The organism is Bacillus sp. AY2-1 (assembly GCF_008368965.1).
Taxonomy (GTDB): domain Bacteria; phylum Bacillota; class Bacilli; order Bacillales; family Bacillaceae_G; genus Bacillus_A; species Bacillus_A thuringiensis_S.
On record NZ_QPEL01000059.1, the window covers coordinates 1 to 57,671 of the forward strand.

Sequence of the window (57,671 nt, forward strand, 5' to 3'; positions counted from 1 at the left end):
GAAATAAATACTCTTAAAAGTAAAAAATTACTATTAACTCAAAGAAAAAATGATGAATTTAATGCCTTCAATGAACATATTTCACAGATTGAAGAATGTTTTCAAGAATTATCTGAGATAGCATATAATACTGCCGGTGTACTTAACATTCAATTTGACAGTAATATAAATGAGAGAAATAATTCCACAACTGGGCGTGTGAAAATTCAATGTGAACTACCAGATGATCGATCACATGGGATAAACTACATGAAAATAAATATGTTCGATTTGAGCTGGTTTCTTACTTCTCTCAGCAACAATCTACCGAAAATAACATTTTTATTTCATGATGGTTCTTATTCCAAGCCTAATCCTGCTGTAAAAGGAAAAATACTTAAGCATGTAGACTCCGTTTTAAATAACCTTGGTAAAGGACAATATTTTGTTACAATTAATAAAAATGAAATTCTAACTGAGGACTTCACTCACTTTGATAAAGAAAATAAATTTATCGCCAGACTAGATCGTGAAGATAACAATCAAAATCGCTTCTTTGGGTTTAAACTTTATACTAACTAAGGCCCCACGCTTATTTTACTATTTCTCATTTCTGGTAATATTTATTCCTAAATAAATATTACCAGAAGCTTTCGATATAAAAAGAATACCATAGGTATTTTTAACCTACGGCCAATCATTTAAAATGATCAACTCGGTTCCGATATGTATTAAAACTCTATACCAACTTCTCTTCCATCACCACACCAACCTATACTCCTTTCACCTTAACTTTGCATTTTCAAGAGCCTCATGCTGTTCCTAAATTTTTTACTATATATGTAGCAACACATCATAATAGTCAGGAAGTTTTTCTAATATAATAATTCACTTCTTAACATCTTGAAATTTTTCGTTTTTTCAATCTTAGTCCTCCCACCTTACTTCACAATATATACCTTTTTCTTGTTTCCGTATCACTAACACTATATTTCTGACAAAAGGCTATACCCTAAAATATACATTTTAAGTTTTTAAATCTAAAATTACAAAAAAGTCTTCCCATCCATATTCTTTATATTATAATATAAAGAAGAACGTATGTTCTTTAATAGTTTGAATGGAGTGAAAATATGTTTCAATCGCAACCCTACTACACAACACAACTTGAAGATTATATCCAGCACTTGTACCAATCCTTATCTATAATTGTTCCTGAACAAATTGATATGATGGAGATTGCGAAAAAGTTAAACATTTGGCTGTATTTTGCTCCATTTGGAAGCCATGCAATAGAAAGAAATCAAATAGCTAACTTAGTTATTGATAACCGTATCTCTCAGCAAGAACAATGGGAGGATTTTGGCCATGAGACCTGTCATATCCTATTTCATTCAGGTAATCAATTATTAATGCATCAAATGTTTCTAGATTATCAAGAAGCAAAGGCTAAAAACTTCGCACAACAATTTTGTGTACCTACTTTTATGTTAAGAAAGCTTCCTCCCCTACAGTTAAAAGCATATATAATCTCAGAAAAATTCAATGTAACAACACAGTTTGCTGAAAAAAGACTTTTACATTATGAAAATCAATTATTAGCAAGTAAATTTCAAAATCAAATATCACAATACCATAATTTTCAAAAATAACGATTCAGGAGGTGTTGAATATGAAAGGAAGTTTTCGTAAACGTGGAAATACGTGGTCTTTTACAATTGATATCGGTATAGATTCAACCACAGGAAAACGACAGCAAAAAAGTAAAAGTGGATTTAGAACAAAAAAAGAAGCTCAAAATGCTGCTGCAACAATGATTACAGAGATAGAGAAAGGAATATATTTTGATGACAAACAATTAACTGTTTTAGATGTATGGGAAAAGTTAAAGCCTCTTCGTAAAGCTGAATTAAAAATAACATCGTATGAAAAAGACATGAGCTTAATCAGACTTTATATCCTTCCTACATATGGCTATAAAAAAATTAAAAGCATTAAGCCTGTAATGATTCAAAGCTATTATGCTGAACTTAAAGAAAAGGGTCTGTCAAATGGTACAATCAGCAATATTCATCGCTGCTTCAGATGCATATTCAAACATGCTGTAGAGTGGGAAATCATACATAATAATATAATGAATAAAGTAAAAAAACCGCGTGAAGAGCGAGTTGAAATGAAAACTTGGTCTAGTGAAGAATGTAATCGATTCCTCCAGTATCTAAAAGAAAAAAATATTAAGTACCATATGTTCTTCTTACTTGCAATCTATACAGGTATGAGACGCGGAGAATTACTTGCACTAACATGGAAAGATATTGACTTTGATAATAAACGCATTGTGGTTAATAAATCACTGGTAAAAACAGAAAAAGGATTATTTAAAGCTGCTACAAAAACTAAGTCTTCAAACAGAAGTATTAGTATCTCTTCTTTTGTTATAGAAAAGTTACAATCCTACTACTCCTATAAAAAGAAAGAATTTTTCCGCTGGGGTATACATTTAAATGAAGAAGCTTTTATTTTCACCGGCAATACGATACATTCGCCCTTACATATAGATACTCCTCATCGCTTTTTGAATGATCACTATAAAAAAGCTGGTGTTCCTCGGATTCGTATACACGACTTACGACATACTCACGCTACACTAATGCTTCAGGCTGGGGAACACCCTAAAATCGTACAAGATCGCTTAGGACATTCATCTATTCAAATGACTTTAGACAAGTATAGTCACATCACGCAGAACATGCAGCAACAAGCAGCAGAAAACTTCGAGAGCATAATAAAATCTAATGAAAACACCTGATAACATATGAAAAGATTTAATGTGAGCAAAATGTGAGCATCGAGGAAAACCAACACTTATAAACCTTGATATAATAAGGTTTTCCATACTATATCGTTGAATCTTGGGAGAAGAATGAGCAGTTTTAGGGTTGTTTATTTGATAAAATATAAAAAACACAAAAGTGCCAAACCCCTTATACCACAAGGGTTTTGGCACTTTTTAATATCTAAAACAAATTTTATTGAAATAATTATTTTTATAGATTTTCATACTTTTTTATATAGTACGTGAACAAAATGTGAGCAAATATGTGAACATATACAGTACAAAATTACACCTTTGTATACACATTTTTAGAAACATCTTACGTTTATCAAACAATAACCAAAAGACGTACCTGCAACCTCATCATATAAATAATAGATATTAAAAAGAGGACACTATAAGCGCCCTCTTCCTTAGGTTTTAAATATGTTCTCCATGATCCATAAACACTTCAATTGCTTCGTTTTGTGGTATGTCTTTTACATTAGTAAGACCAAAAGTAAAAACAGCGGATAACATCATCATTAATAAGATTGCTTTTTTCATTTTAGCGCCCTTCTTTCTATGCTCTTTTTGTCTGCATCTAAAGCGATGTGCAAATACTTGCTTGCTTTTCTGTGATTTTCTGAACCATAGAATATTTCACCTAAAAGAGAAGCATATTCTTTTACCCAATCATATAATTCTTCTTTTTCAAAATACGAAATACCTTCTATAACCACATTTTCTAATTCTTCTTGCGGTACATAGTTATGTACTGCTTTTAAAATTCGGAAATGATGACGATAACATAAGTCGCTAATCTTATAGCCATTCTCAATATATTCATTAGTGATATGACTATAACCTAACTTAAAATGTTCTCTTGCTAAAAGAAACATAGTTTTAGCGTTATTTTCTAATGAATCCTCTAAGTGTTTAATTGCTAACTCTGGCATGTTTTGACTTGCGTATAAAAGTCCTAAATTATGCTTAACTCGTTTAATAAGAAGTTCATCATTAGATTTTTGGAAGGTACCTAGTGCTGAAAGTAAATATTCCTCTGCACTTTCGAATTCATTTAGTCGAATGTGTGCCATTCCTAAAGTATTTAAGCATGCTGCAGTTTTTAATTCATACCCTGGACTAATTGAAAATACTTCATTCGCCTTTGTAGCAAATTGAACTGCTAAGATCGGTTTTAATACGTGATAGTAATGGACTGCAAGCCAATAATTAAATTCAGCTTTTTCAATTTCATCATGCATGTACTCTAAAAACGTTTCAGCTTTTTCAAATTGCATTCTTGCTTCACTATGGTTTGCTTTATTAATAGCGTAAATTGCTTTAAATAAATGATGATAGTACTCTAAAAATGTTTCTGTAGACTCTGGTAAAGGCTCGATTTTGTCCAGAATATCTTTTGTACTATCCATATCCCGAATTAGCAGTTTATACCGTGCATTCAATAAAGCGTAGTAGACTAATATCGTTTGGTCTTCCTTAATATTATTGATTTTATTTGCAATATCTTCTTTTATTTTCTGAGACTGTAATACACGTTGTGAAATCATAGCTTGATACCAGTCGTTTAATAATTTTGTGATTTCTTCTTTAGAAATAATGTCAACACTCATCTACTTCTACCCCCTTTTGTTAAATGTTATCATGACATGCTTGTTTGCATAAATAAGTTTTTGAATATTCTAACTTAAAAAATTATTTTTGAATATTCATGTTAACAAAATGGTCCCTTTTCAAACCCCAAAAAAGAACGCACGTTTGTTTGTAGTGGAGTAAAAAAAAACAAAAGTGAGGTATTACATCATGGAATATAACGGCTTTCCTGTAGTACGTGGAAGAGGTATGGTGAAATGGAATCCGTTTGCTTCAATACCGGAGCAATACGAGGAAATACATAGAATGTTTGAGGAACAATATAAAGTACCTAAACCTTTTTTAACACAAGATACTATGGAACGAATAGAAAGAGCGTTAATGCAATCTTTTCACGAGGAAGAAGAAATACATACCTCATACTATCGTGATGGAATGGTGCAAGACATGTACATAAATGTATTACATATTGAACCGATGACGAAAACTATATATTGTACAGATGCTTTTGGTTTGAATACTAAGTTTAAGTTTGATGAATTGGTGAATATAAATTAAAAGAAGCCGCCCGGCAGTACTGAAGTGCACCCCAATTGTTAGACACAGCCTAACAATTGGGGTGCACTTCACATATATAGGTGGCTTTTGTACGACAAAAAAGAGCTCTGCTATACAGCAGAGCAAAAGAAAAATATATAACCCTATAAAAATAACACAAATTATTGATACTTTCAAAAGACGAAATTTAAATTTCCATCACAATAATACCTATGTTTAAGTATGAAACATTCTACCTTCACTATAGCTATGAATATTCTTATTTTAGAATTCCATAGTATCCAAATAGCTCTTTGAGAGATACCTCAATACCGAACTTCTTCAAAGAATCTTTTCTTTGTTCAAAGAGAAGTTCTAAAACTTTTTTCTTATCTTTGTCTCTTCCATAATGAATCAACCTATGACAGTTCGGACATATACTAACTATATTTCCAACAACATCTAAACTATTTTCAAAATCAATTCATTTATACGATTAATTGTGTAAGAATTATGATGTGTGATTTCTCCTAATTCCTTGTACTGCCTTACGCTTTTTTTCCATTTCACAATTACAACATTATTTTTTTGTAACTGTTTAAATTGCTCTTATTTTTCAAAGTTTTCAAAATTCATATCAATTCCCCTTTGTATGAAAATGAAATTTCTATAATAAAACTTTATAAGCTTTATATATCCATTCTTCATCTTTGTCTTCTTCCACATAAAAGATTTCTATTTTTATTTCCATACCATTTTCCATTAAAACGTGTGCTTCATATTTCCTATCTACATAACTAGCACAATCAATATTGTCTGCTACTATTTCTCTCCATTTATCAGGTAAACTATCATAAAAACGTTCAATGGCCGCTACTAAAACTAAATCTTCTAAATGAGCAGTTTTAGGGTTGTTTATTTTTAAAAACATCAAAAATGCCAAATCCCTTATATCACAAAGGATTTGGCATTTTTAAGTATCTAGAATACGCGCTAAATTTAAGGAGAAATTAACAGACATGAGTCCGGTATAATGCCGTGTCCACACCCAAGGATCGGTTACATAAAATAACGTATCTAACCTGGGAAGTCTATTAGTCTTTTCCCCTTATAGTAACACTCTCTTCTACTAAGACCTTTTCTTTCTAGGGCCTACAATTAATTTAATCGCTGTTCTCTCTTCATTATTGATAGAAATCTCTTGAAACGCTGGAACAAAAGCTAAGTCAATACCACTTGGAGCGACGAACCCTCTTGCAATCGCAATTGCTTTAATCGCTTGATTTATAGCTCCAGCCCCAATCGCTTGAATTTCCACATTACCACTTGTTCTTAGTACACCTGCTATTGCACCTGCGACTGAATTTGGGCTTGATTTTGAAGATACCTTTAATATATTTTCCATGTAAGTTGCTCCTTCTATTATTTAATCTCTCTTTCGTTACAATTTTAAATATTTTAGCGTATCTTTAATTACTATTCACACCAAAAACAAACGATGCTTCATATGTACATTTATTCTATTTTTTCTGACTTCTTCCTGCCCAGCTACACAAATAAAAACAAAAAATAAATAATCTAATATACATACGATTAAATATCATAGCTTCACCAAACGATAACATCCATACAGCAAAAGATAATATTGCTGTTTTGTCATACGAAATTAATATAGTAAAGTGAAACTTTACTCAGTGGGGGGTTTTGTTCATCCCCACCTAACTTCTTTGCTTTCGCTGAATTTTGAGGTGGGAGTCTTACTGCTCGGAAAATAGCGGGATAAACGTTTCCTCGTTACTTCAATCCATTTAGAAATCCCATTCATTTTTCTATCAAATTCTGAACCTTATCATCTTCAAAAAGTGTTAAAGGTAATACCCCAATACTACATTTCATCATTTGACCACTTTATATTCCAAATCTATCTCCTTTTATAGTACAAGCATACACGCCAATTGTGATTCATTTTCATAAACTATTATGTGTTTTACATTTATTAAGAATAGGAGGTAATATATTGGGTTCATACTATCATTCTTCAAACTCGTATAAAAAATGCTCATGCAAATCTTCTTCCAGTTCAAATAAAAAATGTTCATGTGACCATTCACATAAACGAAGCTGTCCTGCATACGGAACTTTTTGGCAAACTGAATTTATAACTGTTCCTTTTGGCAACCCTTTTCCATTTAATCACGTTGGACCTTTAGCAGGAGGCGTTTCCTTACTAAACCCTACTACTATACAATTTAGACAAGCTGGTGATTATAGAGTTTCGTTCATTTCCAGTATTAATACTACTTTAAATCCTGTATTTCCACATATCCCAGTCATAACTATATTTTTAAATAACAATCCACTTGCTAATAGTCAAGGTGACTTCGCTATTCAAATGAATACTTCATCAAATAACGAATGTCTTCAACTCGTTGGCGAAACGATTGTTACAGTGCAAGCTAATTCAACTCTTCACCTTAGAAATAATAGTGGCTTTAATCGTCAAAGTATTGTAACTTGTGACAATGGTATAAATTCAGTTGAATTAACAGTTACAAAACTAAGTTAATATTATTTCTTCACATTCAGATGCTATTTCAGCATCTTTTTTTATTGAATAACAGTTTTCTTCGACTTTTATTATCTCTCATCACGCAAAAAAAGTGCAGAATTCTTTCTAACACAAGATTTCTGCACTTTTATATTATGCTTATTTATTCTTCCTTATTTCTCTACATAAACCGACTTAACAATCGTACGATTATATGGTTTTCCTTCTTTATTCATCCCTTTTATATCCATCGTAACGTTATATACTCCCGGTTGTTTTATATCTTTCAAAGCACCTGTAAATGTATTCGTATTAACATTTTGTAATTCATTAAATTCAGAGACTAACTTACCTTCTTTATTAACGACTCTTACTGTTATGGAAAGATCCCCTTTCATTTCAGGTGCCATTGGTGATTTTTTCAGTTTATACTCAGGTTTATTTACTTTAACTTTTGTAGGTATTTGAAGAACAAATGGTGCGTCATTCTTGTAATCGCTTACAACTAAATATGCATCTTTCGACTGCTTCGCCATCATTTTGATTTTCCATTCGCCTACTTCCAATTTATCAAACTTAAATGTTCTAATTGTCGCCCCATTAAAGAAAGATTCGCCTTCACCAGTAGTTATAGCGCTATCTTTATTTGCATATATTTTTCCTTTTGGAGATACCATTTGTACTTCTACATCAGAAGAAGCAGTTAGTACAGAAACGATTCCTTCCGCTTTTTTATCAACTGTAACGGTTTGCTCTATCCACTGATTTTGTGGTAATTCGCCTCCTAAAATATTTTGATTTGAAGTTGTATTTAATTGTTCTAGATCTTCATTTGAACTAGTGCTGGATGCTACTAAAGCTGGTAATTCCACATTTGTCGTACGTAAATATGGTTCGATTCGTGTAAAAACAGCTGATCCTTTTCTTATATTGTCATGATCAAATCTGGAATCTGTAAATAAATGTGTACCGTACGATAGCTTCGCACTCCATTCATTTACTAGTCCATCATTTGAACCGTACGATGATAAATATAACCCGCCCATAGATAATGCAGAAAATGTTGGCCCCCAGCTAGTCCCAGTAGCCGTATAGTAACGGTTTAATTTAGCTGCTGGGTTATTATCTATTGTTGAACGAAACTTTGCCATTTCACCTATTTGTAACGAGTACGTACCATCATCTTTTTGACCTAATATAGAAGCTAGCCACCCTGCCCACCAACTATATGACAAATCTGCTAAATTTGAGCCGTGATGCGGTGTAGCAAGTGTAATAACATTTCCAACAAATCGATTCGCATCATATTCAACTAATGCGGCTTGTGTATCAATACCACCTTTACTATGCGCTACAATATTAACTTTTTTACCGAAATGATTATATATTTCTTCAAGTTTTTGTGCTAACAGTTTTCCGTTATCCCACTGACTAGCCGAACCTTTCCCCGCAGCATCATATAATTGTATAAACACTGTTTGATAGCCTGCTTTCAAAGCATAATCATACATATCATTTATATCATGATATACTGTCTTTCCATACCAACTATCCGCATTACCATTTCTTCCTTGTACAAAGAGAATTGGTGGTTTATTCTCATCATAATTAGCAGGTTTTTGGCCTAAAAACCATTCCCCAGGTGTAAATACTTCTGTGTCAGGAAACCCCTTTCCAAGCTCTTTTACAACTTCTGCCTGTACATTTGTGCTAATCGTTGGAGCCATGATAAAAAATACAATTAGTAAGGCCACACATCTTCTCATCAGTCTCATATTACTCCCCCTATTTTTTTGAAAGAAGGTGTTCTTTATAATATTTTATATTTTCCCTTCCTTAATAATAGCTAATCTTTGATTTTAAAAAGATGTTAGCCCTATTTTTAGAAGGTTACTAGTTGTGTACCCTCTTCCTTAACTCTCGTTATTCTCTTTGTTTCTACCTCTTCCTTTTGATAGAATACGACAAAAAAGTTTCTCAATAATTGTTAACTTCGCTACATCCAGATATTTTTTAAATCATTATTGTTTATATAAAGCATACAAATCTTGAAAAAATTTTAGTAAAAAAACATTTTATTACTAGTTAGTTATTTAAAAACATAATAAAGATATGTACTTTCTTTTCAATAAATACAAAATAATTTTAAAGGACCCTATATTGTAAGGCTTTCCTACAATTAAAAATCAAACTGAAATTTCCGAATAAACAATCATATTTCCAGAAACATATATTATGATAATTTCCGCGCACTTGAATTAACCTTGTAGAAGTACTAACCTATCGGTGAGCAGAAGAAAATTCTGTAAAAAGAAAGGAGAATACTTTATGATGACCAATTTACAAAAGGAGTTTTTTGAACGCTTAAAAATTCCTGCAAAAGAAATAACATTTGATGATTTAGATGAAATCTTATTAAAAATGGGAATGATTCTCCCCTATGAAAATCTTGATATTATGGCTGGTACTATTAAAAATATCTCAAAAGATAACTTAATAGAAAAGTTACTTATTCAAAAACGAGGTGGACTTTGTTATGAATTAAACTCCTTATTGTATTATTTTTTAATTGATTGTGGGTTTCAAGTATACAAAGTAGCCGGTACTGTTTATGATCTTTACGATAATAAATGGAAGCCCGATGATGGTCATGTCATTATCATATTAAGTCATGAGAATAAAGATTATGTTGTGGATGCAGGTTTTGCATCTCATCTCCCTTTACATCCAGTCCCTTTTAAAGGAGAAGCCATCTCCTCTCAAACAGGAGAATATCGAATTCGTAAACGAAATACTCGAAAAGGTACGCATATTTTAGAAATGAGAAAAGGAGCTAACGGAGAATCTACAAGTTTCTTACAATCTGAACCTTCAAATGAATGGAAAATAGGTTATGCTTTCACTTTAGATCCAATAGATGAGAAAAAAGTGAATAACATTCAAAAAGTGATTGTAGAGCATAAAGAATCTCCTTTTAATAAAGGGGCTATCACTTGTAAATTAACTACTTATGGTCACATATCGTTAACAAATAAAAATTACACAGAAACCTTTAAAGGCACCAAAAATAAACGACCAATAGAATCTAAAGATTATGCTCGCATTCTTCGTGAATCTTTTGGAATAACGCAAGAGAAATATGTAGGAAAAACACTAGAAAGAGGTTAGTTGACTAGAAGTATTTCATAATAAAGCAGATTCTATATTTAGAATCTGCTTTATTTTATATTTTGTTATAAATTAATTTAATTTTGTTGTTACCCTTTAATTTTCAATTATATACTCATCATCATATTTATCGTATTGTAACCCTTTCCCTATCTTTGATTCTGTAACTTGATCTCTTAAAAACGGTGCAGCACCCATTTTGCTAGTTGCAATTTCAATTCCATATTTTTTCGTTAAATGAGCTAACTCTATTAAAAACCACTCTCTTCGCAATGTAACTGGAATATCAAATGTTTTTCTTTTCATATATAATAGCACCTCTTTTATTTTCATAGCTTAAAAACATCACTGGATGCACTTATTAAAACTACCTTCCACCCCTAACATCCAATGAAACATTATAGTATATGCATGTCCATTTCAAACGTGCTATCACAAATATGATATTAAAGTTTACATAATTATATTATGTAATAATAGAAGAGAAAGGCATGTCCCTTCCTCTTCTATTATAGATATTTAAATTAAGAACATCTTGGTACACCTAAAGCTAAAAATAAACCTGCTACTCCCGCAGTAATCGGTACTTTTAACGTAATAACATCGTCTACCTTCGTTACTAAAAAGTAAGCATTACCTTCTTGTAATATACAAGTTACCAACAATTGAAATTCCATTCAAATCTCCTCCTTTCAATCGATATACTATAATTTATGAAATCTCTTTCAAAAAGTAATAGTAAATATATCTATTTTCCCTTATATGCAAATAAATGTTTATAAGTCTAGTAAAAATATTAATTTTCTAAATTTATATAAAACGTGTAATATCCAATAAGTTCCTATATAATCAATAAGAAAAATCTTACAAATGGAGGTATGAAAATGACGATTTTGAGTAATATTGGTGCAGCTTTATTTTTTATTGCTTTTATTCTTTTAATCTTATGTATCATTTCATTCTTTAAAAAAAATGGAAAAGCAAAACAATATGGACGTCCTACCGTTATTCTTTTTATGATTTCAATTATATTAATAGTGACTGGTACAACAAAATCTGAACACCCAGTCATCGAATTTTTTGCTATTTTAAGTTTCATTCTATTTATATTCTTCCTTGTACTTGCAATATTATCTGTTATTAAGAAAACAGGTGTAGCAAAAAAACAATTTATTATTACAGCCGTATTATTTGTCATTTTTGTTGCGCTATTAGGTATTTCAGCTCCTTCTTCTGAAAAAACGACAGCAACTAGTACAAAAGTTGCCTCTAACAATGAAGAACAAAAAGATAGCGAAAAGAAAAAAGAACTAGAAAAGAAAGAGGCTGACGAAAAAACTCAAAAGCAAGAAGATGAGAAGCGTCAAGCCGAGGAACAAGCTCGTAGCCGAAGAACAAGCTCGTAAGCAAGAGGATGAAGAACGTCTAGCTGATGAACAGGCTCGTAAACAACAAGAAGAACAAAAACGTCAGGCTGATGAACAAGCTCGTAAGCAACAAGAAGAACAAAAACGTCAGGCTGATGAACAAGCTCGGAAGCAACAAGAAGAGCAAAAAGCACAGCAAACTCAAACACAACCTACCTCAGGAAATACTAGTAGTGCATATTACAAAAATTGTGATGCAGTTAGAGCTGCGGGGAAAGCTCCTCTATATAAAGATCAACCAGGATATAGTCGTAAACTAGATAGAGACGGCGATGGAGTTGCATGCGAATAATAGTAATAAAAAAGAAGCTTAGTAAAAGCTTCTTTTTTTACTGTAATGCCTTACATTTAATATCCCTTTCTCTTATTTAGATGTGTTCTTAAATAAATTTCATACTATTATTCTCAAAAATGACACATAATAAGTGATTTCAATCACCACATTGATTTTCATTTATCGCTATTCTTAATTTAGTAATTACATTCAAACTTTATGGAGGCGTTCATATGAAACATACATTTACTGAAACTTCTATTGTCGGTGAGATCGTTACACAATTCCCGAAAGCTAGTGATCTTTTTAAATCATATAGAATAGATTTTTGTTGTGGTGGCAATAAACCGCTTATTGATGCAATTCATGAAAGAAATTTATCAGCTACTGAAGTGCTTACAGAGTTAAATACGCTTTATAATAATATGAAACGATTAAATGAATCTGAAATTGATTGGAAAAATGCTTCTTATCGCGAATTGATTGATTATGTTATAAATAAGCATCATCGCTATTTAAATGAAGAGTTGCCACAATTAAGTCCGTATGTGACAAAAGTATTACGTGTTCATGGGGCAAGTCAGCCTCATTTAGCTCAAATTCATAAGCTATTTCATGAACTAAAGATGGAACTAGAACAACATTTAATTAAAGAAGAAACAGAAGATTTTCCATTAATTTTAGAATTTGAACAAAATCCAACTGAAGAAAACTATGTGAAGTTACGTAAAGTAGTAGATGAGTTGGAAAATGAACATAACCACGCAGGCAACATTATTAAAGAGCTTCGTAAAGTTACAAATGACTTTACTCCTCCAGAAGGAGCTTGCGGCACTTATCGACTTGTTTACCAACGCCTTGAAGCACTAGAGTCTGATTTATTTGAGCATATTCATGTAGAAAATAACATTTTATTTCCACGTGCAATTACGAGAGTGTAAATTAAGTGCAGGACATGAGTGTAAATACTTATGTCCTGTTTTTTCATTTGGTAAAGAATATACACATCCCTCTCGAATAAGTCCGAATTTTAACAATTTGTGAATCATTGTAAAAATGTGATAAATATCACATCTCCCTCTTTTTAAATTTTCTATAATAGAAATATAATCCTTTGTTCAACACTTCACATAAAAAGGGGAAACGAAAATGAAAAAACGTTTAGTTATGATCGGAAATGGTATGGCTGGCATACGTTGTATGGAAGAAATATTAAAACATGATAGTGATTCATATGAGATTACTATTTTTGGAGATGAACCACATCCAAACTACAATCGCATTATGCTCTCTCATGTTTTACAAGGCAAAACAAATATGCAAGATATCATTATGAATGAATATAGTTGGTATGAGGAAAATGAAATAACTTTGTATACAGATGAAAGGGTTCAAAGTATTAACCGAGAAGAAAAAATAATTATCACAGAAAAAAATCGTACTCTTACATATGACAAACTAATTATCGCAACAGGTTCTAGTGCTTTTATTTTGCCCGTTGAAGGTTCTACTCTTCCTGGCGTAACAGGATTTCGAACTATTGAAGATACACAATTTATGATTGATACCGCTAATGAAAAGAAAAAGGCTGTTGTCATTGGTGGTGGATTACTTGGCTTAGAAGCTGCAAGAGGTCTTATTGATTTAGGAATGGACGTATATGTCGTTCATTTAATGCCAAGCTTAATGGAGCAACAACTAGATGCCAAAGCAGCTTCTCTATTACGCGAAGATTTAGAAGCGCAAGGCATGCAATTTCTAATGGAAAAGAAAACTGTAAAAATTCTTGGTACAGACCATGTTGAGGGCATTCAATTTGAAGATGGTGAAGTTGTAGATTGTGATTTAATCGTAATGGCTGTCGGAATACGCCCAAATACGCAAATAGCAAAAGATGCTGGTTTAATTGTAAATCGCGGTATTGTAGTCAATGACTATATGCTAACAAATGATGAATCCATTTATGCAGTTGGAGAATGTGCAGAACATGACGGTATCGCATATGGACTTGTTGCTCCTCTTTATGAACAAGGTGCGATATTAGCAAAACATATAACGAATTTACAAACTGATGGATATACGGGCAGTATCGTCGGTACGCAATTAAAAGTTGCAGGTTGTGATTTATTCTCTGCTGGCCAAATTTATGAAGATGACCAAACGAAAGCAATATCCATCTTTGATGAATGTAAACGTTCTTATAAAAAAGTATTAATTCGTGACAATAAAGTCGTCGGTATCGTTTTATATGGTGACACAGCTGACGGTACACGCCTCTTTAGCATGTTAAAGAAAGAAGAGGATATACAAGAATATACAGCCGCTTCCCTTCTCCACAAAGCTGGTGAAGAAAGTGCACTTGACGTTGCTACAATGAGTGCGGATGACACGATTTGCGGATGTAATGGTGTTACGAAAGGTACAATCGTTCACGCCATTTTAGAACAAGAGTTAACGACTTTTGAAGAAGTTAAGGGCTGTACGAAAGCCGCAGGTTCTTGTGGTAAATGCCGTCCGCTTGTGGAACAAGTTTTATCTCATACACTTGGAGATGCTTTTGATGCCTCAGCGCAATCTGCCGGTATGTGTGGATGTACAACTTTATCCCGTGATGAAGTCGTAGCGGCCATTCACGAGAAAGGCTTAAAATCTCCAAAAGAAGTACGAAATGTTCTTGGTTTTGTACATGAAGAAGGCTGTTCAAAATGTCGTCCTGCTTTAAACTACTATTTACGTATGGCGATTCCAGAAGAATATGAAGATGATAAATCGTCCCGTTTCGTTAATGAAAGAATGAATGGTAACATCCAGCACGATGGTACATTCTCTGTTATTCCACGCATGTACGGAGGCGTTACAACAGCTGATGATTTAATGAAAATTGCTGAAGTTGCGAAAAAGTACGATGTTCCTCTTGTGAAAATTACAGGTGCAAGCCGAATCGGCTTATATGGTGTTAAGAAGCAAGATTTACCTAACGTATGGGCTGACTTACATATGACTTCGGGATATGCATATTCAAAATCGCTTCGTAATGTAAAATCATGTGTTGGTTCTCGCTTCTGCCGTTTCGGTACGAAAGATTCATTAGGACTTGGTATGTTGCTTGAACAATCATTAGAAATGGTAGATACACCTCATAAAATGAAGATGGGTGTAACGGGCTGTCCGCGTAACTGTGCGGAAGTACTGACGAAAGATTTTGGCGTTGTTTGTGTCGAAAATGGATACCAACTTTATATTGGCGGAAATGGTGGTACGGAAGTACGCGAAGCTGATTTTGTAATGATTGTCCCTACTGAAGATGATGTCCTTCGCATCGCTACAGCTTATATGCAATATTATCGTGAAACTGGTATTTATGGAGAGCGTACTGCCTACTGGACAGAACGTTTAGGCTTCGATCACATAAAAGAAATACTGCAAGATGCAAATATGGTCGCTAAGTTAAATGAACGTTTCCAAAAAGCTCGTGGCACATATAAAGAAGCATGGGGACAAGCACTAGAAACGAAATCATTAAAAGCGATGTATGAAGTAGAAACTGTGAAATAAGGAGCTGTGATCTATATGATACAAACGAAAGAAAAAATAAAAGTTATGCGTGCGGAAGACCTTCCTATTCAAATCGGTAAAGAGGTGCAAATGAATGGTATGTCTATCGCCCTATTCCGCCTTTCAAATGGAGATATTCGAGCTGTAGAAAATCGTTGTCCTCATAAAAACGGACCGTTAGCAGAAGGAATTGTATCTGGAGAATTCGTCTTTTGTCCACTGCATGATTGGAAAATTTCATTACTAACAGGTGAAGTGCAAAAACCTGATGACGGCTGTATCCAAACATACGAAGTAGAAGTTATTGATGGTGACATTTATATAAACATGTAATTTACGAAAGGAAGCCTCCTCTGGCTTCCTTTTACATAAAAATAGAAGAGGTGCGATTATGAACGGATATGTATATTTAGTTGGTGCAGGACCAGGTGATGAAGGGCTTATTACAAAGAAAGCGATAGATTGTTTAAAGCGTGCAGATATCGTTTTATATGACCGTTTATTAAACCCTTTCTTTCTTAGTTATACAAAAGAAACATGTGAACTTATGTATTGCGGCAAAATGCCAAAGAATCATATTATGCGACAAGAAATGATTAACGCCCACCTCCTTCAATTCGCACAAGAAGGAAAAATCGTTGTCCGATTAAAGGGCGGAGATCCATCTATTTTTGGCCGCGTTGGTGAAGAAGCAGAAACTTTAGCAGCAGCGAACGTTCCATATGAAATCGTACCAGGTATTACATCTAGCATCGCCGCTAGTAGCTATGCAGGTATCCCCCTCACCCACCGTAACTACAGTAATAGCATCACTTTATTAACTGGGCATGCAAAAGGCCCTTTAACCGATCATGGAAAATATAATTCATCCTATAATAGCGACACGATCGCCTACTACATGGGTATAAAAAACTTACCTACAATTTGTGAAAACTTACTACAAGCAGGAAAGAAAAAAGATACACCAGTAGCCGTCATTGAATGGGGTACAACTGGTAAACAACGTGTAGTCACAGGGACACTGTCCACCATTGTTTCTATCGTCAAAGACGAAAATATTTCTAACCCTTCTATGACAATTGTTGGTGATGTTGTTTCCTTACGTAATCAAATCTCTTGGAAAGAACGCAAGCCATTGCACGGCAAGAAAGTTTTACTTGCATCTGCAACAAATAAAAAAAGCGCAATAAAGCAAATGTTACAAGAGTCCGGTGCAGAAATATATCAAATTCCAATTTTCCAAAAGAAAGAATACACATTAACCTTTGAACAAATTAATAAGATTTTTAACGTTGATCGTCTTGTATTTTGTTCCGCTGAGAGTGTAGACATCTTAGTGCAATCATGTAGTAAATATCATAAAGATATTCGCTCCTTACAGGCAGAGCTTCAGTATATGAACCTTTCTATTCAAGAAAAGCTTATGCAATATGGATTGTTAAGTAAACCTGCGCAATTTTCTTCGAATTCAACGATTTATTTAGGACGAAACATTAACCGAATTGCTGTTATTCAAGAAAAAATTGGTGCTGGTTCCTATATGATGACTCATGAGTACACAATTGATCATCGCTTCGATGAAATTCATTCCCGTATGCTTTCTGAATTCTCATGGGACAGCATTGTATTTGAAGGTCGTGCTTCTATTGATACGTTTCTAGCAGAAATAAAACGCCTAGGCTTTATCAATATTCTTACTCTCCCATTCTCGTATACCGACGTTCCAACTTTACACTATGCGAATAAAGTCGGTTTTCATAATGTAGATGAGCAATTACAAGACATGATTATGAAGAAAGATTTGGTGGTACGATGAAAGGAATTGTATATGTTGGACACGGGAGCCGCTTACAAAAAGGTAACGAACAATTCATTCACTTTATTCAATCTGTTATAAAAGAACGTAACGAACGGATTCAAAAAATAGCTTTCCTAGAACTAACGACACCTACCATTTCGAATGCAGTTACAGAAGCAATACTAGAGGGTGCAACTGCAATAATGATTGTACCTGTTTTATTATTTGCAGCAGCTCACTATAAACGTGATATTCCTTTTGAGATAGAGAAAATACAAAAGCAATATCCACATATAACATTTTCAGTTGTACAACCTTTTAGTACACATCCACATATGGTTGAACTTGTAGTAAAAAGAATACGTGAAACTATGCCAATGCAAGGTAGTAGTGTTTTACTCGTAGGGAGAGGCAGTAGTGATCCACAGCCGTTACATGAATTACAACAAATCGGAGCAGCCGTCGAACGAAAACTCAGTATGCCAGTATCGTGCTCCTTTTTAACGAAAGGAACTCCCTCTTTTACTGCTGAGCTCAAGGCTATAACATCGACTTCATCCCATGTATATGTCATGCCGTACCTTCTCTTTACCGGATTATTACTTCAAAAAATTAAATTGCATGCAAAAAAATACGATCACGTTACAACTTGTAACTGTCTTCAGTTTGATAGATACATGAAGTTAACATTATTAGAACGAATGGAGGAATGCATATATGTATAACATGTACCCTCTTATGTTTAATTTAAATAAAAAAGTGGTCGTTATAGTTGGTGGTGGTAAAATCGCATATCGAAAAGCGGCCGGATTAAAGGATACAGGCGCTTTTGTCACCGTTATCAGCCCAGAAATTTGCGAGGAAATGAAGGAACTTCCTTATATTACTTGGAAGCAAAAAGCTTTTAGTAATAATGATATTAAAGATGCTCATCTTATTTATGCAGCTACAAATCAACATGCTGTAAATATGATGGTCAAACAGGCCGCCCATGATTTCCAGTGGGTTAACGTCGTAAGTGATGGTACAAAATCATCGTTTCACACACCTGGTGTCATCCGACATGATGAATATGTTGTCACTATTTCAACTTCAGGTAAAGATCCATCGTTTACGAAGCATTTGAAGCAGGAACTAACATCTATATTTCCTAAACTTATAAACAAGCTTTCTCGTACTCATAAAATGTAATCTATCACTTAGCTAAAATAGTAATTAACTTTGAACAAACGTTTTTTAGAGGCGTTTGTTCCTTTTGCTTTAGTTTCGCTTTTTAGGATCAGACAAACAATTGGACAAGAATCTGTGAAGAAAAATAGCGGCAACAATTACGGACAAAAAAAGCAGTTGCTTGAGAGCAACTGCTTCAATACAGGTTTTATATTGGATATTCATTCAACCAAATTAGCGCTTGTTCATAATCATCAAAAAATCTCACAGATTCTTTCGTATTAGATTGTTGTAAATAATCCATTATCTCCCCCTCTTCAAGGAGAAATGCAATTGCCTTACTGTTATTCAAAATGATTTCATTGAAGAACTTCTCTTTCCATACTTTTTGAACAGAAAAATGATTTGGCGTGTATCCTTTTCTATCCACCAACAATTTGTATTTCCGCCCTTCAGAAATGAATTGCTGACAAACCTGCTCAAAACCATTAAACCATTCATACACATCATCTGTTTTTATATTTCCAACTAGATGGGTAACAATTATATCTCCTGAAACTTTTGTGCTGATATTCTGTTTACTCAACTTGGAATCCCTCCTTAGTTACAATTTTGCGGAAAAACCACATAAAATCAATAAAGAAAAAATTCTTACTTGACACTCCTACCCCATCGCTATCAAACTAAGCTCATGTAACGTCAATTATAAGCGAAATTGTGTCTTTTTTCGCAAGTCTATATGTAGATGCTTTAAAGATTTGCATCCGAAATAACCCCTAATGCGTTTCCTTTTTTTGAATTAAACTGCTTGATGATCAGACATGGTACAATTGTAAACGACACCCAATATATCTAAGACTGTTTTCTTCTCATATCGATGGGATTTCCGTCCATCATTTACCGCCTCAAATCTATTCGTTTTTGCACGTATATTCAAAACAAAATATATGACAAATAAATAACGACAGTTACTGTAACAATGCTGAAAAGTGTTGAAAATAAAACGATTTGTGCATGTAGTTCAGGCTCTATTTGATACTCCATAGCAATGGTTGATGTATTTCTTGAAGTAGGAAAAGAACTTGCAATAAATAATGATTGTGCAACAATACCATCAATGTTTAGTAGATAGATCATGGCAAGTGCTAATAATGGTCCTATCAGTAACCTTCCAATTAAAGCCCATGTTATGACTCGATGGAAAAAATTAAGCTTAATGTTAGATAATTGCGCTCCTAGCAATATGATTGCTATTGCAACAAAACTATTCGCAAGCTGATTAAGAGGTAGAAAGATAGAATTAGGTATTTGAATTTTAAAAGATTGAAAGAGAACCCCTAATACAAGCGCATGAAGTACAGGCAGTCTTAGAAATGATTGAATAATACTTCCGATTGTTTTTGTTGCTGATAGTAAGTTATATATCCCATATGAATAAGTTAAAAGATTCTGGAAAATCACAATAAAAATTTGAATGGAAACCCCCACTGGATTGTGACTGAAAATCAATTGACTTACTGGTAATCCATAATTACCGGAATTCATTAACGAAATACTATTTTTTAGAGCTGCACTTTCTCCTTTTTCTAACTTTAATGTTTTTGAAATGAAATGACTTACTATGATCAGACTCAAACTATAAAGCATTAAATAGTATATTATCTGGAGCAACAAACCTGTCTCTATACTAATATCATATATATTCATAAATACAGCCGCTGGCATCAAGCAATAAGTAATAAGTGTAGATAGCTGCTTTAAGTTAAATTGGAACTTCCTTTGTAAAATTGCACCAATTAGCAGCAATATTAATATTGGTAATATTACGTCTAATATAATAAAAATAATCATTTAAAACCTCATTCTACATATATTTTAGTTGGATTAAACGCTCTCTTTTCTTTAACATATCAAATATGACTCATAAAGAAAATTATAGATTATTTATACAAATTCATAACTTTATCTTATTGAACTAAACTGTATTCTTTAGTTTAAGTGTACTTTTTTCACAATATCCGTTAGCCTTACCAAAAAATCTTGCCCTAAAAAAATCTGATACTGCAGTTACTATGCGAAGAATACTTACATCAATTCCATACTTGTCGCTTGAGTCACCTAACACACCTGATACTTGTTTATCTTGAGTGGACTTATATTTTTTTCATCTAAACATCCCGATTCAATTAAATATTTGCATTCTAAAAATGAGTTCGATCTTTAGAATAGATTTAAGATTTCCTTAACTAATCTGCCCTTTAATTAAATAACTTTTGACATCTATATTTTAAAATAAAATTCCATCAACCTTCTGTTTTTCATTTTAAAAGCACATTCTTATAGAAAACAAGCGTTTGTTGAGATAGCAATAAAAACATGTTGAAGCCTATTACTAAAAGAACCATCCCAAAATACTTTGGGACGGTTCTTTTTCCTTATTAATGATTCTTTAACATCACTAACAATTTCTCTTGGCTATACATCCATACTGTAATGATTAAACAAGCAAGTGCGACTTCTGATAACGCCATAAATCCAATTGCATAATGACCTGTTAATTGGAATAGTAATGTTAAAATTAGTGGCGGGAAGAATCCTCCTAGTCCGCCTAAAGCTGAAACGAGCCCATTTACAATACCGGCTTGTTCTGAGAAGTACATTGGAACGAGTTTGAAGATTGTACCATTTCCAATCCCTGCACAAAATGCGACTAGTAGGCAACCAAATGTATACACGTTCATACTAGGCATAAATGATAAAATAATACCTGAAAGTGTTAAACCGATAAATACGAAGATTAATATTTTAAATGGATTAAACTTATCACCGAGCCAACCACCAATCGGGCGCATAATTGTTGCGAGTACAATGAATCCGGCTGTCCGCATACCTGCATCTACTTTTTCTAATCCGAAGTGAGATACTAAAAAGTTTGGTAAGTATACTGTAAATGCGACAAATGATCCGAATGTTAAAAAGTAAAAGATACATAAAAACCAAAGTTTTTCATTTTTATATACACCTTTTATTTGTTCCATTAATGGTGTATTCACCTTTTTCTCCTTACGATCACCTAATAAAAAGTTCATAAGTGCAAATGCTGCAAGTAAAACTAAATAACATTGTACTGTCGTTCTCCAACCAACTGAAGTTGCGATAACAGGTGCTAAAAACGAAGTGATTGCTGTTCCGGCGTTACCGACACCGTAAATACCATTTACAAAACCGTGGCTCTCTTTCGGAAAGTATTTTGGTAAAGAAGTTACCCCTACTGAGAATACAGCTCCACCAATTCCTACAAATAATCCACCAATAATTAAATCCATCATAGAATTGGCAACACTAATATAAAAGACAGGAAATAATAATAGAATAAAACTAATAAAGAATAATTTTCTTGCTCCGAAACGATTTGTCCAATAGCCAATTGGAATACGAAGAACAGAACCTAAAATAACCGGTACTGCTGTTACCATAGAAATTTGTCCCGCAGTTAATGGAATATCCGCTTTAATATAAGGCATTAATGATGATAAAATAACCCATACCATAAAACCGATAACTAGATTAGAAGTTTGTAAACTTAATTGAAAATTAGGACCTTTCATCCTGTTCCCTCCTATGTATGCATAGTTATATTCATTCCCTCCAGCCTAATCACGTCCTAACATGATTAGGCTGAAAAGAATCAACCACCACTTACTGGCGGAATCATTGCTATGACATCGCCAGTTTGAATGATATCATCCTCATTTGCATACTCTTCATTTATAGCGACCATTATCTCACTTGAAATTGCTACGTTGTATTTCGTAATAAGGACTTCCTTTAGTTCAGCAACCGTAATATTTTCACAACCTATGTGTAATGCTGACTTACTTACTTCTTCTTGTAAATGTGCAAATAATAGTACTTCAATCATATTCTCATCTCCTTTCCAGGCTCACCATTTGCATACGCTACCTTCTCTAACTGATCACCTATCCATGACTCACCATCTTTCCAAAACTCTTTCTTCCATATTGGAACAATTTGTTTTATACGCTCCATAATATATTCGTTCGCCTCATAGGCAGCTTTCCGGTGTGGTGTAGAAACAGCGACGACAACAGCAAGATCAGAAATTTGTAATGTACCAATGCGATGTGTAATGGCGACATTTGTCCCAGGCCACATCTCTCCTACTTCGGTGCCAATTCTCTTAAGCTGTTTCTCCGCCATTGACTTATATGCTACATACTCTAAATATAGCGTACGACGGCCTTTCGTAAATTCTCTAACAGTACCAATGAAAGTCGCAACTGCGCCACATTCACGACGAATTACTTTGTTTGTAACTTCTTCAATTGAAATAGGTGTATCAATTACTTCATAATACGTATGTGCCATCTTGCACCTCTTATCTTTGTATAAGTTAGCAATCTATTTTTCTATTATTTGTATGATCGAAGTGGTTCTTCCCACGGCCACTCACTTCCGGCGCTTGATTCTAATAACAGTACCGAGACAGTTATTCCTGCTTTAAATCCTCTCGTTCCTCCCGGCAGGACGATACATGCATTCGCCCCTGCAAGTGAAGAAATTGCACTAGATTTGTCTAAACCAACTGGTGTAGCTTGCAATGTTCCATCTACAATTTCCACTTTCCCTCGTACAAAACGAGTAAATGGGTTTGCTTTCAGAAAGTCTTTCTGTAATATTGCCTCTGTACGATATACGTGCGAATCTTTTCTATGCAAATATGTTCCAATGACTGGCCGAACATATAATTCACAACCGACATAACAAGCTGAAGGATTACCAGATAGACCAAATAATAGTTTTCCTTCTAGCTCAGCTACAGTTGTCACACTTCCTGGTCGCATCGCTATTTTGTTGAAAAGCACATTAGCTCGTAATTCCTCATAAATAGCAGGTAAATAGTCATAGTCTCCTACCGAAACGCCACCAGTTGTAATTAAAATATCGACTTCTTTTATCGCTTTTTTCACAGTGTTATAACACGTCTCAAAATCGTCAGCGAATTGTCCATAATACTGTACAACTCCGCCCGCTCGTTCAACTTGAGCAGCTATCATATAGGAGTTACTATTTCGAATCTTCCCTGGCTTTAATTGTTCATGTACTTCAAGCAGTTCGCTTCCTGTCGTTACAATTCCGATAACCGGCTGTTTTACAACGTAAACGGTACTATAACCAAACGTAGAAAGAAGCGCCACTACTCCAGGGTTAATAACAGTCCCTTTTTTCACAAGGATGGTATTTTGTTTTACATCTTCACCTTTAAAAGAAATGTTATCCCCAGCAATAAAGGAGCGTTTCAATTTCATATAAGTCTTTTCACTTTCTTCAAATCCTTCAGTTAGCTCTAACATAACAACTGCATTACATCCGGCTGGAATTGCGGCACCTGTCATAATACGGACAGTTTGAAATGGTTTCACTTCTTCTGGAAAAACAAAACCTGCTCCAATTTCGCCAATCACTTCAAACTGAATGGGGTTACTACTACTCGCTTCTTTTGTATCTTCTGCTCGAATCGCAAACCCGTCGTATGGAGAGCGATCAAAGTGAGGGACATCATGATCTGCAATAACATCTTCTCCAAGAATTCTTCCGTAACTTTCTATAAGAGAAACCTTTTCTATTTCACCTTGATGAGCGTATTTCATTACACGTGCCACTGCTTCTGCCACCGGAATTGGTATACGTTTTTCTAACATTCTTTTTCACCTCGTTTTAATAAGGGGCAACGCTCTTTCTGTTCATCCTATATATTTTGCGTATAATCGTTTTGCTATTTTCACATCATTTGTTCCATGAATAAATGCCCTACCGTCTGTAAATAAAACGAAACGATATTCATCAATTAGAAATGATAGTAAGTAAGGCGTTTTTTGGACATGTACACTTTTTTGTAATCGTTTTTGAATTTCGTTTAAATTAAGATCTCTCTTTATTCCTGAACGGATTTGAACTGTATTCCGTCCGCATAGCACTTCCGTTTTCATCTGCGCTTCAAATGCTAGACTTGGATACGTTCGTGATTTCCCACAAGATGGACATGTACTTTTTTTCTGTCTATTTACTTTTAATGAAAGATATTGATTGTTCCAAATATCAAATGATAACATCGTTCCTCTTAACGACTCATAATCATCCACCAATATTTTCATCGCCTCTGTTACTTGGTGAGCAACGACCATTTGTACAGCTGGCTGAATGATTCCGGCTGTATCGCATGTTGCACCGCCCATAGGATGATCCATTAGACAGCGAAAACATGGTGTTTTCCCAGGAAGAATTGTATACGTTACACCGTAACTTCCAATGCATCCACCATATATCCAAGGTATATTTTCTTTTTGTGAAATGTCATTTATAAGTAGGCGCGTATCGAAATTGTCAGTCGCATCTATGATGAGATCCACTTCTTTTGTTAACTCTTCTATTTCTTGCATTGTGACATCCGTTACAACTGGTACAATTTTTACTTCAGAATTAATCTTCCTTACATGTTCTGCCGCTGCAATTGCTTTCGGTTTGCATTGCTGCGCATCTTCTTCTATGTATAACTGTTGCCGCTGTAAATTACTCCATTCCACGTAGTCACGGTCAGCGATTGTCAATTTCCCAATTCCCATCCTAACGAGTGTTTCTGCATTCGCAGCTCCTAATGCACCTGCACCAATTAGGAGCACATGCTTTTCTCTTATTTTTCTTTGTCCTATTTCACCAATTCCAGAAAACAATATTTGCCTTGCATATCGCTCTTGCATAGGGAATCCTCCTCTCACTATCCGCCAATGTAGGACATTTCAACTTTTGGACGTTGATTTGTACTTTCCGCCGTTCTTTCATCTGAATATCGATCTGTTCTATATCGCCATGTATGTTGTAAAATTTTTAATAGTGATGCATCAGAAATATTTCCTCGAAGAAGCGTTCGCAAATCCGTTCCTTTCGTTCCAAATAGACACGTGAAAAACTTGCCGTCTGCCGAGATACGAGCTCTCGTACAAGAAGAACAAAATGACTCAGATACTGAAGTAATAAACCCAACTTCTGCATCGCTCCCTACATATCGATACAATTTCGCAACTTCTCCAAAGTAACGAGGCTGAGCGGGCTCAACTGGATATACGCGATTAATCTTCTCTATTAATTGTTCCTTCGTAATAACTTGTTCAAAGTTCCAGTCGTTTGTACTGCCCACATCCATAAACTCTATAAAACGGAGCTGAATGTCTTGTTCTTTAAAATAACGAGCCATACGAAGAATTTGACTATCATTCATTCCTTTTTTTACGACCATATTTACCTTTACTTCTAATCCAGCAGCCTTTGCTGCTTCAATTCCTTTCAGTACAGGTTTTGTATTTACATTTCGTCCATTAATTTTTTTGAAGACATAATCCTCTATCGCATCTAAACTAATATTTACACGTTTTAATCCCGCTTCTTTTAACGCCTTTGCTTGTTTTGCTAAATGAATACCGTTTGTTGTGAGTCCAATATCTTTTAAGCCTTCTAGCTTTGCAAGTCTTGCAATTAACATCGGTAAGTCTTTACGCAATAACGGTTCACCGCCAGTAAGCCTAATTTTATTGACTCCCAGACTTATAAATAATCTCGCTAATCTTTCTATTTCATCAAACGTTAATAAAAGCTCTTCCTGTAAAAAAGCGTAATCAGGTCCGAACACTTCAGCAGGCATACAGTATGTACACCTAAAATTACAACGATCAATAACTGAAATACGTAAATCTTGAAGTGGCCGTTCTAAAGAATCTTTCATGTTCTCGTGCATCTATATCCCTTCTTTTCTGCTGTAATCCTTAGTAAGCTTTCATTTTTTTATTTGCCTTCATTATAAAAAAGAAGCTACATATTCAATGTGACTTTTCTCACATTACTTTCCCCATTCAAAAATTCTTCACAAATCCGTTCGAATTTTGTTCACATCTTTAATCTCATCCACTTTGTCTATTGAATTTTTCAAACTAAAAATTGAAAATCACTTCCCCCTTACGGTCATTGAAATTTCAATGTATTTTTAAAATAGCTCTTGCATTTTCATCATACTTACACTCAAAATAGGAAATGTATTGCTTATAAGAAGAAAGGTGATCACTGTGGCAAACAGTATGACATTATCTCAAGATTTAAAAGAATTACTTGCATCTGTTGAATATAAAATGCAAATTAAAAAAGGTAGTTTTATTTTTCAAGAAGGTATGGAGGCAACAGAGCTCTATATCATCCACTCAGGAAAAGTACAAATTAGTAAATTAAGTGCTGACGGGCAAGAATTAACACTCCGTATTTGTTCGGCATACGACATTATTGGAGAATTAACATTATTCACGGACAATGCGAAGTATTTATTAAATTCAAAATGCCTTGAAGATGTTGAAGTAGGGGTTATAAAGCGTGAAACCTTAGAAAAAGCATTGCTCCAAAAACCCGCACTTGTATTTGAATTTATGAAATGGATTAGTGAACATTTAAGAAGAATGCAAACGAAGTTCCGAGATTTAGTATTACACGGCAAAAAAGGTGCCCTGTATTCTACTCTTATACGAATGACAAATAGTTACGGTGTATTAAAAGAAAATGGGATTCTCATCGATTTACCATTAACGAATCAAGAACTTGCTAATTTCTGTGCAACTTCACGTGAAAGTGTAAATCGAATGTTAAATGAATTAAAAAAGCAAGGTACAATTTCTATTCATAAAGGAAAGATTACAATCCACGATTTACAATTTTTAAAATGTGAAATTGCTTGTGAAGATTGCTCTGCCTCTGTTTGTAGCATTGATTAGCATCTTATTTAGATGCTAATCTTTTTTCAATTTAAGCTACTTATTAACGGTTATTCCCTATATAAACAAAAACGAGGCCTTCCATATTAGACCTCGTTTCGTTTTAACCATTAGCTCCTATCCGTTTACAGCAGTATTATTTTTTCAACTCATTAGGAATACGTCTTCTGTAAATTACATAACTACGGCTTACATATTTAATTGGGGCACTAAATACATGTACAAGTCTTGTAAATGGCCATACTGCGAATAAACCCATTCCTGCAAGAATATGAATTTTAAACCATACTGGTACTTCCATCATATATTCAACTTTCGGTTGGAGAATAAAGAGACTTCGGAACCAAGGGCCAATCGTTGTACGATAATCAAATCCTTTTGAATCTATATTTAAAAATGTTGAAGAAAGTCCTGCTAGCATTACGATAAGTAATAAAATAAGCGCAATATAATCTCCCTTTGTACTCGTTGCAATGATACGCTTTACTGTTACACGGCGGTACGTTAATATAATTAAACCGATAATAGAAGCAATACCTGCCGGAAGCCCAAAACTAATTGCTACTACATGATACATATGCTCAGAAATACCTATTGAACGATATACAGCTTCTGGAATTAAAATCCCCATAACATGGCCGCCAATTACGAACATGATCCCAAAGTGGAATAATAGACTTCCGACCCGGAGCATCTTCTTTTCTAATAGTTCACTAGATTTTGATGTCCATCCAAATTGATCATAGTTGTATCTAAAAATATGTCCACCGATAAAGATCGCAAAAATGATATAGGGAAACAATACCCAAAGAAATTGATCCATCATTTTGACAACGCTCCTTTCTAATTTGTCTGTACACCCCATGTTTCGATAGCGAGTAGCACAGACGCAAGAATTGGTTCATACATACTACCCGCTTCTTTTAATTGAACATGTAATGCTTGTATATTTTCCGTGTATTTACTCATAATTGGTTCACTGTCTTGCTCATTTGCATTTGCAAAAAACTCAAGTAAAAGTGGTAAATAGTCAGGTAGTTCTTTATCTGTTACGCTAAAACCTGATTTTTTATAATGTTGTTTTAACTCTAGTAATTCAATACCTCTTTCTCTTTGTTCACCAGTGTTCATATAAGTAAGATACATATTTGTTTTCTTCCCAAAATCGAATGTATATACGTAACTATCAATGAGTTGATCATTCGTTTTATCTAGCGCTTGCTTTATAAAGCCTGTAAGTGACGCTTTAACGTCTTCCTGTTCTATTGTTTCAACCTCTTCTTGCAATTCAGTTAAAGCTTCTCTCCACCCTAGTTCGGGATAGGAGAGAAGAAAAGAAGAACAAGAAAAAGCTGTTTGTAAACTTTGTTTCATAATTTTCTGCCCCCTTTATTTAAGAAATTGTCATACAAGAGCCTGGACCACCTGTGAATGATAAACCACAGCTTCCTTGTTCGCTATATAAATCTGCCACTTGTTCACGGTGAGATGTCGGAATAACGAAGCGATCTTTATATTTCGCGATGGCAAGAAGACGATACATATCTTCTACATCCTGTTTCGTTAAACCAAGTTCTTTTAATACAGCTTCATTTGGCTCTTTATTAATTTGAAGTGCTCTCATATGCGTTCGCATAACAGCCATTTTCTTCAATGTAAGACGAATGTGTGATTCATCCCCCGCAGTGAGTAAATTCGCTAAATATTGAATTGGAATACGCATATTATCAATAGCAGGGAAAATCTCTTCTGCTTGCCAGTTACTACCTTTTCCCTCCACCATATTCATAATCGGGCTAAGCGGCGGGATATACCAAACCATTGGCATTGTACGATACTCTGGGTGAAGAGGTAGAGCAATTTTCCAATCGATAATCATTTTATAAATTGGCGATTGTTGCGCCGCTTTAATCCATTCTTCAGGAATTCCTTGTTTTTTCGCTTCAGCTGCCACTTCTGGATCATTTGGATCTAGAAAAACAGTAAGCTGAGATTCATATAAATCTTTTTCGTCTTCAACAGAAGCTGCTTCTTTTACTTTGTCAGCGTCATATAGCATTACCCCAATATACCGAATACGTCCTACACATGTTTCCGAACAAATCGTTGGCATACCCGCTTCAATACGTGGGAAACACATTGTACATTTTTCAGCTTTATTCGTTTGCCAGTTAAAATACACTTTTTTATATGGACAAGATGATACGCAGAATCTCCATGCGCGACATGCATTTTGATCGACAAGAACAATCCCATCTTCTTCACGTTTATACATCGCACCAGATGGACAAGATGATACGCACGAGGGATTCATACAATGTTCGCATATGCGTGGTAAATACATCATAAAGACGTTTTCAAAATCTGTTTTAATTTCTTCTTCCATTTTCTTTACGTTCGGATCTTGCAATCCTGTTATATGTCCGCCTGCTAAATCATCTTCCCAGTTTGGACCCCATTCAATTTTGTCGATAAATTCGCCTGTAATTGCTGATTTCGGACGAGCAACTGGTTGATGCTTACGTTGCGGACTATTTGTTAACGTTTCATAATCATAATTCCAAGGTTCAAAATAATCATCAATTGTTGGTTGATCTGGATTGTGGAAAATGTTCATAAGACGTTTCATTTTCGAACCAGATTTCAGCTGAATTTCACCATTTTTCAATTCCCAACCGCCTTTATATTTCTCCTGATCTTCCCATTGTTTCGGATAACCAATTCCAGGCTTCGTTTCTACGTTATTGAAGTACATATATTCAGCACCTGGACGATTTGTCCAGGTGTTTTTGCACGTTACGCTACAAGTATGGCAGCCGATGCATTTATCTAGATTCATTATCATTCCGACTTGTGCTTTAATCTTCAAGCCAATCTACCTCCTTCAGTTTGCGAATTACAACGTTTAAGTCACGCTGGTTCCCAGTCGGACCGTAATAGTTAAATCCATAACTTAATTGACCATATCCACCAATCATATGTGTCGGTTTTACGTGAATTCGAGTTGGACTATTATGCGTTCCCCCGCGGTTACTTGTTAATTTCGTACCAGGTACGTTAATGTGACGATCTTGTGCATGGTGCATAAACGCCATTCCTCTCGGTATACGATGCGTTACAACAGCACGGGCTACAACAACACCGTTACGATTAAAGCACTCAATCCAATCATTATCTGCTACACCAGCTTCTTCAGCATCCTCTTTATTCATCCAAACAGTTGGACCACCTCTAAACAGCGTTAACATCGGTAATGAATCGAAATACATACTATGAATGGACCACTTATTATGCGGCGTTAAATAATTTAACGTAATCTCTTTTCCTTCTACTTCAGGTCGTGATTTACGGAACGGTTTATGTTGCAGAATCGGTTTAAACGTTGCCATCGTTTCACCAAATTCTTTCATCATGTCATGATCTAAGTAGAAAGATTGTCGTCCAGTGATTGTTCTCCAAGGGATGAGGCGTTCCACATTTGTTGTAAACGGTGAGTAACGACGTCCACCTTTTTCAGAACCTGTAAAGGCCGGAGAAGTAATTACTGTTTTTGGCTGCGCTGTAATTTGTTCAAATGTGAAGCATTCTTCTTCACGTTCTTCTGCTAAATCACGTAATTTTAAATCCGTTTGTTTTTCAAGTGCTTCCCATGCTTTTACAGCCATATGACCATTTGTTGTAGAAGAAAGTGTTAATACCGCTTCAGCAGCATTGATTGCTTCTTTTATGTCTGGGCAACCTTTTGCAATAGAATCCGTTCGAACAACTCCTAATCGGCTCTTTAATTGCTCATACTCTTTTTCTGCGGACCAAGAAATCCCTTTCGTACCAATCGGTTGTTTTCCCGCATTTGGTCCTAGCGAAGTCATTTTGTCATAAATTGTTTTATAATCTCTTTCAACAACATGAATTTGTGGCATTGTTTTACCTGGTATTGGCTCACACTCACCTTTGCTCCAATCTTTAATCTTGCCAAGTGGTTGCGCTAATTCTTGCGGTGTATCGTGAAGAAGTGGCGTTGCAACAACTTCTTTCATTGGTTCAAGATCAATTTTCTTCGCTAAATCTGACACAGCTTTAGAAAGTGAAGTGAAAATATCCCAGTCAGAGCGCGCTTCCCACGGTGAACCGATTGCTGGATTAAATGGATGCACAAATGGATGCATATCTGTACTACTTAAATCATGTTTTTCGTACCAAGTTGAAGCAGGTAAGACGATATCAGAATAAAGCGCTGTTCCAGCCATACGGAAATCTAAGTTAATGAGTAAATCTAACTTCCCTTCTGGTGCTTCTTCATGCCATTTAATTTCTTCTGGTCGTAATGAATCACTATCGTCATTCATTAACCCGTTTGTTGTACCTAATAAATGTTTTAAGAAATATTCGTGTCCTTTACCAGAACTTGAAATTAAGTTCGCACGCCATACGAATAAGTTGCGCGGGAAGTTGTTTTTGTTATCTGGATCTTCAATCGCAAATTTTAGTCCTTTTTCTTTTAATCTTTGTGCAACATATTTTCCGATTTCTTCTTGCGTTGTTGCACCAGCAGCAACAGCTTCTTTATATAATTCAATCCCATTTTTCTCGAATGTCGGATACGAAGGTAGCCAGCCAAGTCGTGCCGCTAATACGTTGTAATCACCGTGATGTTGATAACGAGAGTTGCCTTCTACTGGTGATGCTAGATGTCCAACCGGTGTATCTTCATAGCGCCATTGATCTGTTACGAAATAGAAGAAAGATGTACCATTTTGTAATTTCGGTGGCCCTTGCCAATCTTTTGCCATCGCGATTGTTTGCCATCCTTCTGCTGGTCGTAATTTTTCTTGCCCAACATAATGCGCCCATCCCCCGCCGTTTACTCCTTGTGCTCCAACTAGAAGAACAAGATTTAAAACTGCGCGATAAATCGTATCAGAATTAAACCAATGGTTAATACCAGCTCCAACAATAATCATCGAGCGACCATTTGTATCAACGGCATTTTGTGCGAACTCACGAGCGATTTGAATAATTAGTTCTCGTTTCACTCCTGTCATTTTCTCTTGCCATGCAGGTGTAAACGGTACATCATCATTGAAGTCTTTCGGCTCTTGTCCGCCAAGCCCTCGGTTCACGCCGTAATTTGCTAACGTTAAGTCGTATACAGTTGTAACGAACACTTCGCCTTCTTCTGTCATAACCTTTTTCACTGGAATTGTACGTTCTAATACTTTGTTTCCATCATCAGAGAAGTACGGAATTTGTACAGTTCCAATCGATTCTTCCATTCCAAGTAAAGAAAGACGTGGGTCAATCTTTTCACCTGTTTCTTCATCTTCTAAACGCAAGTTCCATTTCTTTTCGTTATCCCAACGTGAGCCCATTGTGCCTTGAGGTGTTGCAAAATCATTCGTATTCTCGTTCCAAAGAACAGGCTTCCATTCTCCTAACTTCGTTTCGCGTCCAATATCAGAAGCGTTTAAGAAACGATCAGCAACGAATTGATCTCCTTTTTGTTTCAATGTGACAAAGAAAGGAAAATCAGTATATTGCTTCGCATACTTTGTGAAATATTCCACTTGATTATCTACGTAAAACTCTTGTAAGATCACATGCCCCATTGCCATCGCAAGTGCACCATCTGTACCTTGTTTTACACTAATCCAATCATCGGCAAACTTTGTAGATTCAGCGAAGTCAGGACTGACAGAAACGACTTTCGTTCCTTTATATCGAACCTCTGCTAAAAAGTGAGCATCTGGTGTTCTCGTCATCGGTACATTTGAACCCCATGTCATAATGTAACCAGAGTTATACCAGTCACTACTTTCTGGTACATCTGTTTGATCGCCCCAAATTTGAGGAGAAGCTGGTGGTAAATCTGCGTACCAATCATAGAAACTAAGCATTGGCCCGCCCATAAGTTGCATAAAACGACTACCAGCAGCATGACTTAACATCGACATAGCTGGAATTGGTGAAAAACCAACATTTCGGTCTGGACCGTATTTCATTACTGTGTAGAGTAATGAAGCAGAAACAAGTTGTAACACTTCATCCCAATTCGCACGAATGAATCCCCCTTTACCACGTGCCTGCTTATACTTGCGTGCTTTTTCAGGGTTTTCCACAATGCTTTTCCAAGCATCTAGTGGTGACTTGTTATTTTGTAATTCCTCTTGCCACATACTCCAAAGAACACCACGTACATACGGATATTTCACACGAAGTGGACTATAAATATACCAAGAAAAACTCGCTCCACGCGGACATCCTCGTGGTTCAAAATCAGGCATATCTGGACCTGTAGTTGGATAGTTAAGCTCCTGTCCTTCCCAAGTTACGATTCCATCTTTCACATATATATTCCAGCTACATGAACCAGTACAGTTCACACCATGTGTAGAACGAATTACTTTATCATGCTGCCAACGCTTTCTGTACACATTCTCCCATTCACGATCTTCATATGTTTCTTGAGTATGATTATCGTTATAACGATCTATTGGTGAAAAATATTTTAAACGTCTCATTAGTGCTGAAGGTTTCTTCTTCATACTGTTCACTCCTTTAATACGTCTCTCTTACATACCCTTACTATAAGAGAGGTTGTAAAATACAGATGTGACATTTCGCACAGTTCAAGAGATTGTCAAAAATTCAGTAGAAAATAAGTTTGTGAGAAAATCTTTTATTCCGTTTTGAAGGGTTATGATTAATCGTGATTATTAGGAGAATGGTATTTTGAGGTATCGACTATTTTGCAAAAGAAAAACGCAGGAGAAATTCCTACGTTTTTCTTTATAAATATATAAAAAAGAGTTTTGATATTATTTCAAAACTGCCATAAGAAAGAGTTTAGAAATTGTATATAAGGAATTTTTTCTTTAACAATACTATTTTATATCCAGACATATTTTACATAAAACTACAAATCATTATTTACTGTATTGCCCTTAGTTACGGAAACAATTATACTAGATGTAATCGAAATAAATATTCTGAATATTCTTAGAATTAATGACAAAATTTTTACTACCTGCAAATATAATTATAAATTTGTCCACTAAATAGATTAGAAAACGATAATAAAATTAGGAGGATTACGATGCCCCAGCTTGATTCATTACATCCCACTGTAGAAAAAATAATCAATAATATTGAAAAAATAATGGTCGGAAAACGAAAAGAAACAATCTTAGCTTTGACAGCTCTCTTAGCTGAAGGTCATGTGCTATTAGAAGATGTTCCTGGTGTCGGCAAAACAATGCTAGTACGTGCTCTTTCTAAATCCATTCATGCGGATTACAAGCGAATTCAATTTACACCTGATTTACTGCCATCAGATGTAACAGGAGTTTCTATTTATAATCCGAAAGAGCTCCAATTTGAGTTCAAGCCTGGACCAATTATGGGGAATTTTGTACTTGCTGATGAAATTAATCGTACATCTCCTAAGACACAATCTGCTTTACTTGAATGTATGGAAGAAGGCAATATTACAATAGATGGCATTACAAGGCCTTTACCAAAGCCGTTCTTTGTCATGGCTACACAAAATCCGGTCGAATATGAAGGAACATATTCTCTACCAGAAGCTCAGCTCGATCGTTTCTTATTGAAACTAAAAATGGGATATCCTACACCAGAAGAAGAATTTGAAATTTTAAACCGGATGGAAAAAACAAATCCACTCTCTCAATTACAGGCCATTACTACAATAGAAGAATTACTTTATTTACAACAAAGCGTACGGGTAGTAAGTATGGACAAAGCAATTAAGCATTACATTGTAAAGCTTGTTAATCAGACTCGTACGTATAGCTCTATACAGCTAGGAGCAAGTCCACGTGGCTCAATTGCTTTAATGAAAGCTTCACAAGCTTATGCATTTATCCATGGCAGAAATTATGTTATTCCAGACGATGTTAAATTTTTAGCTCCTTACGTTTTAGCGCATAGGCTCATTCTAAAAATGGAAGCAAAATTTGAAGGGATAACAGGAGAACAAGTTATCGCAAAAATCGTTGCACGAACTACCGTGCCGACTCAAAGGACGATGAACCCTTGATGAAACAAATGCTGCGAGCGCTATATCACGTTATGAAGTTATTGCTACTCCCTTTATGCCTAGTCTTAACATTTGTGTACGCTATGTTTCAAGGAGGGTTTGTAAGTTGGTTTTTATTTTACAGCACAATTCCCATTGCTCTTTATTCACTACTACTCCCCTTCTACGCTTTACGGGACGCTGAAGTAAAACGAACAACAAACCAAAATGGATATGTAGTAGGAGAACAATTTGTAAGCACGATTACAATAAAAAGAAAATTTCCTTTTCCCTTACTTTATTTAGTTATAGAAGATGAACTGCCACCACAATTTATAAGTTGTAAACAAACAAAGATGAATAAGGTAGTACTCTTCCCAGGATTGAAACGAAATATTTCGTTTCAATATGTTATTGACACAATCCCTAGAGGCGAGCACACTTTTTCAAGCGTTCGTGTCAAAACTGGCGATTTATTCGGCATGATGGAGAAAGAAGTAACTTTTTCAGTTCCAGATACATTTTTAGTCTATCCCCAGTATGTAGATATAGCGTATCGACAATTGGAAAATCATTTCGAACAAGGAGCGCTTTCAGCAAATATAAATTCTGCAAAAGACTCTACAATCTCTGTCGGTGTCAGAGACTATAAACCTGGAGATCGCTTTTCATGGATTGATTGGAAAGCAACTGCACGAACAAACAATATTATGACAAAAGAGTTTGAACAACAGCGCAGCCATAATATCATGATATTCATAGACAGAACCGAGTCTCCTCTATTCGAATCAGTCGTCACATTTACTGCCTCTATCGTAAGGGCTGTCTTGAAACAAAATTCACCAGCATCATTCGTGTCTATCGGAAAAGAACAAACTATTTTCCCTTTAGATAATGGAGATACGCAGTTACAACAAATCCTTTGTCATTTAGCAAAAGTACAAGCAGACAGTGTATTCCCGCTCTCCCAGAGTGTAGAAATAGAACTAAGAAAAATTTATGAGCCCGTCACGGTTATACTCGTGACAAGTAATCTTTCTCCCGATATTCAAAAGGCGGCTGATTGTGCTGCTATAAGAAATAGAAAATGTATGATTTTTGTCGTGAAAGAAAAAGCGAATCAACTTTCACACCGAGAACTCAGTATATTAGAAACTCTAAAAAAACGACAAATATTTGTAAACACGGTTTATGAAAACCGGTATACAAACGTGTTTTTTGAGGTGAGCAAATGATAACATTACAAGCAAAATACAAGTGGGATACGAACAAATTCTTCATGCATGCATGTGTATTTCTTCTTTTACTAGAATGGATAAGACCTCTTATAGGTATTACAAATGTAGGTAGATTAGATATTTTCGTAACATTTATAGGAATTTGCTTCGCTCTCTCTTTTTTTCAAACGAGGTGGCAGATTCCAATAAAAATTGTCACAGTCCTATTTATCATTCATTCCCTATATTATAAAAATGCTTTTATAAATCCATCTTGGCTAACAACACTCTTTTCTGATATGTCTCGAAATTCCTCCCTATTTTTCCAAGGGAATTTACTAGATATTTCTCCAGTTTTTCCGACGGTTTTATTTTTTCTCTCATTTTGGTTTTTGAGTTCTTTCACTTCATTTTGGATTATTCATAAAAAACGTGGGTTTTTATTTCTTGTATTGACTATTATTTATATCGCAACTTTTCATAACTTACATTTATACAATGCAAACTACGCTATTATTCGTACTGTTGTCATCGGCTTTTTTATGCTTAGTCTTCTTCAAGTAGAACGAATAAAAGAGCGCGAACACTTACAAAATTATGCTAGGGAAATCTCAAAATTACTTAGACCACTTACAATATTTATTGTATTATTAGCAACCATCGCATACTTTGCTCCAAAATTTGGCCCTCAATGGCCAAACCCAATGGATTTTTTAAAATTCAACACATCTGAAGCAAGTAAAGAACAAAAAGTTTCTACAATTGGGTATGGTTTAGATGACTCGCGATTAGGTGGTCCTTTTAAGGCGGATCCTACAATTGTTTTCACAGCACGGACGCAAAACAAACAATATTGGCGAGTAGAAACAAAAGATTTTTATACAGGAAAAGGCTGGGAAATTTCTGAAAATCCGAAAAAGGTTTCTTTTAAAAATAAAAACGACGTCGTAAGCTGGTACGAACAAAATACAAAAACGGAAACGACTGAGGCAACAATTACCATGCTAAAAAGTTATCCTCACCTTACCTATCCAGCAGGATTAGTATCAGTTGAGGCTTCTTCTGATGTATCATACAGTGTTAACTCGTTTTCAGAAAAAATTTATACAATGAATGGAGACTCTTCTACTACTTTACATTCGTATAAAGTAACATATGAGATCCCTGAGTTTTCCATAGAAAACTTGAAAGCTGTAAAAACAAATGAAGGTCAAGAAACAAATCCTTATTTTATGACAAAGTACACACAACTTCCCGAGTCATTACCACAGCGCGTAAAAGACTTGGCTGCCAATCTTACAAATGATAAAGACAACCGATATGATAAAGTATTAGCTATTGAAAATTACTTCACAGACAACTCTTTTACATACGAATCAACGAATGTCTTATTTCCTGCCAAAAGCCAAGATTATGTAGATCAATTCCTTTTCGATACAAAAAGCGGCTACTGTAATAATTTTTCGACGTCTATGATTGTACTACTTCGTTCTGCCGGGATTCCTGCTCGCTGGGTAAAAGGCTATACAGAAGGAACTCTTGACAATACACTTGCCTCTGCAGAAGGTGCGGATGTTTATACAATCACGAACGATAACGCACACTCTTGGGTCGAAGTATATTTCCCAGGATACGGATGGATTCCATTCGAACCAACAAAAGGATTTACCAATCCCTATAATTTTATAAATAATACGCCTGCTCCTATTTCACAAAATAGCGAAGCAAATAATTCTAATAACGAGCAAATACACCAACGAAATAATGAAGCAAAACTTAAAAGTTTAATAGAACATACAGAAGAAGCTTCTACTAAAAAGGTCACAAATTCTAAAACTAGTTTTTCTTGGTGGTACGTATTCCTCTCTACGATACTAATTAGTATTATGGGATACATTCTCTTTATCACTAGAATGAAATGGATGACATTTCTTATTATTCATTTCTATAGATACCGAAAAGATGATGCTGTTTATCAAAAAGCTTACGGTGCACTTTTAAAACAATTTGCGAGAATTGGCATACCACGGGGTGAAAGTCAAACATTCCGAGAATACGCTCTCCATATCGATACACTTTACAAATCGGCCGATATGCAACAACTTACTGCCAGTTATGAGAACGCTATATATCAACAGGGGCAGGCTGCAGCAGAATGGAAGACATCCGTACACTTATGGGAAGTGCTTATGAAAAAAGCAGGTTCTCTACCTAAATCAGATGGCTTTGATACAGTTATTTAATCTTGAAAATGTGAGTTTAAAGAAAACGTCTCAAAGAACTACATTGTTCTTTGAGACGTTTTTTAATAAAGTGAAACTCCTAATTATTCTCCAAGTACCTTCTCAATCTCAACCTCTAAATCTACCGGCTTCGTCTGCGGCGCAAAACGCCCTACTACTTTCCCGTCTTTTCCGATTAAAAACTTCGTAAAATTCCATTTCACTGCTTTCATACCGAGTAAACCTGGTGCTTGTTCTGTCATGTATGTATATAAAGGATGAGCCTTATCACCTTTCACATCAACCTTTGCAAACATTGGGAAGTTTACACCGTAGTTTAATTCACAAAAACTAGTAATGTCCGCTTCTGTACCTGGTTCTTGTCCCCCGAATTGGTTACAAGGAAACCCGAGTATTTCGAGTCCTTGGTCTTTATATTTATCATACACCTCTTGTAATCCTTTATATTGCGGTGTGAAACCACATTTACTAGCTACATTTACAATAAGAAGTGCTTTTCCTTCGTAATCTTTTAACGATTTTTCTTCACCTGTAATTGTTTTAGCTGAAAAATCATAAACTGTCATTGTCTTTGCCCCTCTCTTCACTATCATTCTATGTTTATACTATACTACATTCGTGAATATACAGCTCTTATTACGTACTTATACGCTATAATGATAGCGCTTTATTTCCGTTCGAAAATTCGGCACAAACTACTAGACTTTTATGATGGAAAGTTTTACAATCGAAATGTGAACAAAATGTGACAGTTTATATTCCATTATAAAAGAAAAGGATGGTGTTCATTATGAAAACTGCACAACATGAAACGATTTCAAATCGCGAGTTTTATTTCGTACTATATATGATGTTATTGTATGTTACTGGCTGGGTAATCGATGTAAATGGTTTATTCTTAAGCTCCTACTTTAATTTAGCAGGAGAAATTATGCTTCCATTAGTTGGTGGGATTGTTGGACTGTTCATTATGTCTATTAATAAACAACAAACGAAATAATAGTATTACAAAAGGCAGAAGACGAGCTTTCGTTTTCTGCCTTTTTTCTATTTTAGCGTATAATAGAAACATGTAATATATAAGGAGTGGTAAATATGAAAAAAGTAGAGCAATTATCTTCTCACCTATATCTTATTGATGATTTCGATTTACAGCATAATGAACGAACAGGTACGTACGTTTTATTAGGTGACGATATTACTTTAATTGAAACTTGTGCAGCCCCTTCTCTTCCGTATATTTTAGACGGCTTACAACAATTACATATTGATTTAAACGAAGTTAAAAACATTATCGTTACACATGTTCATTTAGATCACGCCGGTGCTGCTGGTTTAATGATGGAAAAATGCCCAAATGCTACGTTATATGTGCATTCTCGTGGTGCTCGTCATATGATTGATCCAACAAAACTTATTTTAGGTGCAAAAGCTGTGTACAAAGAAGATTTCGATAAACTCTTTGATCCAATTCTTCCAATTGAAGAAGAACGTGTTCATATTGTACAACATGGTGATACGTTAAAAATTGCAGAAGACCGCATCCTTACATTTTATGATACACCAGGGCATGCGAAGCACCATATTAGCATTCACGATTCATTAACAAACGGGATTTTTACTGGCGATACAATTGGAATTTATTATAGAGAACTCGCAGACGTTGATGTAGAGTTATATCTACCATCAACGTCCCCTTCACAATTCCAACCAGATGCGATGATTGCTTCTAAAAATCACATTCAAAGCATGAATGTAGATACTATTTATTTCGGTCATTACGGCGCATCCTCTCATGTTACAGAAATATACAATCAACTGGAACATTGGCTACCTATTTTCGTTCATACTGGTAAGGAAGTCTTTGAACAGTATAATGATTTCGATGAAGCGACTAAAGCTTTACAAACTTTATTAATGGATAAAATCTCTTCTCATCTTACAAAGTTAAACGTTCCAGCAGATCATTCCGTTTATAACATTTTACATCTAGATATAGAAATTAGTGCGATGGGCATTATTGATTATTTCACGAAGCAAGAAAAAGCAAACTCCACTATTAACTAACAGTAAAAGAAGAGATATACAACAGTAGTTATTGTATATCTCTTCTTTTTTTGAATATATTTTGAGTAAAGGATGGTGGAATATAATGCAAAGAGTAATGCTATACCTCTGCTTCACATTATTTATCGTCTTATTATTATTTGTTGGAGTGAAGATTCAATTTTATTTAGATACAGACGCGCAAGTGAACTTTAACGTTTATCCAAGATTATTCTACTTTACACTCTTTCCTCTTTTGGTCGGCATTTTATTACGATTCCTTCAATCCATTAATCACGAAACAAGTAAACAAAACTGGCGTTTTCAACCGGATAAGTTTATCGCTATTACAGTGCCTACAATATTAATTTCCTTTTCTCCAGCACTACTTTTCTCACCACTTGGCGAATACCTACCTTATTTAGCTAATGTTATTCTTATAAATACAACTTTTGTTACGATAATTAGTTTAATAGCTGGTTATTCACTATTAGATTGTTTTATACAAAAGGACAATGCAACGATGAAAAAATATAATTGAATGCTCTATTTAATCGTGCAAGTCAAGGATTGTACCTCCTTGGCTTGTTTTTAGAATAATTATATTCCTGTATAATACAGTTATCGAATAAAATTCGGAGGAATGATACAATGTTTTTTCAATTTTTTCTACTAGCAATCATTATGTCTTTTATTAGTGGTCGACTAATTGGTACAAAACTAAATCTTTTCAAACAAGCAAGTGCAGCAACTTTAGGTGTTTCACTTACGTCAGCTCTGTATTGGTTTTTATATTTACGCTATCAAGATGAATCGGTTGTCGGTGTTGATAGATATTTTTGGCTAGGAAGCTCATTAATTGTATCCATGCTTTGTTACCTAGTTTTTGAATTATTTGATCCTATTAGACGAGGCGAAATGGATGACGTAGTAACGGAAAGCCGAAATCCTATTTCAAAATTCTTCGCAAAGGTTGGTAGACAAAAAAGATATATGCGTGTCTCTTCTATTGCAATAAAACACGGAATGGGTAAATATTTAGCTTTAAAGCGCTCGCCAGAAGCAGATCGTAAGCTCGCCACTTCACTTCGAAATACACTAGAAGAATGCGGCGGTGTATTTATTAAATTCGGACAAGTTTTATCAACTCGCTCTGATTTATTACCACCTGCTTTTATTCACGAGTTATCAAACCTTCAGGAAAATGTAACGCGTTTATCACAAAAACAAGTTGAAGAAATATTAAAAAAGGAACTACATATACCAAAAGATGAAATTTTCAGCTCCTTTGAAATGGAACCGTTAGCTGCCGCCTCTATTGGCCAAGTACATAAAGCGAAGTTGAAAGAAAACGACCAGGATGTCGTCGTTAAACTACTACGTCCTAATATTTCTGAGACAATTAAACGTGACTTAGATATTTTAATTCATTTTTCTTTATGGATTTCCAACAAATCAACTTGGGCTAAAAATATCGGATTTCTTGATTTAGCACATGGCTTCTCCATCGCAATGAAAGAAGAAATTGATTTCAAAATTGAGGCTCGTAACTTCGAACAAGTGTCTGATTCACTAAAAAATAGCGAAACGAAAGTAAAAATACCGAAAGTATATAAAGAATACAGTAATTCAAAAATACTTGTGCTTGAATTTTTAGATGGAGTAAGTGTTAAAAGTGGGTCAGCATTATTAAATGAATTACAAATTGATACGAAAAAAGTACAACGACAACTCTTTGATTGTATTTTAGAGCAAATTTTCTTTAAAGGTATTTTCCATGCAGACCCTCATCCAGGTAATGTGTATATTCTTCGTGATGGCACACCTGCATTACTTGATTTCGGTTCCGTCGGGCGATTAGGAACACTACAACAAGATGCATTCAAGCGACTACTTATCGGCTTTGAGCGCAAAAATTCTTATGTCTTGCTTGATGGACTGCTTCAATTAGTTGAAAAGAAGCCAAATGTTGATAAAGAGGCATTAGAACAATCTATCAGTCAATTATTAATCCAAAGTACGTATGGTTCTACAAATGGTTCTGAAGAATTCATTCAGGGGCTATTTCAAATAATCGCTGAGTTTGAATTAGCATTTTATCCAATGGTTGCAGGGGCTTTCCGTTCTCTAATTACGCTAGAAGGAACGATGCTGCAACTAAATCCCGAATTCAATTTAATGGACGAAGCGAAACGCTTTGCGAAAGATCATGCAGCTAGTTTCATGTCAGTTAACAATTATTCTAGTTTAAAAGAAGCTGCAACAAACGAATTACTCGCTATGTTACCTGCCATGCGACGCATTCCTAGAAAACTAGATGATTTAAGTTCAAAACTAGAAAACGGAGAACTATCCGTTAAGGTTGGCTTTTTCTCTGACGAAACAAATGCATCGTTTATTACTACATTTATCTCACAATTCCTCATTGCATTTATTGGAACTGCATTTGGTGGGATTTCGGTAGGCGTATTGCATTTAGCAAACAGTGCGACAGAGCCAAATGATCAATTTTTAAGTGTCGTTGGTTACGGTGGTTTATTTATAAGTGCGATATTACTTGTAAGAGTCGCTATTCATGCGGTAAGGAAATTTAAGTAATAATAAAATGAGTATACAATCACGTAGATTGTATACTCATTTTTTATTGTTTACATATTCAATATGTAATAGTTAAACGAAAGAAAGCTTTGAGCTTTTTTACTTATCTCACCTTTTCATCTACATACTCCATAAACTGCTCCGCTTTAATAAATCTTTCTTTGTACGCCTCAGGTACTTCTTCTACTGTTATCCCGCCACTCGATTTCGTTTTTACTAACACAGTTTGATATGACATTAATGCCTCCATATATTGTTCATACTCTTCAGGAGTTAGTACTTCTTTACTAGATTTATGGCCATTTAATTTATCAAAATACGGATGAAGCTCCATTACTACCTTTTTCAATTCCTCTTTTTTAGCTGGTGATAATTGATCGTAATCTATATTACCGTTCGAATCTCCGTACGCAAGCTTTGCACTAGTTAATTTTTTCATTTCTTTTGTAAACTCTTCATATTCCTTCGTACCCATTTCATCTTTCGCTTCTGATAATTTTGCATTAAAACGCATATACGTTTCTAATGTCATTGCTCCGGCATGTTTTTTTAAATTCTCAAAAGATCCGTATATACCATCCGCCATAATAGATTGATACGCAAAACCAGTCGTCGGGATTAAAAGAGCTGCTGCAAGCACTCCTGCAATAAGATGTTTCTTTCTCTTACGCCCTCCTTGATTCATTTTAATTTGAACGATTACTTTTTCTTTTAACTCCGGCGGGGCAACAATCCCCTTCGCTTCTTCTCGTATAGATTCTCTAACTCTACAATCTAAACTCATTTCACATTCCCTACCTCTCCTAAAAAGATTTCTTCTACTTGCTCTTTTTGACGTAGTTTCTTTAATGCCGAATGAATTCTAGATTTCACAGTACCAATTGGAATATGTAATATTTGTGCTACTTCTTCTTGTGAATAATCGTGTAAGTATCTTAAGATAATAACTTGTTTCAATTTATACGGTAATTTATGAATGAGTTCAATTAGTTTTTTGTTTGATATTTTACTTACAACATCGTTAGAAAAATCAATTTGTACTGGTTTTCTTTGCTCTTCTGCTTTTTTTATAATGCGTAGTCGCATCCACCTCTTTCTTCTATAAGAGTGAATTTGTTTAATCGCAAGTCCAATTAGCCAAGGACGAAATGGCTTCTCACTATCATACTTACGAAGCGATTCATATAGTTGTATGTATATTTCTTGAACGACATCATCTACATCTGTTTTATCTTCAATTAAAAAATGTGCTGTTTTATATACTTCTTGAATCGTTTTATCATACAATTCGCTATACGCTTCTTTATTTCCTGATAAAGTCAATTGGATTAAATTTGTATACACTGTTTCATCCTTCACATACCATCCCTCCTTTGTCCTACACTATATATTGGCAAGTAATTACTATTTCGTTCGATTTTTTAAATTTTTTTATATAGATTAATATAATGATTCAATATGTACATAAGCTTCACTTATAAAGTCGCATAACTATTATATAATTTCCCAATTTCTAATGAACATTTAAAATGTTTTATATAGTCAAATTTAGGAGGACATATAATGAAAGCTATCGTTGTAACGTCGTTCGGTGGTCCTGAAGTGATGAAATATACAGATGTGGATATACCCGCTATTTCAGAAGATCAAGTTTTAATTCGTGTTGTTGCTACTAGTGTGAATTTCGCCGATATTAAATCCCGTTATGGTAAAAAAGGAAATAAAGCACTACCTTTTATACCAGGGATAGATGCCGCTGGTATTGTAGAACGTGTCGGTTCTCAAGTGAAAAATATTCATCCTGGACAACGTGTCATTGCTTTTCCTCAAAATGGATCTTACGCAGAATACGTTGTCGCAAACGAAAACCTTACTTTCGTTTTACCTGATGAAGTCGATTTTCAAACTGCAGCTGCTTGTCCGATTGTATCTTTTACAAGCTATAATTTACTCGCAAATGTTGCAAGGCTTCAACAAGGCGAGTCTGTACTCATTCATGCTGCGGCTGGCGGAATTGGTACAACAGCTATTCAACTTGCAAAACGATTAGGGGCTGGAACCGTTATTGGTACTGTCGGAAGTGAAGTAAAAAGAAAAATAGCTTTAAATGCTGGAGCTGATTATGTTATTTGTCACCAAGATGAGGATTTTGTAAAGAAAGTCAACGAACTGACAAACGGTGAAGGGGTTGATGTAATTTTAGACTCTATTTCTGGAACGGTTTCAGAAAAAAGTTTAAATTGTCTCGCTTATTATGGTCGCCTCATTCATTTCGGTAATGCTAGCGGTGAAATTGGTAATTTCCAAACGAAAGATTTACACGCAAGTTGTCGCTCTATACTCGGTTTTAGCTTTGGCACTACACGAAAAAAACGTCCTGAACTACTCCAAGAAACTGCAAATGAAGTTTTCCGTTATTTACGTGATGGCAGTCTAAAAGTAAAAGCAACGAAATCTTTTCCGCTTCAAGATGCAGGGAAAGCACATGAATGGGTCGAAAGTAGAAAAAGTACAGGGAAAGTAATACTAACTGTTCAGTCCTCTTCCTGAAATGAATACTTGAAACCGAGGTGTCATTCATGGGATCACGAATTATGCATGCTATTATCGCTATCAAGATTGCCGAAAAACTATATATCCAAGATAAAACTTCTTTCATACTTGGAGGTGTAGCCCCTGATGCGGTTCATTCAGCAGAAGAAAAAGGAACTTCACACTTTTACGCTGGTACAACGAAAAACTATACGAGAAGGATAGATTTCAATTCTTTTTTTCAAAAATATAAAGCTCATATGGATTCCCCTTTTCTCTTAGGCTATTACACCCATCTCATTGCCGATGACAATTGGCTAAGCGGCTTTTTTCTACCTTGGCTAAAAAATAGAATCGAAAATGACGAAACGATCGCACCCCTGTACTATAACGATTTTAAATTATTAAATGCAAAGTTGCTTCATCATTACGATACAGAACAGCAACTCTTCTCTCTTCTCAACCAAGAGGCTCACATCATGGATATTGAAGAAGTTTCTAAAGAAAACGTTTTTTCTTTTCGAAAGTATCTTTTTGAAGATATGTTGTATCCGGAGCAAAATTTGCATGAAGACTTACAAGTGTTTACGTTTGACCAAATCGTTGGTTATATTGAGACAGCCATTGAAAAAGGCGTATTTTATATTAATCAATTCTCTAATGAAAAATCCACTTCAAACATGTAATCCCCCTCAATATATTTGAGGGGGATTTTCACATAGTAATATTACTATTTGTTCTTTTCCATAACCGCAAAATAATTCCCTTCGCTATCAGCAAAGTTAAATACTTTACCAGAAGGCATAGTTACCATTTCTCCAACAGTAACATTTTTATTTTTTAAATCTGCATATAATTGATCCAGATTTTCTGAGAAGAACATTAAGGACGGTGTACCAAGATTTAATTCTGGGCTCATTTTCGAAATAACTTCTTTATTATGTAGTATAATGCTCGTTTCAGCACCATTAGTCGGAGCGATTTCAATCCATCTCATTCCTTGCTTGTTATCTTCCTCTGCTACTACATGAAACCCTACCTTTTCCGTCCAAAAATTTACTGCCTCATCTTGATTATTTACATACAGCATAATTTGTCCAACTTTATGGATCATTTCATTTCCCCCTAATGGTTTTTTATATTCTATGTAGGTTTCCACAGGTGCTATCGTTATTCCTTTTGAGTTGGTATGTACTTCTTTGCAAAATTTATCGACTGACTCATCCCATCCAGTTCGTCAAAATAATCATTTCTTTCAATCATGTTATATCCGTCGAATCCAATTTCATCTAATACTTTGAAAAATATATCGAAATCCACTTCACCATTTCCTACTGCTACTTCTATATACTTACTTGAACGATCGCTTTTCACTTCTTTACAATCTTTAATATGAGTTTGTACTATATAATCTTTTAATAGTAATAAACTTTCTTCCGGATTTTCATTTACATCACTTATTAAATTTGCTGGGTCAAAGTTAACAGCTAGTCCTTTCGAGTTTACAGTTTCTAAAAATTGTTTTAATACTATTGTTTTTTCAGATCCCGTCTCAATAGCAAAGACTCCCCCAAGTTTGAATGCTAATTCCCCTATCTCATAACAAACCCGTATCATTTTATCATAGTACTCACTTTTTTCATCATCTGGAACTTTCCCAATATGAGCTGTTATTATCTTTGCTCCCAGCTCCAAACCTCTGTCAGTAATATATTTAATCTGATCTATTGCACTGTCAACTTCTGTTCCTGTAATTCCATTTTCTCCAAAACTAATTGCTAATGATGGAATCTTTATTCCATTAAAAGATAAGCTTTTCTTTAAAGCAGTCCATTCTACCACTGGAATATTAGCTAAGTTGAAGTTTTTATTCATAGCATATAATTGAATATATTCTAAATCCCATTCCCTTGCTTTTTGTATTCCTTCGTTTACTTCAATATGTTTCGTATTCAAAAACATTCCTAATTTCCTATCCATATATGTACCTTCTTTTTATTATTTCGCATCAATTTAATATTCGACTTTTTTTATATTACTTCCTTTTACATATGTTGATTTAAAAAATGATGATAGATACATTTTAATAACCATTAATAAACCTCCTTGTATTATTCAATTGCAAATAAAAAAAGACGTAACTACAAATAGTTACGCCTTCCCCATTATTTATCTAGGCTTTTTCTTCCCAGTAAATGCTGGTTTCTTTTTCTTTGGTGCTTTCGGTTTCGTTTCTACGAATGATCCGTTGAACATTTCTTGCTTCGTAAATACGATGCCTAGTTTTTTCGCAAATTGCAGTAATTTACGTTCTTCTTGTTCTGTTACAAGAGAAACTACTGTTCCTTCTTTACCCATACGTCCAGTACGTCCTGAGCGGTGAATGTATTGGTCTACTGTGTCTGGTAACTCTAAGTGAATTACATGTGTTAAATCATCAATATCGATACCGCGTGCTGCAATATCAGTAGCAAGGAGAATCTCTAGTTTCCCACCACGGAATGCACGCATCGTCGCTTCACGCTCTTGCTTACTTGCTTCTGCATGAAGAGCTGCTGCTTTCATTTTACGGAATTGCAATTTCTGAGTAATTTCATCTAAACGGAATGGGTCATTTAAGAAAGCAACTGCTTTTACATCGCCCATATGCATAATTCTTCTTACGTAATCATTTTTTTCGCGTCGCTCACAAATGATATACGTATGTTCAACTAAGCTTTTTGACTCTGCACGTGTTATACGCACTAATTGTGGTTCAACTGCTAAATCGCGTGCAGCATCTTCTGCCGCTTTTGTAATTGTCGCCGAGAAGAATACTAATTGACGATCTCGCATTGTAGATTTAATTACATCTTGTACTGCGCCCATCATCTTTTGTTTTACAATTTGATCAAACTCATCAAATACAATCGTTTTTACTTCATGCATCTTTAACTTTTTCATTCGAATTAATTCTAAAATACGTCCTGGTGAACCGACAATTACTCTCGGGTGTTTCTTTAATTTTTCAACTTGGCGCTTAATATCTGCACCACCAATTAAAGATGCCCCTGAAATTTCAGTTCCTGCTGTAAACTTTTGAACCTCTTCATGAATTTGCATGACAAGTTCACGTGTTGGTGCTAAAACAACAACTTGTGGCTGTTTTACTTCAGGATTAATTTTATGTAAAAGGGGTAATAAGTACGCTAATGTTTTTCCTGTTCCAGTTGGAGATTCAGCTATAACGTCTTGTCCTTCTAAAATAGTTGGAATCGCTTGTTTTTGAATTTCAGTTAATTCTTTAAAACCAGCCTTCTCCCAAGCTTCTTGTAAAAATGGTTGCATATCTTTTATCATTTGTTTTTCTCCTTTATCTCTATTTTTGAAGAAAATGCTGTATTGTTCGCACCGTTTCTATCATGTGTGAAATAACAGCTATTAAATCATCAACATGGTCTTCTGTAATCGCTTTTTGAAATAGAACCTCTACCTTATTATGATATGAAATCGCTTGCTTATTATATTCGTATGAAACTTTCTGCATAATCATTCTTTCTTTTCCCCATATAGAACGCATTAAAGTTTCAATTTCTTCGCATCCTACTTCTGGTTGTTCTAACGGGAATGAAAATGCTAGCTTCATTTCACAACCTGGTGTAAACTGAGGCACTTCTAGTATTTCACCAGACAAGTTCTTTGCATCCACAGATAATGAAAATGTTGCTTCTACTAATGGTTCAAACGGTTCTGTTAATTGAAATGAGATATGATATATACGACTTAATGAAGCAAGGTCCATCATATCTTTTCGATCTGTTACAAGAATATCTCCATGTAGATCAAAATCATACACAGCACCTTCTACGATTACTTTTAAATTGTCAAAAGCAGTTGGATCAAACATAATTCCCTCCAAAAAACAGGCGCCTTTCGATGGAAAGGCGCCACTTGATGTATATATAGTTTACAGATAAACGAGATGAATTACAACCTTTTAGAATAAACCTACTGCTTTTCCATCTTCATTTACATCCATTTGAAGTGCTGCTGGTTGTTTTGGAAGACCTGGCATTGTTAACATTGTACCTGTTAACGCAACGATAAAGCCTGCACCGATAGATGGTTTTAACTCACGAATTGTAACGATAAAGTCAGATGGACGACCTAATTTTGTTGCATCGTCAGAAAGAGAGTATTGAGTTTTCGCCATACAAACTGGTAGGTTACTCCAACCTTCTCCTTCATATTGAGCTAATTGCTTACGTGCTTTCGGAGCAAATTCAATATCTTTTGCGCCATATACTTTTTGAGCAATTGTACGAATTTTTTCTTCTAAGGGTAATTCTAATTCATAAAGTGGTGCGTAGTTGTTTTCACCTTTTTCGATTTCTTTTAGTACTTTTTCAGCAAGATCAACTCCGCCTTGGCCACCTTTCTCCCAAACTTCTGTTAAGGATACTGCATAGCCACGCTCATTACACCACTCTTGTAAGTATGTAACTTCTGCATCTGTATCTGTAATGAATTTATTAATTGCAATTACGAAAGGCACACCGAAGCTTTGAATTGTTTCAACATGCTTCTGTAAGTTTTCCATACCTTTTGCTAATGCATCTACATTTTCTTCTTTTAATTGATCTTTTGCAACGCCGCCATGCATTTTAAGCGCACGAATAGTCGCAACAATAACAACTGCTTCTGGTTTAATACCAGCTGCACGGGCTTTAATATCTAAAAACTTTTCAGCGCCTAAATCAGCACCGAATCCAGCTTCTGTAATAACATAATCACCTAATTTTGCTGCCATTGTCGTAGCGATAACACTGTTACAACCGTGAGCAATATTCGCAAATGGTCCACCATGAATAATAGCTGGTGTATTTTCTAACGTTTGTACTAAGTTTGGCTTTAATGCGTCTTTTAATAATAGCGTTAACGCACCTTCTACACCTAAATCTTTAACCGTCACAGGTTGATTTGCAAAGTTATAAGCAACTACGATGCGAGATAGACGTGCTTTTAAGTCTTGAATATCTGTTGCAAGGCAGAACACGGCCATAATTTCAGATGCTACTGTAATGTCAAAACCGTCTTCACGTGGTACACCTTGTACAGGTCCACCAAGACCAATTACTACATTACGAAGGGCACGATCATTTAAGTCAACACAGCGTTTCCAAACGATTTTACGCGTATCAATTCCAAGTGTGTTTCCTTGTTGGATATGATTATCAATAAACGCTGCTAATGCGTTATTGGCAGTTGTGATCGCATGGATATCTCCAGTAAAGTGAAGGTTAATGTCTTCCATTGGTACGACTTGTGAAAAACCGCCACCTGCTGCTCCACCTTTTAATCCCATCGTTGGTCCAAGAGATGGTTCACGAAGTGCAATTACTGTTTTCTTACCAATTTTATTAAAAGCTTGACCTAAACCAACTGTTACTGTTGATTTACCTTCTCCAGCTGGAGTTGGGTTAATCGCTGTTACTAAAACAACTTTACCGTCTTTCTCATCTTGTAAGCGCTTAAAAATATCAAGAGATAACTTACCTTTATAATGCCCGTATGGCTCTAATTCATCTTCTAAAATATTTAAATCAGCTGCAATTTCTTGAATCTTCTTCATACTCGCTTCTTGTGCGATTTCAATATCGGATTTCACTGTTGTAGTAGTTGTCATATACCCTAGTCCCCCTTTAATTGGTTCTGATGATATTGTATCAGTTTTTTGTATTTTCTGCACTTATTTACCTCCTAAAAATTCTTTCATTTCTTTATACGTTTTTTAACATAAATACCCATAAGAATGTTAACGATTGTTGTAACTCTGTAGGTAGTTGACCTAGCATCTTCTCATTTACTCCGCGCTTATATACGCCGATGCCATCTACAACTTCAAAACCTTGTTCTTTCGCTAACTGTTCAAATTCCCAAGGCATCATCGTATTACAAACAACGTCTTTTCCATACAAGCGAGGATAACTGTTCTCTCGTGGCTTTGCTGTCGGTCCTAAAATTGCAATACATGCATATCCATCTTTCTTTAACACACGCTTTATTTCATTTAACGCTCGTAATGGCTCTTCCGTCCATTCTAAAGAATTAATTGCCATAATTGATTCAAATTGCTCATTTTCAAATGGTAATGCAGAAAGATCTCCTTTTATAAAAGATAAATTTGGTCCTTCTCCGCGCTCCTTACCTTTTTGAATCATCACTTCCGATAAATCTACTCCCACTGCTTTATAGCCTGCGCGACTTAATTTATATGTACCGTACCCATCACCACAACCAACATCGAGCACTTGTGCTTCTTTCTTCACGTATTGTTCAAAAAACGGAATAATTGTGCTCCTACTCCCGCTATCCCACATTTCCTGACTATTTTGATTCCAAAACTCCGCACTACTATCCCATTTCTTCTCTGCTGATTCATGCCAATTAAATGTTGTCATACATTCCCCTACCTTCACGTATTATCATTCATTTCATTCTACATCATTTTCCAAAATTCCTGTTTTATCCCGCTTGCAGTAAGACACCTACCCCAAAATGCAATGGATGCGGACCAGTTAATGGGAGAGAATTGCTCATAAAAATCCAATTGTCGCTGGCTGATAATCAGTCCTAGTGGAAAAAATTCCACACTTTATCTTCAATAGGAGATGGATATGTTAACGATGGAATGCGTATTCTCCAATTTTTGCTTTACTTGGGTTTAACTCATACTCATGCTCTTCTCATTTTGAAAGATACTATAGATACACCCAATTGAAAGAGAGGGATGTACATGCGAAGAAAGAGAAATCATCATTTTAAAAGTGGTGAAAAAAACGAAGAGTATGCTGCTGAAATATCACCAGCTGGCATTCCAATTAGACATAAGCGTAAAGAAATTGCAAATGAGATAGAAGGTACAAATACCGGCACAATGGTAGGCTATGTCGCCTTATTTCTTTCGTTATTCTCCATTGCTTTTTATCCCGTTACGCTCGGCTCCCTAGCAATTTTAGTTGGCCTATTAGCTGTCAATTTCGGAGCAAGAACACTTGGATATACAGCAATTGGTTTTGGTAGTTTTTCTGTTTTATTTACTTTACTTTATCCGCTTGCTTTGTCAGCGTTTTAAAAAAACACACCAAGTTATACTTGGTGTGTTCATTCATGATACAACATAATATGACCGCATCCACAACAATGTTTCGCTGTAATTTCTTGGAAAACAGGATAATTCTCTTCATCTCGATGCTCAATAAATACTTTTTCAAATCGATACATGTTTGGTGCATATGCCCAATCTTGTTTCGTACGTGCATATAACGTTGAGGAAAAAAACTCCTCACCACCGCAAACGATACATGCGTTCTTCATCGCTATCCCTCCTATGCTTGTCTTACTTCATCTATATGAACATAAGCATAAAAAAAAGACCTTCTATTACTAGAAAGTCTTCTCTGAAACAAAAAGAAATGTACCAAACATTCCTACTCCGCTATATTCTTTTGAAACACCAGCTTCTGTTTTAAATGTTTGCTTTACAGTCATAAAGAATACACCATTTCGTGCATCTGTACTTTCAAATTGTAGTTTTTCTTTTTTACCATCTACATTTTGCGTGCATTCAAAACTACTCTCATTACAATTCAACGCATACTTATCCTCTACATACACTTTAAAATCTGATTCTTTCGGACAAGTTATAAGTAATATTGCCACGAGAATAATACTTATAATACCCACAATTGTATAATATTTCTTCATTTGTACTCCTTTCAAATGACAAGAAAACTTGACTTCATACGCCAAGTTTTCTTAGTCAACAACCCATTGCCACTCTTGTTCTTTCTTATCAAAAATGAGCCAACCTGTTTCTGTTGCTTCCTCTTTCAATTCATCGATATTATCTAACACCTCATCCGTACTTTCATACGAACCAACTACATATACCGGAATTTCAAGACCTCTTCTTGACTCAATTTTCCCTGCTAGATCTATGTAAAGACCATCTTCCATTAGTGGAATAAGTCCCATAATCAATTCTTTTGAAATCGCTGGGAAAATTTTTGATTTTTGGAAGAAAGAAAAACGTTTCTTACCGAAAGCACCGAGTTTATACGGAATGACTTTACTTAACATTCCTACAAAATCAGCAATTCTACGATAATACACTTTGTTGTACCATCCGTCATCATGTGAAAAATAAACAAATCGATTTTTCAACAGCGGAAAGAATGTTCTTGCAAGTGGTTCTTTTTTGTGAGCCAAATATAATAATTCTGCAATTTCTTTCGGCTCTAATTCATCTAAATCGCTTGCATCATCAAAATCTACCCAACAAAATTCATCAAATTCATCAATCTCTGCTTGAATTAACTTATGTATATTTTCTTCCTCAACATATTCAAATAAAGTATGATAATGAAAATCCGTCCATTCAAAGTTGTGCTTCAAAAGCAACACTTGATGAAGCGGTGAAGGGATGTTACTCGCAAACTCTTTAAACGTAATTCCTGATGTAATAAAACAATGACCTCGACGATTACCATTAATATATATCATATTCTTTACTTGGTCAGATCCTCCAGACAAAGCACCTAGCCACCTTCGTTTTATATGTTTCAATTCTATAGCATATTTTAACATGAAAAATTTTAGAAACATAGAAAAAACTTCAAAAACTATTTACAATTTCATGTGTTTTATTACATAGTGATTACAAGAAAAAACGCCTGCTCATAAGCAGGCGTTTTTAAAGGATTTCATCAGGGTTTTGAGGATGATGATTTCCCTCTTTCTTTTCTTCTTTTTGGAACATCGATTGAATTTTATCAATTGTTTGTGGAGCTAATTCAATCATTTTTTCTGCTAAATGTGTCGCATTTTGTAGATGAAGAATATTTACTCCATCTTTATTCACCACAAGAAATGCTACTGGTGTAATAGAAACACCACCCGCGCTACCGCCACCAAATGCAGCGTTACCGTTCGCTCTTTGTCCATCATTCGTTTGGAAATCAGAACCTCCTGCTCCAAAACCGAACGCTACTTTAGAAACCGTTAACACCACACCACCGTCAGCCGTTTGAACAGGCTCTCCAACAATCGTATTTACATCAACCATTTCTTTTAAATTTTCCATTGCTGCTTTCATTAACCCTTGAATTGGATGATCCACCGTTCATAACCTCCTTTGTCATATCTTTCCTAGTTTTTCCGAAAGTTTGTGAACTAAACATAAAATTTAATATTGATTTCAAAAAACTTAAGTTGTAATATTTAGAAAAATAAAAAAGAGGTCGATTCGTTATGATGCGAAAATTAACAAAGAAAGATCATGAACAAGTATTCGCTTACCTAAAAGAAGAAGCAGCCCTTAACTTGTTTATTATTGGAGATATTGAAGCTTTCGGTTATGACACAGATTTTCAAGAACTATGGGGAGTATTTAAAGAGAATGGAACATTAAAATCAATTTTACTCCGATTCCACGATTCATTTATACCATATAGTAAAGAAGACTTTGTTACCACTGATTTTGAGGCACTTCTTTCCGCATATAAGCCACTTAAACTCTCTGGTAAGTCAACTATTGTAGAAAAGTTTGAAACTGCTCCAAGTCTACAATTAGGCGTCAAAAATGAAATGTATTTTTGTGAATGTCTAAATGACAACAACTTACCTGACACGCCTATTCATGAAACGATTAAACTTGCGTCACTCGATGATATAGAACGAATTATGAAATTACGAAGTGACATTGCTGAATTTCCGACTACTAATGAATCAGAGAAAATATTAAGGCAGGCTATCGAAACGAATACAGGACGCACATACTATATTGAAAAAGACGGCGTGATCATCGCATCCACCTCTACTTCCGCTGAAAATTCATTATCCGCTATGGTAGTTGGTGTATGTACACACCCGAATTATCGTGGAAATGGCTACGCTTCACTCATATTACAAAAAATGATTCAAGACTTTACGAAAGAAGGCCGAACACTTTGTTTATTTTATAACAATCCAGCTGCTGGACGAATTTATAAACGACTAGGATTTAAAGACATTGGAATGTGGACGATGTATCGATAATAAGAAGTACTCTATAAGAGGAAATAGTTGTAACTTAGCAATAAAAGCCGATTACACAAAAACTTCACACCGTTATTATGAAGAAACTACTTGAGGAGCGAGGACTCTAACTAAAAAATGGTATGCATTCAAACTAAATTTAGACAGATAAAGTGAAACTTTAATCAGTGGGGGGTTTTCTCCATCCCCCACTGATTATTAGTTGAACCAATCGGACTTTTATGGGCAGTTGATCCCCCACCTAACTTCTTTGCTTTCGCTGCATTTTGAGGTGGGGGTCTTACTGCCCATTAAAGCGGGATAAACGCCCCAGTTGCATCTACTCCAGCAACTGGGGCTACATATTTATACTCAATTTCTTTCCACTACAAATAGAAATATTTATGAAACATTTATCACACTTATGTCGCTATTATCTTTCCGTACAAATGCCCTTCTAAGTATTACTGCGTCTCATTATACTTTGCTTTAAAATCAATATATTCCTGTTTCGCATCTTGGTTATTACCTTGGTGACTATCAAAAGATGTGTGTATTTGTGATATATATTCTACTAACTTACCTTCATCATTTCGCTTTTTATAATTTATTACAATACTTACCTCCAATATCTGCTCTGAACCATTTTTTGAATCAATATGCAATGCGATTGATCCACCATCATATTCATCATATTGTATTTTCAACTTATCATTAATGATACTCTGAAACTCTAATTCAGTTAGTTTGTATCCAACAGTACTAGGCTGATCAAACTTTTTTATATCATCTCCGGGCTTCATCTTTAGTTTCCCTATTCCTTTTAAACGATCAACAATTAAGTTTACGTATGAAACATCCAAATTTGAATCCGGACTTTTCACCTGTCCATTTTTATACATAATATTGGTACGATAAACACCTTCTTTTTTATTATCTTTGCTGTCTACTGCTGAAGTAACCGCTTGTGTTGTACTTCCATATAAACTTTTATCTTTCGTATTATATATCCCTTCCGAAGTTTGATAGATTGTTTTTCTATGCTCTCCATCTTCCTTTTGTTCATATGTACTATATATACCTCTTTGTTTCACATACGCATATCCATCATCACTCGCAGACATAACCTTTTTCATGTCACCTTCATCCAAAGCTTTGACAAACGGCTCATAATCTATCTTTTTTTCAAAAAAACTACATGCTTGTAATAGGCTGATTGCTATTATGA

Annotated in this window: 57 protein-coding genes and 2 pseudogenes (1 of these 59 running past the window's edge); 25 read left to right on the top strand and 34 right to left on the bottom strand. The window is 35.0% G+C overall.

What is annotated here, in order from left to right:
* The 3 genes from DN403_RS14390 to DN403_RS14400 form a co-directional block, all read left to right on the top strand.
* A partial coding sequence (locus tag DN403_RS14390; protein ID WP_149185548.1) for a DUF2326 domain-containing protein occupies positions 1 to 561 on the top strand: 561 nt, incomplete at its 5' end.
* A gap of 551 nt (positions 562 to 1,112) precedes the next feature.
* On the top strand, positions 1,113 to 1,631 hold the full coding sequence (locus DN403_RS14395) for an ImmA/IrrE family metallo-endopeptidase (protein ID WP_149185549.1): 519 nt from the start codon (positions 1,113 to 1,115) through the stop codon (positions 1,629 to 1,631).
* A 20-nt stretch (positions 1,632 to 1,651) separates the two neighbouring features.
* Complete coding sequence (locus tag DN403_RS14400) at positions 1,652 to 2,788, top strand: site-specific integrase (RefSeq protein ID WP_149185550.1); 1,137 nt, start codon at positions 1,652 to 1,654, stop codon at positions 2,786 to 2,788.
* Positions 2,789 to 3,235: 447 nt separating this feature from the next.
* Here the strand turns inward: DN403_RS14400 and DN403_RS14405 are convergent, their stop codons facing one another.
* Together DN403_RS14405 and DN403_RS14410 are read right to left on the bottom strand one after the other, a co-directional pair.
* A complete protein-coding gene (locus DN403_RS14405; protein ID WP_000709202.1) occupies positions 3,236 to 3,361 on the bottom strand; it encodes a hypothetical protein in 126 nt (41 codons plus the stop codon).
* The gene (locus tag DN403_RS14410) at positions 3,358 to 4,431 is read right to left on the bottom strand and encodes a response regulator aspartate phosphatase (protein WP_098213891.1); all 1,074 of its coding nucleotides are present in this window, start codon (positions 4,429 to 4,431) and stop codon (positions 3,358 to 3,360) included. Before DN403_RS14410 ends, DN403_RS14405 begins: the two co-directional genes overlap by 4 nt.
* 190 nt (positions 4,432 to 4,621) lie before the next feature.
* On the opposite strand from DN403_RS14410, the gene DN403_RS14415 reads away from it, so the two are divergent.
* The gene (locus DN403_RS14415; RefSeq protein WP_000456183.1) at positions 4,622 to 4,969 is read left to right on the top strand and encodes a YolD-like family protein; all 348 of its coding nucleotides are present in this window, start codon (positions 4,622 to 4,624) and stop codon (positions 4,967 to 4,969) included.
* Positions 4,970 to 5,228: 259 nt separating this feature from the next.
* Here DN403_RS14415 and DN403_RS32190 read toward each other — a convergent pair.
* The 3 genes and pseudogenes from DN403_RS32190 to DN403_RS14430 all read right to left on the bottom strand — a co-directional run.
* A pseudogene (locus DN403_RS32190) lies at positions 5,229 to 5,429 on the bottom strand (HNH endonuclease); the annotation flags it as partial.
* A gap of 186 nt (positions 5,430 to 5,615) precedes the next feature.
* The gene (locus DN403_RS14425) at positions 5,616 to 5,879 is read right to left on the bottom strand and encodes a hypothetical protein (protein WP_000478850.1); all 264 of its coding nucleotides are present in this window, start codon (positions 5,877 to 5,879) and stop codon (positions 5,616 to 5,618) included.
* A gap of 198 nt (positions 5,880 to 6,077) precedes the next feature.
* Positions 6,078 to 6,353 (bottom strand): stage V sporulation protein S, encoded by a 276-nt coding sequence (locus DN403_RS14430; RefSeq protein WP_000427801.1) that lies wholly within the window; start codon positions 6,351 to 6,353, stop codon positions 6,078 to 6,080.
* Between the two features lie 612 nt (positions 6,354 to 6,965).
* Between DN403_RS14430 and DN403_RS14435 the strand changes: the two genes are divergently transcribed.
* On the top strand, positions 6,966 to 7,514 hold the full coding sequence (locus DN403_RS14435; RefSeq protein WP_000536157.1) for a hypothetical protein: 549 nt from the start codon (positions 6,966 to 6,968) through the stop codon (positions 7,512 to 7,514).
* A 155-nt stretch (positions 7,515 to 7,669) separates the two neighbouring features.
* Here the strand turns inward: DN403_RS14435 and DN403_RS14440 are convergent, their stop codons facing one another.
* Positions 7,670 to 9,271: an esterase/lipase family protein gene (locus tag DN403_RS14440; RefSeq protein WP_001238696.1), complete on the bottom strand. Its 1,602-nt coding sequence runs from the start codon at positions 9,269 to 9,271 to the stop codon at positions 7,670 to 7,672.
* 553 nt (positions 9,272 to 9,824) lie between these two features.
* On the opposite strand from DN403_RS14440, the gene DN403_RS14445 reads away from it, so the two are divergent.
* Positions 9,825 to 10,664, top strand: coding sequence for an arylamine N-acetyltransferase family protein (locus tag DN403_RS14445; RefSeq protein ID WP_000988895.1), 840 nt, complete (start codon positions 9,825 to 9,827; stop codon positions 10,662 to 10,664).
* Between the two features lie 96 nt (positions 10,665 to 10,760).
* On the opposite strand, the gene DN403_RS14450 is transcribed toward DN403_RS14445, so the two are convergent.
* On the bottom strand, positions 10,761 to 10,970 hold the full coding sequence (locus tag DN403_RS14450; protein ID WP_000824195.1) for a hypothetical protein: 210 nt from the start codon (positions 10,968 to 10,970) through the stop codon (positions 10,761 to 10,763).
* A 218-nt stretch (positions 10,971 to 11,188) separates the two neighbouring features.
* Positions 11,189 to 11,341: an exosporium protein ExsG gene (gene exsG, locus DN403_RS14455; RefSeq protein WP_000395679.1), complete on the bottom strand. Its 153-nt coding sequence runs from the start codon at positions 11,339 to 11,341 to the stop codon at positions 11,189 to 11,191.
* 207 nt (positions 11,342 to 11,548) lie between these two features.
* On the opposite strand from exsG, the pseudogene DN403_RS14460 reads away from it, so the two are divergent.
* The 7 genes and pseudogenes from DN403_RS14460 (at position 11,549) to DN403_RS14490 (ending at position 18,909) form a co-directional block, all read left to right on the top strand.
* Positions 11,549 to 12,383, top strand: a pseudogene (locus DN403_RS14460) (excalibur calcium-binding domain-containing protein).
* A gap of 215 nt (positions 12,384 to 12,598) precedes the next feature.
* Positions 12,599 to 13,306, top strand: coding sequence for an iron-sulfur cluster repair di-iron protein (gene ric / locus DN403_RS14465; protein WP_149185551.1), 708 nt, complete (start codon positions 12,599 to 12,601; stop codon positions 13,304 to 13,306).
* A gap of 208 nt (positions 13,307 to 13,514) precedes the next feature.
* Positions 13,515 to 15,920 carry an NADPH-nitrite reductase large subunit gene (gene nirB, locus DN403_RS14470; protein ID WP_149185552.1) on the top strand — a complete coding sequence of 802 codons (2,406 nt, stop codon included), beginning with the start codon at positions 13,515 to 13,517 and terminating at the stop codon, positions 15,918 to 15,920.
* A 15-nt stretch (positions 15,921 to 15,935) separates the two neighbouring features.
* Positions 15,936 to 16,253 carry a nitrite reductase small subunit NirD gene (nirD, locus tag DN403_RS14475; protein WP_000616697.1) on the top strand — a complete coding sequence of 106 codons (318 nt, stop codon included), beginning with the start codon at positions 15,936 to 15,938 and terminating at the stop codon, positions 16,251 to 16,253.
* A gap of 58 nt (positions 16,254 to 16,311) precedes the next feature.
* A complete protein-coding gene (locus tag DN403_RS14480; protein WP_086398560.1) occupies positions 16,312 to 17,736 on the top strand; it encodes a uroporphyrin-III C-methyltransferase in 1,425 nt (474 codons plus the stop codon).
* Positions 17,733 to 18,443 carry a sirohydrochlorin chelatase gene (locus DN403_RS14485; RefSeq protein ID WP_000676490.1) on the top strand — a complete coding sequence of 237 codons (711 nt, stop codon included), beginning with the start codon at positions 17,733 to 17,735 and terminating at the stop codon, positions 18,441 to 18,443. Before DN403_RS14480 ends, DN403_RS14485 begins: the two co-directional genes overlap by 4 nt.
* A complete protein-coding gene (locus DN403_RS14490; RefSeq protein WP_000282581.1) occupies positions 18,436 to 18,909 on the top strand; it encodes a precorrin-2 dehydrogenase in 474 nt (157 codons plus the stop codon). Before DN403_RS14485 ends, DN403_RS14490 begins: the two co-directional genes overlap by 8 nt.
* Positions 18,910 to 19,096: 187 nt before the next feature.
* On the opposite strand, the gene DN403_RS14495 is transcribed toward DN403_RS14490, so the two are convergent.
* The 8 genes from DN403_RS14495 to moaA all read right to left on the bottom strand — a co-directional run bounded on the left by DN403_RS14495 (position 19,097) and on the right by moaA (position 26,698).
* A complete protein-coding gene (locus tag DN403_RS14495) occupies positions 19,097 to 19,474 on the bottom strand; it encodes a hypothetical protein (protein WP_002083297.1) in 378 nt (125 codons plus the stop codon).
* 347 nt (positions 19,475 to 19,821) lie between these two features.
* Positions 19,822 to 20,739: an AEC family transporter gene (locus DN403_RS14500; RefSeq protein ID WP_000583193.1), complete on the bottom strand. Its 918-nt coding sequence runs from the start codon at positions 20,737 to 20,739 to the stop codon at positions 19,822 to 19,824.
* Between the two features lie 587 nt (positions 20,740 to 21,326).
* A complete protein-coding gene (gene narK / locus DN403_RS14505) occupies positions 21,327 to 22,496 on the bottom strand; it encodes a nitrate transporter NarK (RefSeq protein ID WP_000678170.1) in 1,170 nt (389 codons plus the stop codon).
* An 80-nt stretch (positions 22,497 to 22,576) separates the two neighbouring features.
* Positions 22,577 to 22,810: a molybdopterin converting factor subunit 1 gene (gene moaD, locus DN403_RS14510; protein WP_000573687.1), complete on the bottom strand. Its 234-nt coding sequence runs from the start codon at positions 22,808 to 22,810 to the stop codon at positions 22,577 to 22,579.
* On the bottom strand, positions 22,807 to 23,277 hold the full coding sequence (locus DN403_RS14515; protein ID WP_000951544.1) for a molybdenum cofactor biosynthesis protein MoaE: 471 nt from the start codon (positions 23,275 to 23,277) through the stop codon (positions 22,807 to 22,809). The genes moaD and DN403_RS14515 overlap by 4 nt, the downstream gene beginning before the upstream one ends.
* A 44-nt stretch (positions 23,278 to 23,321) precedes the next feature.
* A complete protein-coding gene (locus tag DN403_RS14520) occupies positions 23,322 to 24,611 on the bottom strand; it encodes a molybdopterin molybdotransferase MoeA (protein ID WP_000890797.1) in 1,290 nt (429 codons plus the stop codon).
* A 42-nt stretch (positions 24,612 to 24,653) separates the two neighbouring features.
* Positions 24,654 to 25,667: a molybdopterin-synthase adenylyltransferase MoeB gene (locus DN403_RS14525; protein ID WP_001158062.1), complete on the bottom strand. Its 1,014-nt coding sequence runs from the start codon at positions 25,665 to 25,667 to the stop codon at positions 24,654 to 24,656.
* A 17-nt stretch (positions 25,668 to 25,684) separates the two neighbouring features.
* Positions 25,685 to 26,698: a GTP 3',8-cyclase MoaA gene (gene moaA / locus DN403_RS14530; RefSeq protein ID WP_000545009.1), complete on the bottom strand. Its 1,014-nt coding sequence runs from the start codon at positions 26,696 to 26,698 to the stop codon at positions 25,685 to 25,687.
* A gap of 325 nt (positions 26,699 to 27,023) precedes the next feature.
* Here moaA and DN403_RS14535 point away from each other — a divergent pair, with 325 nt between their 5' ends.
* The gene (locus DN403_RS14535; RefSeq protein ID WP_000013863.1) at positions 27,024 to 27,716 is read left to right on the top strand and encodes a Crp/Fnr family transcriptional regulator; all 693 of its coding nucleotides are present in this window, start codon (positions 27,024 to 27,026) and stop codon (positions 27,714 to 27,716) included.
* A gap of 136 nt (positions 27,717 to 27,852) precedes the next feature.
* On the opposite strand, the gene narI is transcribed toward DN403_RS14535, so the two are convergent.
* The 4 genes from narI to DN403_RS14555 are packed head-to-tail and all read right to left on the bottom strand — an operon-like array spanning position 27,853 to position 34,258.
* Positions 27,853 to 28,542, bottom strand: coding sequence for a respiratory nitrate reductase subunit gamma (gene narI / locus DN403_RS14540; RefSeq protein ID WP_000969224.1), 690 nt, complete (start codon positions 28,540 to 28,542; stop codon positions 27,853 to 27,855).
* Between the two features lie 17 nt (positions 28,543 to 28,559).
* On the bottom strand, positions 28,560 to 29,090 hold the full coding sequence (gene narJ / locus DN403_RS14545) for a nitrate reductase molybdenum cofactor assembly chaperone (protein ID WP_000814227.1): 531 nt from the start codon (positions 29,088 to 29,090) through the stop codon (positions 28,560 to 28,562).
* A gap of 19 nt (positions 29,091 to 29,109) precedes the next feature.
* The gene (gene narH / locus DN403_RS14550; RefSeq protein ID WP_000692656.1) at positions 29,110 to 30,585 is read right to left on the bottom strand and encodes a nitrate reductase subunit beta; all 1,476 of its coding nucleotides are present in this window, start codon (positions 30,583 to 30,585) and stop codon (positions 29,110 to 29,112) included.
* A complete protein-coding gene (locus tag DN403_RS14555; protein WP_000729101.1) occupies positions 30,575 to 34,258 on the bottom strand; it encodes a nitrate reductase subunit alpha in 3,684 nt (1,227 codons plus the stop codon). The genes narH and DN403_RS14555 overlap by 11 nt, the downstream gene beginning before the upstream one ends.
* 551 nt (positions 34,259 to 34,809) lie before the next feature.
* On the opposite strand from DN403_RS14555, the gene DN403_RS14560 reads away from it, so the two are divergent.
* The 3 genes from DN403_RS14560 to DN403_RS14570 are packed head-to-tail and all read left to right on the top strand — an operon-like array spanning position 34,810 to position 39,211.
* Entirely contained in the window at positions 34,810 to 35,772 is a 963-nt protein-coding gene (locus tag DN403_RS14560) for an AAA family ATPase (protein WP_098437142.1), read from the top strand.
* The gene (locus DN403_RS14565; RefSeq protein ID WP_000812152.1) at positions 35,772 to 36,986 is read left to right on the top strand and encodes a DUF58 domain-containing protein; all 1,215 of its coding nucleotides are present in this window, start codon (positions 35,772 to 35,774) and stop codon (positions 36,984 to 36,986) included. Before DN403_RS14560 ends, DN403_RS14565 begins: the two co-directional genes overlap by 1 nt.
* Positions 36,983 to 39,211, top strand: coding sequence for a transglutaminase TgpA family protein (locus tag DN403_RS14570; protein WP_000631745.1), 2,229 nt, complete (start codon positions 36,983 to 36,985; stop codon positions 39,209 to 39,211). The genes DN403_RS14565 and DN403_RS14570 overlap by 4 nt, the downstream gene beginning before the upstream one ends.
* Positions 39,212 to 39,294: 83 nt before the next feature.
* Here the strand turns inward: DN403_RS14570 and bsaA are convergent, their stop codons facing one another.
* The gene (bsaA, locus tag DN403_RS14575; protein ID WP_000219434.1) at positions 39,295 to 39,777 is read right to left on the bottom strand and encodes a glutathione peroxidase; all 483 of its coding nucleotides are present in this window, start codon (positions 39,775 to 39,777) and stop codon (positions 39,295 to 39,297) included.
* 224 nt (positions 39,778 to 40,001) lie between these two features.
* Here bsaA and DN403_RS14580 point away from each other — a divergent pair, with 224 nt between their 5' ends.
* The 4 genes from DN403_RS14580 (at position 40,002) to DN403_RS14595 (ending at position 43,855) form a co-directional block, all read left to right on the top strand.
* Positions 40,002 to 40,211, top strand: coding sequence for a DUF3925 domain-containing protein (locus tag DN403_RS14580; protein WP_000844984.1), 210 nt, complete (start codon positions 40,002 to 40,004; stop codon positions 40,209 to 40,211).
* 95 nt (positions 40,212 to 40,306) lie between these two features.
* Positions 40,307 to 41,278 carry an MBL fold metallo-hydrolase gene (locus DN403_RS14585; protein WP_000754983.1) on the top strand — a complete coding sequence of 324 codons (972 nt, stop codon included), beginning with the start codon at positions 40,307 to 40,309 and terminating at the stop codon, positions 41,276 to 41,278.
* A gap of 85 nt (positions 41,279 to 41,363) precedes the next feature.
* Entirely contained in the window at positions 41,364 to 41,798 is a 435-nt protein-coding gene (locus tag DN403_RS14590) for a hypothetical protein (protein ID WP_001190001.1), read from the top strand.
* Between the two features lie 110 nt (positions 41,799 to 41,908).
* Complete coding sequence (locus tag DN403_RS14595; protein ID WP_000465998.1) at positions 41,909 to 43,855, top strand: ABC1 kinase family protein; 1,947 nt, start codon at positions 41,909 to 41,911, stop codon at positions 43,853 to 43,855.
* Between the two features lie 103 nt (positions 43,856 to 43,958).
* Here DN403_RS14595 and DN403_RS14600 read toward each other — a convergent pair whose 3' ends face one another.
* Positions 43,959 to 44,639, bottom strand: coding sequence for a DUF3600 domain-containing protein (locus tag DN403_RS14600; RefSeq protein WP_000050700.1), 681 nt, complete (start codon positions 44,637 to 44,639; stop codon positions 43,959 to 43,961).
* Positions 44,636 to 45,214 (bottom strand): sigma-70 family RNA polymerase sigma factor, encoded by a 579-nt coding sequence (locus tag DN403_RS14605; protein ID WP_000651123.1) that lies wholly within the window; start codon positions 45,212 to 45,214, stop codon positions 44,636 to 44,638. The genes DN403_RS14600 and DN403_RS14605 overlap by 4 nt, the downstream gene beginning before the upstream one ends.
* 204 nt (positions 45,215 to 45,418) lie before the next feature.
* Here DN403_RS14605 and DN403_RS14610 point away from each other — a divergent pair, with 204 nt between their 5' ends.
* Positions 45,419 to 46,405, top strand: a complete 987-nt coding sequence (locus tag DN403_RS14610) for a quinone oxidoreductase family protein (RefSeq protein ID WP_000644643.1) — start codon at positions 45,419 to 45,421, stop codon at positions 46,403 to 46,405.
* 29 nt (positions 46,406 to 46,434) lie between these two features.
* Positions 46,435 to 47,073, top strand: coding sequence for a zinc dependent phospholipase C family protein (locus DN403_RS14615; protein ID WP_000535582.1), 639 nt, complete (start codon positions 46,435 to 46,437; stop codon positions 47,071 to 47,073).
* Between the two features lie 44 nt (positions 47,074 to 47,117).
* On the opposite strand, the gene DN403_RS14620 is transcribed toward DN403_RS14615, so the two are convergent.
* From DN403_RS14620 to DN403_RS14645, 6 genes are all read right to left on the bottom strand, one after another.
* The gene (locus tag DN403_RS14620; protein ID WP_000581472.1) at positions 47,118 to 47,501 is read right to left on the bottom strand and encodes a VOC family protein; all 384 of its coding nucleotides are present in this window, start codon (positions 47,499 to 47,501) and stop codon (positions 47,118 to 47,120) included.
* Between the two features lie 56 nt (positions 47,502 to 47,557).
* On the bottom strand, positions 47,558 to 48,367 hold the full coding sequence (locus DN403_RS14625; protein WP_000375201.1) for a sugar phosphate isomerase/epimerase family protein: 810 nt from the start codon (positions 48,365 to 48,367) through the stop codon (positions 47,558 to 47,560).
* A gap of 189 nt (positions 48,368 to 48,556) precedes the next feature.
* On the bottom strand, positions 48,557 to 49,726 hold the full coding sequence (locus tag DN403_RS14630) for a DEAD/DEAH box helicase (RefSeq protein ID WP_000588599.1): 1,170 nt from the start codon (positions 49,724 to 49,726) through the stop codon (positions 48,557 to 48,559).
* A 19-nt stretch (positions 49,727 to 49,745) separates the two neighbouring features.
* Complete coding sequence (locus DN403_RS14635) at positions 49,746 to 50,273, bottom strand: hypothetical protein (protein WP_000460216.1); 528 nt, start codon at positions 50,271 to 50,273, stop codon at positions 49,746 to 49,748.
* Between the two features lie 90 nt (positions 50,274 to 50,363).
* A complete protein-coding gene (locus tag DN403_RS14640; RefSeq protein WP_014482011.1) occupies positions 50,364 to 52,052 on the bottom strand; it encodes a formate--tetrahydrofolate ligase in 1,689 nt (562 codons plus the stop codon).
* Positions 52,053 to 52,146: 94 nt separating this feature from the next.
* Complete coding sequence (locus DN403_RS14645) at positions 52,147 to 52,827, bottom strand: class I SAM-dependent methyltransferase (RefSeq protein WP_000206579.1); 681 nt, start codon at positions 52,825 to 52,827, stop codon at positions 52,147 to 52,149.
* 335 nt (positions 52,828 to 53,162) lie between these two features.
* On the opposite strand from DN403_RS14645, the gene DN403_RS14650 reads away from it, so the two are divergent.
* Entirely contained in the window at positions 53,163 to 53,501 is a 339-nt protein-coding gene (locus tag DN403_RS14650; RefSeq protein WP_001253202.1) for a hypothetical protein, read from the top strand.
* A gap of 29 nt (positions 53,502 to 53,530) precedes the next feature.
* On the opposite strand, the gene DN403_RS14655 is transcribed toward DN403_RS14650, so the two are convergent.
* The 4 genes from DN403_RS14655 to ytfJ form a co-directional block, all read right to left on the bottom strand.
* Positions 53,531 to 53,743, bottom strand: coding sequence for a hypothetical protein (locus tag DN403_RS14655; protein ID WP_000785011.1), 213 nt, complete (start codon positions 53,741 to 53,743; stop codon positions 53,531 to 53,533).
* Between the two features lie 69 nt (positions 53,744 to 53,812).
* Positions 53,813 to 54,133, bottom strand: a complete 321-nt coding sequence (locus DN403_RS14660) for a hypothetical protein (RefSeq protein WP_000761171.1) — start codon at positions 54,131 to 54,133, stop codon at positions 53,813 to 53,815.
* 51 nt (positions 54,134 to 54,184) lie between these two features.
* The gene (locus tag DN403_RS14665) at positions 54,185 to 54,961 is read right to left on the bottom strand and encodes an oxalate:formate antiporter (RefSeq protein ID WP_000014087.1); all 777 of its coding nucleotides are present in this window, start codon (positions 54,959 to 54,961) and stop codon (positions 54,185 to 54,187) included.
* Positions 54,962 to 55,121: 160 nt separating this feature from the next.
* A complete protein-coding gene (gene ytfJ, locus DN403_RS14670; protein ID WP_000349986.1) occupies positions 55,122 to 55,547 on the bottom strand; it encodes a GerW family sporulation protein in 426 nt (141 codons plus the stop codon).
* 131 nt (positions 55,548 to 55,678) lie between these two features.
* Between ytfJ and DN403_RS14675 the strand changes: the two genes are divergently transcribed.
* Positions 55,679 to 56,464: a GNAT family N-acetyltransferase gene (locus DN403_RS14675; protein ID WP_000984748.1), complete on the top strand. Its 786-nt coding sequence runs from the start codon at positions 55,679 to 55,681 to the stop codon at positions 56,462 to 56,464.
* 443 nt (positions 56,465 to 56,907) lie between these two features.
* On the opposite strand, the gene DN403_RS14680 is transcribed toward DN403_RS14675, so the two are convergent.
* A protein-coding gene (locus DN403_RS14680; RefSeq protein WP_149185553.1) for a DUF3952 domain-containing protein crosses the window boundary here: on the bottom strand, positions 56,908 to 57,671 show its 3' portion. Its footprint extends 34 nt past the window's final position; only the last 764 of its 798 coding nucleotides appear in the window; the start codon falls outside the window, past its right edge; its stop codon occupies positions 56,908 to 56,910.

Excerpts from the sequence above, each read along its gene's own strand:
- DN403_RS14395 (WP_149185549.1), top strand. The coding sequence starts at position 1,113 with ATGTTTCAATCGCAACCCTACTACACAACACAACTTGAAGATTATATC.
- DN403_RS14400 (WP_149185550.1), top strand. The coding sequence starts at position 1,652 with ATGAAAGGAAGTTTTCGTAAACGTGGAAATACGTGGTCTTTTACAATT.
- DN403_RS14405 (WP_000709202.1), bottom strand. The coding sequence starts at position 3,361 with ATGAAAAAAGCAATCTTATTAATGATGATGTTATCCGCTGTTTTTACT.
- DN403_RS14410 (WP_098213891.1), bottom strand. The coding sequence starts at position 4,431 with ATGAGTGTTGACATTATTTCTAAAGAAGAAATCACAAAATTATTAAAC.
- DN403_RS14415 (WP_000456183.1), top strand. The coding sequence starts at position 4,622 with ATGGAATATAACGGCTTTCCTGTAGTACGTGGAAGAGGTATGGTGAAA.
- DN403_RS14425 (WP_000478850.1), bottom strand. The coding sequence starts at position 5,879 with ATGTTTTTAAAAATAAACAACCCTAAAACTGCTCATTTAGAAGATTTA.
- DN403_RS14430 (WP_000427801.1), bottom strand. The coding sequence starts at position 6,353 with ATGGAAAATATATTAAAGGTATCTTCAAAATCAAGCCCAAATTCAGTC.
- DN403_RS14440 (WP_001238696.1), bottom strand. The coding sequence starts at position 9,271 with ATGAGACTGATGAGAAGATGTGTGGCCTTACTAATTGTATTTTTTATC.
- DN403_RS14445 (WP_000988895.1), top strand. The coding sequence starts at position 9,825 with ATGATGACCAATTTACAAAAGGAGTTTTTTGAACGCTTAAAAATTCCT.
- DN403_RS14450 (WP_000824195.1), bottom strand. The coding sequence starts at position 10,970 with ATGAAAAGAAAAACATTTGATATTCCAGTTACATTGCGAAGAGAGTGG.
- exsG (WP_000395679.1), bottom strand. The coding sequence starts at position 11,341 with ATGGAATTTCAATTGTTGGTAACTTGTATATTACAAGAAGGTAATGCT.
- ric (WP_149185551.1), top strand. The coding sequence starts at position 12,599 with ATGAAACATACATTTACTGAAACTTCTATTGTCGGTGAGATCGTTACA.
- nirB (WP_149185552.1), top strand. The coding sequence starts at position 13,515 with ATGAAAAAACGTTTAGTTATGATCGGAAATGGTATGGCTGGCATACGT.
- nirD (WP_000616697.1), top strand. The coding sequence starts at position 15,936 with ATGATACAAACGAAAGAAAAAATAAAAGTTATGCGTGCGGAAGACCTT.
- DN403_RS14480 (WP_086398560.1), top strand. The coding sequence starts at position 16,312 with ATGAACGGATATGTATATTTAGTTGGTGCAGGACCAGGTGATGAAGGG.
- DN403_RS14485 (WP_000676490.1), top strand. The coding sequence starts at position 17,733 with ATGAAAGGAATTGTATATGTTGGACACGGGAGCCGCTTACAAAAAGGT.
- DN403_RS14490 (WP_000282581.1), top strand. The coding sequence starts at position 18,436 with ATGTATAACATGTACCCTCTTATGTTTAATTTAAATAAAAAAGTGGTC.
- DN403_RS14500 (WP_000583193.1), bottom strand. The coding sequence starts at position 20,739 with ATGATTATTTTTATTATATTAGACGTAATATTACCAATATTAATATTG.
- narK (WP_000678170.1), bottom strand. The coding sequence starts at position 22,496 with ATGAAAGGTCCTAATTTTCAATTAAGTTTACAAACTTCTAATCTAGTT.
- moaD (WP_000573687.1), bottom strand. The coding sequence starts at position 22,810 with ATGATTGAAGTACTATTATTTGCACATTTACAAGAAGAAGTAAGTAAG.
- DN403_RS14515 (WP_000951544.1), bottom strand. The coding sequence starts at position 23,277 with ATGGCACATACGTATTATGAAGTAATTGATACACCTATTTCAATTGAA.
- DN403_RS14520 (WP_000890797.1), bottom strand. The coding sequence starts at position 24,611 with ATGTTAGAAAAACGTATACCAATTCCGGTGGCAGAAGCAGTGGCACGT.
- DN403_RS14525 (WP_001158062.1), bottom strand. The coding sequence starts at position 25,667 with ATGCAAGAGCGATATGCAAGGCAAATATTGTTTTCTGGAATTGGTGAA.
- moaA (WP_000545009.1), bottom strand. The coding sequence starts at position 26,698 with ATGCACGAGAACATGAAAGATTCTTTAGAACGGCCACTTCAAGATTTA.
- narI (WP_000969224.1), bottom strand. The coding sequence starts at position 28,542 with ATGATGGATCAATTTCTTTGGGTATTGTTTCCCTATATCATTTTTGCG.
- narJ (WP_000814227.1), bottom strand. The coding sequence starts at position 29,090 with ATGAAACAAAGTTTACAAACAGCTTTTTCTTGTTCTTCTTTTCTTCTC.
- DN403_RS14555 (WP_000729101.1), bottom strand. The coding sequence starts at position 34,258 with ATGAAGAAGAAACCTTCAGCACTAATGAGACGTTTAAAATATTTTTCA.
- DN403_RS14560 (WP_098437142.1), top strand. The coding sequence starts at position 34,810 with ATGCCCCAGCTTGATTCATTACATCCCACTGTAGAAAAAATAATCAAT.
- DN403_RS14565 (WP_000812152.1), top strand. The coding sequence starts at position 35,772 with ATGAAACAAATGCTGCGAGCGCTATATCACGTTATGAAGTTATTGCTA.
- DN403_RS14570 (WP_000631745.1), top strand. The coding sequence starts at position 36,983 with ATGATAACATTACAAGCAAAATACAAGTGGGATACGAACAAATTCTTC.
- bsaA (WP_000219434.1), bottom strand. The coding sequence starts at position 39,777 with ATGACAGTTTATGATTTTTCAGCTAAAACAATTACAGGTGAAGAAAAA.
- DN403_RS14580 (WP_000844984.1), top strand. The coding sequence starts at position 40,002 with ATGAAAACTGCACAACATGAAACGATTTCAAATCGCGAGTTTTATTTC.
- DN403_RS14585 (WP_000754983.1), top strand. The coding sequence starts at position 40,307 with ATGAAAAAAGTAGAGCAATTATCTTCTCACCTATATCTTATTGATGAT.
- DN403_RS14590 (WP_001190001.1), top strand. The coding sequence starts at position 41,364 with ATGCAAAGAGTAATGCTATACCTCTGCTTCACATTATTTATCGTCTTA.
- DN403_RS14595 (WP_000465998.1), top strand. The coding sequence starts at position 41,909 with ATGTTTTTTCAATTTTTTCTACTAGCAATCATTATGTCTTTTATTAGT.
- DN403_RS14600 (WP_000050700.1), bottom strand. The coding sequence starts at position 44,639 with ATGAGTTTAGATTGTAGAGTTAGAGAATCTATACGAGAAGAAGCGAAG.
- DN403_RS14610 (WP_000644643.1), top strand. The coding sequence starts at position 45,419 with ATGAAAGCTATCGTTGTAACGTCGTTCGGTGGTCCTGAAGTGATGAAA.
- DN403_RS14615 (WP_000535582.1), top strand. The coding sequence starts at position 46,435 with ATGGGATCACGAATTATGCATGCTATTATCGCTATCAAGATTGCCGAA.
- DN403_RS14620 (WP_000581472.1), bottom strand. The coding sequence starts at position 47,501 with ATGATCCATAAAGTTGGACAAATTATGCTGTATGTAAATAATCAAGAT.
- DN403_RS14625 (WP_000375201.1), bottom strand. The coding sequence starts at position 48,367 with ATGGATAGGAAATTAGGAATGTTTTTGAATACGAAACATATTGAAGTA.
- DN403_RS14630 (WP_000588599.1), bottom strand. The coding sequence starts at position 49,726 with ATGATAAAAGATATGCAACCATTTTTACAAGAAGCTTGGGAGAAGGCT.
- DN403_RS14635 (WP_000460216.1), bottom strand. The coding sequence starts at position 50,273 with ATGTTTGATCCAACTGCTTTTGACAATTTAAAAGTAATCGTAGAAGGT.
- DN403_RS14640 (WP_014482011.1), bottom strand. The coding sequence starts at position 52,052 with ATGACAACTACTACAACAGTGAAATCCGATATTGAAATCGCACAAGAA.
- DN403_RS14645 (WP_000206579.1), bottom strand. The coding sequence starts at position 52,827 with ATGACAACATTTAATTGGCATGAATCAGCAGAGAAGAAATGGGATAGT.
- DN403_RS14650 (WP_001253202.1), top strand. The coding sequence starts at position 53,163 with ATGCGAAGAAAGAGAAATCATCATTTTAAAAGTGGTGAAAAAAACGAA.
- DN403_RS14655 (WP_000785011.1), bottom strand. The coding sequence starts at position 53,743 with ATGAAGAACGCATGTATCGTTTGCGGTGGTGAGGAGTTTTTTTCCTCA.
- DN403_RS14660 (WP_000761171.1), bottom strand. The coding sequence starts at position 54,133 with ATGAAGAAATATTATACAATTGTGGGTATTATAAGTATTATTCTCGTG.
- DN403_RS14675 (WP_000984748.1), top strand. The coding sequence starts at position 55,679 with ATGATGCGAAAATTAACAAAGAAAGATCATGAACAAGTATTCGCTTAC.